53 protein-coding genes, 1 tRNA gene, 1 pseudogene and 1 riboswitch (2 of these 56 only partly in view) are annotated in these 57671 nt (G+C 37.4%); of the genes and pseudogenes, 48 read left to right on the plus strand and 7 right to left on the minus strand.

All coding sequences use genetic code 11. From position 1 onward, the window contains the following. The 21 genes and pseudogenes from BMW30_RS01030 to hfq form a co-directional block, all read left to right on the plus strand. Window positions 1–339 carry the 3' portion of a helix-turn-helix domain-containing protein gene (locus BMW30_RS01030; protein ID WP_091473016.1) on the plus strand. Its footprint begins 114 nt before the window's first position, so only the last 339 of its 453 coding nucleotides appear in the window; its start codon lies beyond the left edge, outside the window; the stop codon is at window positions 337–339. Further along, window positions 336–935, plus strand: coding sequence for a CDP-diacylglycerol--glycerol-3-phosphate 3-phosphatidyltransferase (pgsA, locus tag BMW30_RS01035; protein ID WP_091473019.1), 600 nt, complete (start codon window positions 336–338; stop codon window positions 933–935). The genes BMW30_RS01030 and pgsA overlap by 4 nt, the downstream gene beginning before the upstream one ends. Before the next feature lie 161 nt (window positions 936–1096). Next, a complete protein-coding gene (gene recA, locus BMW30_RS01040; protein WP_091473023.1) occupies window positions 1097–2161 on the plus strand; it encodes a recombinase RecA in 1065 nt (354 codons plus the stop codon). A 125-nt stretch (window positions 2162–2286) separates the two neighbouring features. Continuing rightward, the gene (gene rny / locus BMW30_RS01045; RefSeq protein WP_091473025.1) at window positions 2287–3846 is read left to right on the plus strand and encodes a ribonuclease Y; all 1560 of its coding nucleotides are present in this window, start codon (window positions 2287–2289) and stop codon (window positions 3844–3846) included. Between the two features lie 254 nt (window positions 3847–4100). Then, window positions 4101–4859 (plus strand): TIGR00282 family metallophosphoesterase, encoded by a 759-nt coding sequence (locus BMW30_RS01050; RefSeq protein WP_091473027.1) that lies wholly within the window; start codon window positions 4101–4103, stop codon window positions 4857–4859. A gap of 72 nt (window positions 4860–4931) precedes the next feature. Next, window positions 4932–6659, plus strand: coding sequence for a 2-oxoacid:acceptor oxidoreductase subunit alpha (locus BMW30_RS01055; protein ID WP_091473030.1), 1728 nt, complete (start codon window positions 4932–4934; stop codon window positions 6657–6659). 15 nt (window positions 6660–6674) lie between these two features. Next, the gene (locus BMW30_RS01060; RefSeq protein WP_091473032.1) at window positions 6675–7541 is read left to right on the plus strand and encodes a 2-oxoacid:ferredoxin oxidoreductase subunit beta; all 867 of its coding nucleotides are present in this window, start codon (window positions 6675–6677) and stop codon (window positions 7539–7541) included. 233 nt (window positions 7542–7774) lie between these two features. Next, window positions 7775–9451, plus strand: a complete 1677-nt coding sequence (locus BMW30_RS01065; RefSeq protein ID WP_245705604.1) for an ABC transporter ATP-binding protein — start codon at window positions 7775–7777, stop codon at window positions 9449–9451. Further along, a complete protein-coding gene (locus BMW30_RS01070; protein ID WP_091473036.1) occupies window positions 9444–11288 on the plus strand; it encodes an ABC transporter ATP-binding protein in 1845 nt (614 codons plus the stop codon). Before BMW30_RS01065 ends, BMW30_RS01070 begins: the two co-directional genes overlap by 8 nt. Window positions 11289–11350: 62 nt before the next feature. Then, a riboswitch (TPP riboswitch) is annotated at window positions 11351–11441 on the plus strand. A 77-nt stretch (window positions 11442–11518) separates the two neighbouring features. Continuing rightward, complete coding sequence (locus BMW30_RS01075) at window positions 11519–12097, plus strand: ECF transporter S component (protein WP_091473038.1); 579 nt, start codon at window positions 11519–11521, stop codon at window positions 12095–12097. Continuing rightward, a complete protein-coding gene (locus tag BMW30_RS01080) occupies window positions 12097–13500 on the plus strand; it encodes an ABC transporter ATP-binding protein (RefSeq protein WP_091473039.1) in 1404 nt (467 codons plus the stop codon). The genes BMW30_RS01075 and BMW30_RS01080 overlap by 1 nt, the downstream gene beginning before the upstream one ends. Then, window positions 13493–14287 (plus strand): energy-coupling factor transporter transmembrane component T family protein, encoded by a 795-nt coding sequence (locus BMW30_RS01085; protein ID WP_091473042.1) that lies wholly within the window; start codon window positions 13493–13495, stop codon window positions 14285–14287. The genes BMW30_RS01080 and BMW30_RS01085 overlap by 8 nt, the downstream gene beginning before the upstream one ends. A gap of 75 nt (window positions 14288–14362) precedes the next feature. Next, on the plus strand, window positions 14363–15895 hold the full coding sequence (miaB, locus tag BMW30_RS01090) for a tRNA (N6-isopentenyl adenosine(37)-C2)-methylthiotransferase MiaB (RefSeq protein WP_091473045.1): 1533 nt from the start codon (window positions 14363–14365) through the stop codon (window positions 15893–15895). Further along, on the plus strand, window positions 15895–16323 hold the full coding sequence (locus tag BMW30_RS01095; RefSeq protein WP_091473047.1) for a YlbF/YmcA family competence regulator: 429 nt from the start codon (window positions 15895–15897) through the stop codon (window positions 16321–16323). Before miaB ends, BMW30_RS01095 begins: the two co-directional genes overlap by 1 nt. An 879-nt stretch (window positions 16324–17202) precedes the next feature. Beyond that, window positions 17203–18220: pseudogene (locus BMW30_RS01100) on the plus strand (DUF2332 domain-containing protein). A gap of 222 nt (window positions 18221–18442) precedes the next feature. Next, entirely contained in the window at window positions 18443–18676 is a 234-nt protein-coding gene (locus BMW30_RS01105; protein WP_091473050.1) for a hypothetical protein, read from the plus strand. A gap of 101 nt (window positions 18677–18777) precedes the next feature. Further along, window positions 18778–21297: a DNA mismatch repair protein MutS gene (gene mutS / locus BMW30_RS01110; RefSeq protein WP_091473052.1), complete on the plus strand. Its 2520-nt coding sequence runs from the start codon at window positions 18778–18780 to the stop codon at window positions 21295–21297. A 2-nt stretch (window positions 21298–21299) separates the two neighbouring features. Next, a complete protein-coding gene (mutL, locus tag BMW30_RS01115; RefSeq protein WP_091473054.1) occupies window positions 21300–23126 on the plus strand; it encodes a DNA mismatch repair endonuclease MutL in 1827 nt (608 codons plus the stop codon). Between the two features lie 7 nt (window positions 23127–23133). Further along, window positions 23134–24009 carry an alpha/beta fold hydrolase gene (locus tag BMW30_RS01120; protein WP_091473056.1) on the plus strand — a complete coding sequence of 292 codons (876 nt, stop codon included), beginning with the start codon at window positions 23134–23136 and terminating at the stop codon, window positions 24007–24009. Next, on the plus strand, window positions 24002–24913 hold the full coding sequence (gene miaA, locus BMW30_RS01125) for a tRNA (adenosine(37)-N6)-dimethylallyltransferase MiaA (protein ID WP_091473058.1): 912 nt from the start codon (window positions 24002–24004) through the stop codon (window positions 24911–24913). The genes BMW30_RS01120 and miaA overlap by 8 nt, the downstream gene beginning before the upstream one ends. Window positions 24914–24924: 11 nt before the next feature. Continuing rightward, entirely contained in the window at window positions 24925–25119 is a 195-nt protein-coding gene (gene hfq / locus BMW30_RS01130; RefSeq protein WP_091473060.1) for an RNA chaperone Hfq, read from the plus strand. Window positions 25120–25179: 60 nt separating this feature from the next. Here the strand turns inward: hfq and BMW30_RS01135 are convergent, their stop codons facing one another. Next, a complete protein-coding gene (locus BMW30_RS01135; RefSeq protein WP_091473062.1) occupies window positions 25180–25914 on the minus strand; it encodes a LolA family protein in 735 nt (244 codons plus the stop codon). A gap of 351 nt (window positions 25915–26265) precedes the next feature. Here BMW30_RS01135 and pheS point away from each other — a divergent pair, with 351 nt between their 5' ends. Together pheS and pheT are read left to right on the plus strand one after the other, a co-directional pair. Further along, the gene (gene pheS, locus BMW30_RS01140; protein ID WP_091473064.1) at window positions 26266–27333 is read left to right on the plus strand and encodes a phenylalanine--tRNA ligase subunit alpha; all 1068 of its coding nucleotides are present in this window, start codon (window positions 26266–26268) and stop codon (window positions 27331–27333) included. Then, window positions 27320–29728 carry a phenylalanine--tRNA ligase subunit beta gene (gene pheT / locus BMW30_RS01145; RefSeq protein ID WP_091473066.1) on the plus strand — a complete coding sequence of 803 codons (2409 nt, stop codon included), beginning with the start codon at window positions 27320–27322 and terminating at the stop codon, window positions 29726–29728. The genes pheS and pheT overlap by 14 nt, the downstream gene beginning before the upstream one ends. Window positions 29729–29811: 83 nt before the next feature. On the opposite strand, the gene BMW30_RS01150 is transcribed toward pheT, so the two are convergent. Further along, window positions 29812–30162 (minus strand): DUF2200 family protein, encoded by a 351-nt coding sequence (locus BMW30_RS01150; protein ID WP_091473068.1) that lies wholly within the window; start codon window positions 30160–30162, stop codon window positions 29812–29814. Between the two features lie 105 nt (window positions 30163–30267). Here BMW30_RS01150 and BMW30_RS01155 point away from each other — a divergent pair, with 105 nt between their 5' ends. The 20 genes from BMW30_RS01155 to BMW30_RS01250 all read left to right on the plus strand — a co-directional run bounded on the left by BMW30_RS01155 (window position 30268) and on the right by BMW30_RS01250 (window position 47749). Continuing rightward, window positions 30268–30543: a cell division protein ZapA gene (locus BMW30_RS01155; RefSeq protein WP_091473070.1), complete on the plus strand. Its 276-nt coding sequence runs from the start codon at window positions 30268–30270 to the stop codon at window positions 30541–30543. Between the two features lie 4 nt (window positions 30544–30547). After that, window positions 30548–31069 carry a CvpA family protein gene (locus tag BMW30_RS01160; protein WP_245705605.1) on the plus strand — a complete coding sequence of 174 codons (522 nt, stop codon included), beginning with the start codon at window positions 30548–30550 and terminating at the stop codon, window positions 31067–31069. Window positions 31070–31116: 47 nt separating this feature from the next. Then, window positions 31117–33447, plus strand: coding sequence for an endonuclease MutS2 (locus BMW30_RS01165; protein WP_091473072.1), 2331 nt, complete (start codon window positions 31117–31119; stop codon window positions 33445–33447). Between the two features lie 192 nt (window positions 33448–33639). Then, window positions 33640–33954 (plus strand): thioredoxin, encoded by a 315-nt coding sequence (gene trxA, locus BMW30_RS01170; protein WP_091473074.1) that lies wholly within the window; start codon window positions 33640–33642, stop codon window positions 33952–33954. A 56-nt stretch (window positions 33955–34010) separates the two neighbouring features. Continuing rightward, window positions 34011–35783: an excinuclease ABC subunit UvrC gene (gene uvrC / locus BMW30_RS01175; RefSeq protein WP_091473076.1), complete on the plus strand. Its 1773-nt coding sequence runs from the start codon at window positions 34011–34013 to the stop codon at window positions 35781–35783. 86 nt (window positions 35784–35869) lie between these two features. Next, window positions 35870–36481, plus strand: a complete 612-nt coding sequence (locus BMW30_RS01180) for a succinate dehydrogenase cytochrome b558 subunit (RefSeq protein WP_091473078.1) — start codon at window positions 35870–35872, stop codon at window positions 36479–36481. A gap of 17 nt (window positions 36482–36498) precedes the next feature. Next, window positions 36499–38262 (plus strand): succinate dehydrogenase flavoprotein subunit, encoded by a 1764-nt coding sequence (gene sdhA / locus BMW30_RS01185; RefSeq protein ID WP_091473080.1) that lies wholly within the window; start codon window positions 36499–36501, stop codon window positions 38260–38262. Window positions 38263–38265: 3 nt separating this feature from the next. Then, window positions 38266–39033, plus strand: a complete 768-nt coding sequence (gene sdhB, locus BMW30_RS01190) for a succinate dehydrogenase iron-sulfur subunit (protein ID WP_091473082.1) — start codon at window positions 38266–38268, stop codon at window positions 39031–39033. Window positions 39034–39152: 119 nt separating this feature from the next. Further along, window positions 39153–40046 (plus strand): sensor histidine kinase, encoded by an 894-nt coding sequence (locus BMW30_RS01195; RefSeq protein ID WP_091473083.1) that lies wholly within the window; start codon window positions 39153–39155, stop codon window positions 40044–40046. Between the two features lie 11 nt (window positions 40047–40057). Then, window positions 40058–40735: a response regulator transcription factor gene (locus tag BMW30_RS01200; RefSeq protein ID WP_091473085.1), complete on the plus strand. Its 678-nt coding sequence runs from the start codon at window positions 40058–40060 to the stop codon at window positions 40733–40735. 83 nt (window positions 40736–40818) lie between these two features. Beyond that, window positions 40819–41751, plus strand: coding sequence for an ABC transporter ATP-binding protein (locus BMW30_RS01205; RefSeq protein ID WP_091473087.1), 933 nt, complete (start codon window positions 40819–40821; stop codon window positions 41749–41751). 10 nt (window positions 41752–41761) lie between these two features. Further along, entirely contained in the window at window positions 41762–42508 is a 747-nt protein-coding gene (locus tag BMW30_RS01210; RefSeq protein WP_180366167.1) for an ABC transporter permease, read from the plus strand. Window positions 42509–42720: 212 nt separating this feature from the next. Further along, a complete protein-coding gene (locus BMW30_RS01215; protein WP_091473091.1) occupies window positions 42721–43167 on the plus strand; it encodes a MarR family winged helix-turn-helix transcriptional regulator in 447 nt (148 codons plus the stop codon). A gap of 19 nt (window positions 43168–43186) precedes the next feature. Further along, window positions 43187–43990: a glutamate racemase gene (gene murI, locus BMW30_RS01220; RefSeq protein ID WP_180366168.1), complete on the plus strand. Its 804-nt coding sequence runs from the start codon at window positions 43187–43189 to the stop codon at window positions 43988–43990. A gap of 9 nt (window positions 43991–43999) precedes the next feature. Further along, complete coding sequence (locus tag BMW30_RS01225) at window positions 44000–44596, plus strand: XTP/dITP diphosphatase (RefSeq protein ID WP_091473094.1); 597 nt, start codon at window positions 44000–44002, stop codon at window positions 44594–44596. A gap of 3 nt (window positions 44597–44599) precedes the next feature. Next, a complete protein-coding gene (locus tag BMW30_RS01230) occupies window positions 44600–45094 on the plus strand; it encodes a YfcE family phosphodiesterase (RefSeq protein ID WP_091473097.1) in 495 nt (164 codons plus the stop codon). A gap of 85 nt (window positions 45095–45179) precedes the next feature. Next, entirely contained in the window at window positions 45180–45560 is a 381-nt protein-coding gene (locus tag BMW30_RS01235; RefSeq protein WP_091473098.1) for a VOC family protein, read from the plus strand. Window positions 45561–45648: 88 nt separating this feature from the next. Then, window positions 45649–46026, plus strand: a complete 378-nt coding sequence (locus tag BMW30_RS01240; protein WP_425425790.1) for a VOC family protein — start codon at window positions 45649–45651, stop codon at window positions 46024–46026. A gap of 259 nt (window positions 46027–46285) precedes the next feature. Next, the gene (locus BMW30_RS01245; RefSeq protein WP_180366169.1) at window positions 46286–47233 is read left to right on the plus strand and encodes a helix-turn-helix domain-containing protein; all 948 of its coding nucleotides are present in this window, start codon (window positions 46286–46288) and stop codon (window positions 47231–47233) included. A 57-nt stretch (window positions 47234–47290) separates the two neighbouring features. Beyond that, on the plus strand, window positions 47291–47749 hold the full coding sequence (locus BMW30_RS01250; RefSeq protein WP_091473102.1) for a small multi-drug export protein: 459 nt from the start codon (window positions 47291–47293) through the stop codon (window positions 47747–47749). A gap of 89 nt (window positions 47750–47838) precedes the next feature. Here the strand turns inward: BMW30_RS01250 and BMW30_RS01255 are convergent, their stop codons facing one another. Further along, window positions 47839–49365 (minus strand): PQQ-dependent sugar dehydrogenase, encoded by a 1527-nt coding sequence (locus BMW30_RS01255; protein WP_245705606.1) that lies wholly within the window; start codon window positions 49363–49365, stop codon window positions 47839–47841. 515 nt (window positions 49366–49880) lie between these two features. Next, window positions 49881–49954, minus strand: a tRNA-Arg gene (locus BMW30_RS01260). Window positions 49955–50081: 127 nt separating this feature from the next. Between BMW30_RS01260 and BMW30_RS01265 the strand changes: the two genes are divergently transcribed. Beyond that, window positions 50082–50321 (plus strand): hypothetical protein, encoded by a 240-nt coding sequence (locus BMW30_RS01265; RefSeq protein ID WP_091473106.1) that lies wholly within the window; start codon window positions 50082–50084, stop codon window positions 50319–50321. Here BMW30_RS01265 and BMW30_RS01270 read toward each other — a convergent pair. Continuing rightward, the gene (locus BMW30_RS01270; protein WP_180366170.1) at window positions 50298–52355 is read right to left on the minus strand and encodes a HelD family protein; all 2058 of its coding nucleotides are present in this window, start codon (window positions 52353–52355) and stop codon (window positions 50298–50300) included. The genes BMW30_RS01265 and BMW30_RS01270 overlap by 24 nt on opposite strands. 227 nt (window positions 52356–52582) lie before the next feature. Between BMW30_RS01270 and BMW30_RS01275 the strand changes: the two genes are divergently transcribed. After that, entirely contained in the window at window positions 52583–53593 is a 1011-nt protein-coding gene (locus tag BMW30_RS01275) for a hypothetical protein (protein ID WP_091473109.1), read from the plus strand. A 57-nt stretch (window positions 53594–53650) separates the two neighbouring features. Here BMW30_RS01275 and BMW30_RS01280 read toward each other — a convergent pair whose 3' ends face one another. After that, the gene (locus BMW30_RS01280) at window positions 53651–54883 is read right to left on the minus strand and encodes an amidohydrolase family protein (RefSeq protein WP_091473111.1); all 1233 of its coding nucleotides are present in this window, start codon (window positions 54881–54883) and stop codon (window positions 53651–53653) included. After that, window positions 54867–55118 (minus strand): hypothetical protein, encoded by a 252-nt coding sequence (locus BMW30_RS01285; protein ID WP_091473113.1) that lies wholly within the window; start codon window positions 55116–55118, stop codon window positions 54867–54869. Before BMW30_RS01285 ends, BMW30_RS01280 begins: the two co-directional genes overlap by 17 nt. A 584-nt stretch (window positions 55119–55702) precedes the next feature. On the opposite strand from BMW30_RS01285, the gene BMW30_RS01290 reads away from it, so the two are divergent. From BMW30_RS01290 to tig, 3 genes are all read left to right on the plus strand, one after another. Beyond that, window positions 55703–56320: an NUDIX domain-containing protein gene (locus BMW30_RS01290; protein WP_091473116.1), complete on the plus strand. Its 618-nt coding sequence runs from the start codon at window positions 55703–55705 to the stop codon at window positions 56318–56320. After that, on the plus strand, window positions 56301–57257 hold the full coding sequence (locus BMW30_RS01295) for a hypothetical protein (RefSeq protein ID WP_143248965.1): 957 nt from the start codon (window positions 56301–56303) through the stop codon (window positions 57255–57257). The genes BMW30_RS01290 and BMW30_RS01295 overlap by 20 nt, the downstream gene beginning before the upstream one ends. An 80-nt stretch (window positions 57258–57337) precedes the next feature. Further along, on the plus strand, window positions 57338–57671 hold the 5' end (the start) of the coding sequence (gene tig / locus BMW30_RS01300; protein ID WP_091473121.1) for a trigger factor. It continues 947 nt past the right edge of the window; 334 of the gene's 1281 nt are visible here — the first part of the coding sequence; its start codon is at window positions 57338–57340; its stop codon lies beyond the right edge, outside the window.

Here is a 57671-nt window from a genome sequence, read left to right on the forward strand (position 1 = left end):
GAAGCAAATGATTTCGAAAACTTACCGAGTCCTGAACATGCAAAATTTCTCGTGACACTTTACGCCGATGCTTTGGATTTAAGTAGTGAGCGATTGATTAAAGAGCACGAAGATGAATTTCCGGATGTGGATCACCCAACTTTCATTACTGAAGCAGAAAACGCAGACCAAAAGTATTTTAAACGCGTCGTGATTACATTTATAGCGATGATTGTCGTCGTTTTTGTCATCTGGATTATTCTATTACAGATCGGCTCACAAGCGGACATATTTGAGCCACGTGCAATATATGATACTACGCAGTTAAACATCATGACACAAGGAGTAAAGATTCTATGAATATAGCTAATCAAATCACAGTCTTTCGTGTCATTCTCATCCCGATATTTTTGATTTTTGCGCTTGTCGATTTCGGTTTTGGTAACACCGAGTTTTTATGGGGTGAAGAAATTCGTATCGAACAGCTTGTCGCTGCATTCATTTTCGTCTTTGCATCACTGACAGATTTTATCGATGGGTATTTGGCTCGTAAACTAAATTTAATTACGAACATGGGTAAATTTTTAGATCCACTTGCCGACAAAGTGCTCGTTATGGCAGGGTTAATCGTCCTTGTTGAATGGCACACGATTTCTTCATGGATTGCCGTCGTCATCTTGGCACGTGAGTTTACGGTCACTGGACTGCGTATCCTACAAATTGAGCAAGGGTTTGTGAGTGCTGCTTCTCAGCTTGGTAAAGTGAAAACAACGACGCAAATGCTCGCACTGATCTTCTTATTATTCGGAGATATATTCACAGAACTATTGCCGTTTTCGCTCGGCATGCTGATGATGTATATCGCTGTATTCTTTACGATCTTATCTGGTGCTGAGTATTTCTATAAGGGTAGAAAAGTATTCACCCAAGATAAAAAGCCAAAAAAATTATTGTAGGTCGTGACATACGATTTGTACAAAATTGATGAGTTTTTCATACTAAAATGCAATTATTGCGAACAATTTTTCAATTTCTGTCGTGGGAATCGAATATATGTTCGCATTTTTATATTTTTCATGATACAATTATTTTGACTAAAGGATATGGAGGTTCATTCATGGACGAAAGACATAAAGCGATAGATACAGTTATTAAAAATATGGAAAAATCATTTGGTAAAGGTGCCGTAATGAAGCTCGGTGATGACACATCACGCAACGTATCAACGATGAGTAGTGGATCGATTACATTGGACCGTGCACTTGGTGTTGGTGGATATCCGAAAGGACGTATCATTGAAGTATATGGGCCAGAATCATCAGGTAAAACGACAGTTGCGTTACATGCAATTGCTGCTGTTCAAAAAGAAGGTGGTATCGCGGCATTTATCGACGCTGAACACGCGCTTGATCCTGTCTACGCTAAAAACTTAGGTGTAGATATTGAAAATTTATATCTCTCACAACCCGATCACGGTGAGCAAGGGTTAGAGATCGCTGAAGCATTTGTGCGCAGTGGCGCCGTAGATATCGTCGTGATTGACTCGGTTGCTGCATTGACACCGAAAGCTGAAATTGAAGGTGAGATGGGTGACACGCACGTCGGTTTACAAGCGCGCTTGATGTCACAAGCATTGCGTAAACTATCTGGTGCGATTTCTAAAAGTAATACGACGGCGATTTTTATCAACCAAATTCGTGAAAAAGTTGGCGTTATGTTTGGTAACCCTGAAGTGACTCCGGGTGGACGCGCGCTGAAGTTCTATAGTTCAGTGCGATTAGAAGTTCGACGCAGTGAAAACTTGAAACTTGGACAAGACATCGTCGGTAACCGTACAAAAATTAAAGTTGTTAAGAACAAAGTTGCACCGCCATTCAGAGTTGCAGAAGTTGATATCATGTACGGTGAAGGTATTTCTAGAACAGGTGAAGTTATCGACCTTGGTGCAGAGATGGACATCGTTCAGAAAAGCGGTGCGTGGTACTCATATAATGGAGAGCGATTAGGACAAGGTAAAGAGAAAGTTAAAGAATATCTTGCAAATAATCCAGAATTATTCGAAGAGATTAATGGCAAGTTAAGAGAAGCACTTGGTTTTACAAAAAAAGAAGAGAAAGAGACTGAACCAAACGAAGAAGGATTGGCTATGAAAGACTCTTTGTTTGAAGACGAGGACTTATAATTCATAAGCATCGGAGAATTCAACTCCGATGCTTTACTTTTTATCATTTAATCATTAATATTGATATATATAATTTTTTAATTATATTGTTTAACAATAGCTAGAAGTAGGAGGTGTTTATTGTCGTGGAAATAATAGACATTTTCTTAATACTACTTGGTGTAATTCTAGGTGTTGTAATCGGATATTTTATTGTTAAATCTAATTTGACGAAGAAGCAGCAGCAAGCGAGATCTTCTGCCGAACACATTATTAAAGAAGCAGAAAAAGAGGCAGATAATTTAAAGAAAGAAAAGCTGCTTGAAGCAAAAGAGGAAATCCAGCGTCTGAGAGATGACATGCAAGCTGATTTAGATAACAAGCGAGATGACTTGCGTATTCAAGAGTCAAGAGTCATCCAACGTGAAGAAAGTTTAGATCGTAAAAGTGAATCTCTCGATAAGAAAGATGAGGCACTGGATAACAAAGAAATTAAAATTGAAGAAAAACAGCAGTTGGTTGATGCCGAGGAAATTAAGATTAAGGAAATCATTAATTCACAACAAGAAGAACTCTCTCGCATCTCCGGACTTACGCGTGATGAAGCGCGTACTGAATTGTTTAATACGCTTGAAAAAGAACTGTCACATGATATGGCTGTACTTGTAAAAGAAAAAGAAACACAAATGAAACTGGAAGTTGACAAGAAAGCGAAAGAAATGCTCGCGATTGCTGCACAACGCTATGCAGCAGACTATACGAGCGAATCGACCGTATCGGTCGTTAACTTACCAAATGATGAAATGAAAGGGCGTATCATCGGACGTGAAGGACGTAATATCCGCACGTTAGAAACTTTAACAGGTGTCGATTTAATTATCGATGATACACCAGAAGCAGTGATACTCTCTGGATTTGACCCAATTCGACGTGCCGTTGCTAAAACAGCATTGGAAGCACTCGTCCAAGATGGTAGAATCCATCCAGGACGAATTGAAGAGATGGTGGATAAGGCGAAGCGCAATATGGAAACAGAAATTCGAGATGCAGGTGAAGCTGCTGCATTTGAATTAGACATCCATAACTTACACCCTGAGTTGATCAAACACTTAGGTCGTATGAAATACCGTTTAAGCTATGGACAAAATGTGCTTTCACATTCCGTAGAAGTCGGGTTCCTTGCCGGTTTACTTGCAGCAGAACTCGGTGAAGATGTTCAGCTCGCACGCCGTGCGGGACTACTTCATGACATCGGTAAGTCGATTGACCATGAAGTTGAAGGCTCACATGTTGAGACAGGTATTGAACTTGCTAAACGTTATAGAGAACACGACACCGTGATCAATGCGATTCATTCGCATCATGGTGATGTGGAGCCAACAAGTGTCATCTCTATCCTCGTCGCAGCAGCAGATGCACTAAGTGCTGCACGACCAGGTGCACGACGTGAAACACTTGAAAATTACGTGAAGCGCTTGAGACGATTGGAAGAAATTTCTCAAAGCTATCCAGGTGTAGAGAAAACATTCGCAATCCAAGCCGGACGTGAAGTTCGAGTCGTTGTCAAACCTGATGACATCGATGACCTTGCATCACATCGCTTAGCACGAGATATTAAAGATCAAATCGAAAAAGAACTCCAGTATCCAGGACACATAAAAGTGACAGTTGTCCGAGAAATGAGAGCAGTAGAATATGCAAAATAACCAGTAGCCCACGCTGCTGGTTTTTTTATGGTTTTTTGTGATTGGTTCTGTCTTTTTATCGTTCCAATGAGACTCGCTCATAGACACGCAGATTGATTTTCGTTCCAATGAGACTCGCTCATAGACAAACAAATGGTTCTCCACTCCAACCAAACCCCAAACTTTACTCAAATTGTAATATTATAATTTTTATCCGCACAATGTTTATAATATAATATATAATTGTGAGATTAAGTTGAAGGGACGTTCATAGCATGCGGATATTATTTGTAGGGGATGTTGTTGGAAAAATCGGCAGACGTATGGTCAACACACATCTAACTCAATTGAAAAAGGAACATCATGCTCAAGTTGCGATAGTGAATGGTGAGAACGCTGCGCACGGTAAGGGGATTACGAAAAGTACCTATAAGGAGATTCTTTCAAGTGGTGCAGACATTGTAACGCTTGGTAATCATGCGTTTGCAAAGCGTGAAGTGAACGAATGGATTGATGATGACGTGAAACTAATCCGCCCGCTCAATTATCCACCGGGCACACCGGGTAAGGGCTACAAAATCATCAACGTAAACGGCACGAAACTGATGATCATCAATTTACAAGGTCGTGCATTCATGCCAACAATCGATTGTCCATTTAGAAAAATAGATGAACTACTAGATAAAGAGCAAGCGGACATGTACATCGTTGACTTCCATTCAGAAACAACAAGTGAAGCGCTTGCGATGGGATACTACCTGGACGGGCGTGTCAACGCAGTAATCGGAACGCACACGCATGTGCAAACGAATGATGCGATGCGGTTAGATAAAGGGACGCTCTACATTACTGACGTCGGGATGACTGGATTTAACAAAGGGATTCTCGGCATTCAAAAAGACGAGGTCATCAGACGCTTCATTACAGGTTTGCCTGAGCGCCATGTTGTACCGGATGATGGTCCAGGTGTTTTATCGGCTGTCATTATTGACACTGATAAACACACGATTAAGACGATTCAAATCAATGAATAAATAGGTCTCAAGACCAATGCTTTAGAGACTTGTAAATTGCTATAGTTGTTATTGAACAGGAGGATTTTGTAAATGAAGGATCAGATTACATGGAAAGTCGGCGGACAGCAGGGTGAGGGGATAGAATCTACTGGTGAAGTATTTTCTACGACTTTAAACCGCATGGGTTATTACCTGTATAGTTATCGACATTTTTCAAGTCGTATTAAGGGTGGGCATACGAATAATAACATTCGTATTTCGACGCGTGAAGTTCGCGCTGTCGCTGATAATACAAATATATTGGTCGCATTTGACCAACAGACAATAGATGTTAATGCACATGAGCTTGTCACTGGTGGTGTCATCATTGCAGATGAGAAGTTTTCACCGACTGTGGACGATGCGCTAGATGTGGAGTTAATCGTAATACCATTTACTGAAACTGCTAAAGAGATTGGTAGTCAGTTGATGAAAAACATGGTGGCGATTGGTGCCAGTGCGAAGCTGATGGATATTAACTTAGAACATTTCTATGAAATGGTACATACGTTATTTGCACGCAAAGGTGAAGACATCGTCGAAAGTAACCGTAAAGCATTGAATGCGGGTTATGATTTGATGGCAGAAAAAGTTGGTCACCTTAATTTGGATGACTTTAAACTAAACGCACCCGATGATAAGGAAAAGTTATTCCTCATTGGTAATGACGCAATCAGCTTCGGTGCAATTAACGCAGGTGTGCGTTTTATGGCGGCTTATCCGATTACGCCAGCGAGTGAGATTATGGAGTATATGATTAAACATCTACCAAGATTCGGTGGGACAGTCATTCAAACAGAAGATGAAATCAGTGCCGTGATGATGGCAATTGGTTCGAACTATGCCGGTGGACGCAGCTTTACATCATCTGCTGGACCGGGATTATCACTCATGATGGAATCGATCGGATTATCTGGTATGACCGAAACGCCACTCGTCGTTGTTGATACGATGCGTGGAGGACCGTCGACTGGATTACCAACAAAGCAAGAGCAATCGGATATCATGCAGATGGTTTATGGTACGCATGGGGATATTCCTAAAATCGTCCTTGCACCAAGCGATGTTGAGGATGCTTTTTATACGACGATTGAAGCATTCAACCTTGCTGAAATATATCAGCTACCGGTTATCTTATTATCTGATTTGCAGATGTCACTCGGTAAACAGACATCAGATCCATTTGATCAATCAAAAGTTGAAATTAATCGTGGTAAAACTGTGTTTACAGATATGGAAGCCCACGAAACGGACTACTTCCATCGCTATGAAGATACGGAAGATGGCGTATCTAGACGACCGATTCCAGGACTTAAAAACGGGATTCACCACGTGACTGGTGTTGAACATAACCCAGACGGTACACCGAATGAAGGTGCAGAGAATCGAAAAACACAGATGGATAAAAGAATGCGTAAGCTTTCTAATCAACTGATGAAAGAACCATTTAAAGTACATGGTGATGAAGAAAGTGACGTACTTATGCTCAGCATTTTAAGTGTGAACGGTGTCGTTGATGAAGCCGTTTCAAGACTGGATGAGAAGGTAACTGTCATTCACCTGAAGCAGATCTATCCGATGCCGATTGAAAAATTACGACCTTACTTAGACGGTGCGAAGAAAATCATCGTCATTGAACATAATTACAATGGTCAGTTAACGAGTATCTTAAAGATGAATTATGCAGGCCATGAACGAATCGCTTCGATTTTAAAATATGATGGAACACCGTTTAAGCCAAATGAAGTAGTGGCAGAAATTAAAGGTATTATAAATTAAGGAAGGTAGATATAGATGGCAACATTTAAAGACTTCAGAAACCATATTAAACCGAACTGGTGCCCAGGATGTGGTGACTTTAGTATCCAAGCTGCGATTCAAAAAGCATGTGCAGCCAATGGACTAGAGCCAGAGGAACTTGCGTTAGTCACTGGAATCGGGTGTAGCGGGCGTTTGAGTGGTTATATTAAATCTTATGGATTCCACTCGACACACGGGCGTAGCTTACCTGTTGCGCAAGGGATTAAAATGGCGAACCAAGAGCTGACAGTTATCGCTTCAGGTGGTGACGGAGACGGATTTGCGATCGGTATGGGTCATACGATTCATGCATTAAAACGCAACATCGACATTACGTACATCGTCATGGATAACCAAATTTATGGACTGACAAAAGGTCAAACATCACCGACATCTGATGCTGGATTTGTTACGAAAACGACACCAGATGGCGCAAAAGAAAACCCAATTGCGCCACTTAAAGCAGCGATGGCAAGCGGTGCGACTTTTATCGCGCAAAGTTTATCGAGTGATATCAAAGGTTTAACAGCAATTATTCAAGAAGCATTAAATCATAAAGGATTTAGTTTTGTGAATGTATTTAGTCCTTGTGTAACATATAACAAGATCAATACGTATGATTGGTACAAAGAAAATATTGTAGATATTGCAGATTTAGAAGATTATGACAATGCAGACCGTGCGATTGTGTCTAAATACTTAGAGGAACATAATGGGATGTTAAAAGGTATTGTTTACCAAGATAAAGAAGCAAAATCATATGCTGAACATATCGAAAGTTACAATGACACAAACAATGTTCACGAGACACCAGAAGTGTCTGAGAATGACTTTAAAGAATTGATGGCGAGTTTTAAATAATCTTTAAATGTATTAGGACTATTACTGTAAAAGTAGTAGTCCTATTTTCTTATAAAAATTCATACTTTAGGTGCATTTTAAAATAAATTCTTCTGATTTCAATCATTAGCATATGCAATTTGTCAGAATTATGTCATAATATATTTATTACTTCGGAAATCGAAAGAAACAGGAAAGAGTTGGTCAGTTTGCTACGCATATTTAGTTACGCTTGGAAATACAAGTTTTACATAATGATTGCGTTAATTCTTATGTTTATCGAACTTGTCGTCGATTTAGTTCAACCGTTTTTTATTTCGAAAGTTATCGATGATGGTATCGTTGCACAGGATATTAACACGGTTTGGTTTTATTTAGGAGTCATGCTCTTAGTCAGTCTCATTGCATTTACTGGGGGTATATTTAACTCATACTTCTCCAGTTTTGCAGCAAATATGTTCAGTTATGACTTGAGACGTGCACTATTTAATCGAATTCAGTATTTTAGTTTAGGCACACTTTCAAAGTTCCAAACTTCGAGTTTAATCACACGACTGACGCAAGACGTCTTACAAGTCGAAATGTTACTCTACATGTCACTGCGAATCGTCTTACGTGCACCATTACTCGTATTTGGTTCACTTGCGATGGCGTTCGTCGTCAACCCAACACTCGGATTTTACTTATCAATGCTCACGCCAGTTTTACTTATTTTCTTATTTATTGTTGCGCGTTTTGGTGCAAAGATATTCATGCGCGTTCAGAAACGTATAGACCAAATCAACAGATTCATCCAACAAAATTTAGAAGCTGTTCGATTAATTAAAGCGAATGACCGCGGTGAGTTTGAATCAAATAGATTCCAAAAAGTTGCAGCGCGACTGCGTGATGACACGATGTATGCACTGCGATTAATGGAAACGATTATGCCCGTGCTACTTATCATCATGAACGGTAGTATTCTTATCGTCATCTGGTTCGCCTCAGACATGTTACAAAACAACGCGGTACAAGTCGGTGAAGTTGTCGCCGTAATTAACTATGGTCTACGTATGCAGAACGGGTTTGGTATGTTTGCATTCATCATAATGGCATTCTCACGTGCGAAAGCATCGTCAGATCGTATGAATGAAGTGTTAGATGCGCCGATTAACACGGACGATAAAACACCAACGTTAATCGAAGATACTGCAGGAACAGTTGAATTTAACAATGTATCATTTAGATATCCAGGCACGAAGAAGGAAGTCCTTAAAAATATTACGTTTAGGATTAATCCAAATGAGAAATTCGTTATCATGGGTGGTACTGGTGCCGGTAAATCGACCTTGCTGAGCTTAATACCACGCATGTATAAGACGACGGAAGGTTCGGTCATCGTCAATGACAAAAATGTTGAAGACTGGAATGAAGATGATCTTCGCCAGACGATAGGTTATGTACCACAATCTTCAACATTATTCTCAGGTAGTATTTATGAGAACTTGTTATGGGGAGATTTAGAAGCGCTTGAAGAAGATGTGATGGTCGCAACGCAACGCGCGCAAATACATGATAATATTAAAAACTTTGATAACCAATATCGCACAATTGTCGGTCAGCGTGGCGTCACACTTTCTGGTGGTCAGAAACAACGTCTGTCAATCGCACGTGCGCTCGTTAGAAAACCATCGATTTTAATATTAGATGATAGTACATCTGCACTCGATATAAAAACTGAAAACGCATTGTGGGAAGCATTAAAAGATTTAAACGCAACGCGAGTTATCGTGACTCAAAAAGTGATTACAGCGAAAACAGCAGATCGTATTCTCCTTCTAGATAAAGGTGAAATCAGCGCCATCGGTTCTCATGATGAGTTGATGAACACATCTAAGCTCTATCAAGAAATTGTTGAATCACAGAGCAAAGGAGGTAGTTTCGATGATTAAGTTTTTCAATGAACCATTCGGATTCAAAAAGATTTTGACGAAAGAAGAAATTAAGGGAAATGTGACGAGAATGGATCGTCACGGTAGACCAATCGATCAAAAAGCAAATGATATATGGGGCACGTTAAAACGTCTTTGGAAGTTTATCTCGCATGAACGCATATTGTTACTCTTCATCGTAATATTTGTCATCGGGGTTGCATTACTCAGTATTGCTGGACCATTTTTAGTCGGTCACATCGTTGATAACTATTTTATTGCAGGTGAAATGGATGGATTAATGACGATTCTCCTCATCTTACTGGCAATTTATATCGGTCATGCAATCTCCCAATATGTGGCGAGTTTTACGATGGTCGGACTCGCACAAAGAACTGTATATCGCATGCGGGAACGCTTGTTCTCACACATGCAAGTACTCTCTGTTCGATTTTTTGATAAGCGACAGCATGGGGAATTAATGAGCCGTATGACGAATGATATTGAGACGATATCACAAACGTTAAACTCTTCATTTATACAGTTTACATTAAGTATCGTGACTCTAATCGGTACAGTTTCAGTAATGATTTATTTAAGTCCGCTCTTGACAGTCGTTACACTGACAATTATTCCGTTATTGTTCATCGGTATTCGATTTGTTACAAGTCGTACAGGTCCACTTTATAAGAAACGACAACAACGTACAGGTGAGTTAAACGGCTATATTGAAGAGATTGTTTCTGGGCAAGAAATTGTTAAAGTATTCTCACAAGAAGAAACAGCTATTAAAGATTTTGATGAAAAGGCAGCCAACTTACGAGATACAACATTCTGGGCATTCTTATATGCAGGGATGATTCCTAAGATTATGAACATGTTAAACAACTTAGGATTTACTCTTGTTGCTGGTGTCGGTGGTTTACTTGTGTTTTACACGGATGGAATTGTCACAGTCGGTACGATTGTAATTTTCGCTGAGTATGCACGTCAATTTACACGTCCACTCGCAGATTTAGCCAACCAGTTTAACCAAGTTCTATCTGCGATTGCAGGTGCTGAACGCGTATTCGGTATTATCGACACAGAACCTGAGGATGATTCGGGTGAAATCGAAGAGAAAATTATCCACGGTAACATTGATTTTAAAAATGTTGTATTCAGCTATGATAAGGATCAGTCAAAACCAACGATTAACGACTTGACCTTTAATATTAAGGCTGGGGAATCCGTCGCACTAATTGGTGCAACAGGGGCAGGTAAGACGACGGTCATGCAACTGCTCGCCCGTTTCTATGAAGTAGATGGCGGTGAAATCCTTGTTGATGAGATCAATTTAAATAAATATAAGCGTTCAACTATACGTTCACAAACAGCGTTTGTACTACAAGATCCGTATCTGTTTGAAGCAAGTATTAAAGATAATATTCGCTACGGTAAACTTGATGCCACGGATGAGGAAATCATACGCGCAGCAAAATTAGCAAATGCTCATGAGTTTATTATGGAATTAGAAAACGGTTATGATACTGTTTTAGAACTTGATGAAGGTTTCGTTTCTCAAGGACAGAAACAACTGTTATCAATCGCTCGCGCATTCATTACAGACCCTGCGATATTATTACTGGATGAAGCGACAAGTAGTATCGATACGGTGACAGAGTTGAAAATTCAAGATGCGCTTGAGTCATTAATGAAAGGTCGAACGAGTATCATTATCGCGCACCGCCTAAACACGATTAAAGCAGTGGACCGTATTTTTGTTCTTGAAAATGGTGAAATGTTAGAAAGTGGAACGGAAGAGGAACTGATGGCACATGGCGGAAGATACTATGAAATGATTTCGAATAATGACTAAGTTTCATTTAAAAGTTGAAATTTTAAGTCACGATTGGTAGACTATTATATGAGATATAAATCGCATACCACTAGGGGTGCCCACACGGGCTGAGACTCACCCTTATTACCTGATCTAGATCATACTAGCGTAGGGAAGTGGCATATATTTAAGGTACCATTATATATATGCACATCACACGTTAGTGGTGTGCATTTTTGTGTCTTAATATAAAAGTGGAGGAAGTAAATTTGGCAGTTAGAAGAGGGTTAACGTTAACAGATGTTTTAATAACAATCGTCATCGCGTTGGTATTTGCAGTTGTATATTCAGTGTGGGGGCCAGTGTATTCTGCACTTTCCGTCACAGGACTTCATGTTAATGAATTGATGTATGGAATGTGGTTCATTGCAGCTGTAGTAGCATATCTAATAATCAGAAAGCCGGGTGTTGCAATACTTGCAGAGTTTGGTGCAGCATCAGCAGAAACAATCATTTTGTTAGAATTTAATACGACTTTGATGGTTTATGGATTAATACAAGGAATCGCATGTGAAATCGTGTTTGCTATTTTTAAATATAAATCTACAAGTGTGATGGTTGCGATGCTTGCAGGTTCTGCGGCTGCGCTATCTACTGCACCGCTCGATTGGTATTATGGTTACCTAGGACATATAGAAACTTGGAACTTGATTCTTTACTTCGGATTTAGATTGATTAGTGGTGCACTTATTGCTGGATGGTTTGCATGGGTCATTTACAAAGCCGTACAGAAGACCGGTGTGCTGAAGTTCTTGGGTGACCGACAGCAACATCACGAGGAATTATAATGTCAATAATCATTGAAAATTTGCGTTTAAAATATCCAGATGCAAAAGAAAAAATATTCGATGATTTATCGATCAAAATAGAGCAGAATGAAAAAATTTTACTCGTGGGGCCCAGTGGTTCAGGGAAGAGTACATTGCTCAATGTGATGGGTAAACTCATTCCAAAAGTCATCGATATTCCGATGAAACACGAAGTGCTAGAAACGGCAGAGAACGGTGCATTTGTATTTCAAGACCCAGATTCACAATTTACGATGCCCACGATCGCAGAAGAACTCGCGTTTATTTTAGAGAATAGAAATGTGCCCAGAGATGATATGGATGAACAGTTTGAAGCCGTGCTTCAAACTGTCGGTCTCAATGTGGATCTCAATATGCGTATTCACCAGTTAAGCGGTGGGATGAAACAAAAATTAGCCATTGCGAGCACTTTACTGCAGCAAGCGGACACATTATTTTTAGACGAACCGACGAGCATGTTAGATGCTCAGTCGGCACGTCATCTGTGGGATACGATTGTCAATGTATGGCAAGATAAGACAGTCATCATAGTAGAACATCGCGTCGAGTTTATTTGGGATATCGTCGATAGAATCGTTATGATGAATCACAACGGAGAAATTATATATATAGGTACTCCAGAAGAAACGTTAAATAAGCATATCAACCTGCTTGATGAATTTGGTATATGGCATCCTAGATCGTGGGAGAAAGCGCCGGTATTTAATAAAATTAAAGAGCAAGATGAAACTGTATTAACACTTGAAGATATGGCAGTGACACGAGGCAAAAAACAGATCGTTCATATCGATAAACTAAACATAAACAAAGGTGAATGGATCACTTTAGAAGGTGAGAATGGCAGTGGAAAGACATCGATACTACTCTCACTCATGAAGCTGATTAAGCATGAAGGTGCTGTCTATTACAAAGATAAATTCATAAAGAAAACGAAGGATTATAAAGGAAAAGTATTTCCAGTGTTTCAAAATCCTGAACTACAGTTTATGACAAATAATGTATTAAATGAAGTATCCATAAATTTTGAGCGTACACACGAAGAATTAGAAGCTAAGCAAATCGGCTTGGAATTGCTTGAACGCTTCGGGTTAGAACATTTAAAAGATTTGCATCCACTGGAAATTTCAGTCGGACAAAAACGTCGATTAAGCGTAACGACTGCCATCACACAGACGCCAGAAGTTATTCTATTTGATGAACCGACGTTTGGACTAGATCGAAACAATACATTCAAACTATTAGAACTATTTGATGAACTCGTACGTTCTGGCATCACAATCATCATGATCACGCACGATGAAGAAATTAAAAAACGCTATCCGTCAAGAAGACTTTTAATTGATAATAAGTCACTCATCGAAGTGGGTGATGTTCATGTTTGATCGCTTCAAATGGTATAGAACATTCGTTGATTCAGTCAATCCGGTCACAATGATCCTCGTCGCGACCCTAATGTTCCCGCTCGTCGTCTTTATACATAATCCAAATATCATGTTTTACCTGGCAGTACTCATGACTGTAATTCTCTTTATCTTCTCGGGGATAAAATACCATTATCTACTCGGTATGATCATCATCCTTTTACTACTCAGCACCATATCGGTGATGTACATGGTCTTTTACGGTGAAGGAGAAACAACGCTATTTCAATGGGGATTAATCCATATCACTGAGGAGAGTTTGATGCGTGGTGGCCATATATTCATGCGTGGGTTTGTCATGTCATCATTTGGCTCTTTAATTATTTTTACGACTAAAATTACTGATGTATTTTACAGCTTGATGCAACAGGTGAAATTACCACCAAAGTTTGCCTATGCATTTATGGCTGGTATTCGCATGGTACCGATTATCTTCGATGAATATTTAACACTTAGACGTACTCGACTTGTACGCGGTGCTTTAGTACCAAGAAAATATACGAGAGGTTTAACAGGGTTTATCACGTTGATTGTGACTCTGCTTTCCCAAAGTATACGCCGTGCATTTCGCTTGGGAATCGCGATGGAATCTAAAGGATTCACGAACGGACCAAGAACGTATTACTATAAGACATCACTATCAATCTATGATATGTTGTTTGTCGTGTTAATTGCCATCGTCGTCTACTTAGGATTCGTTCTCGGTGGCGCACTTCCAATATTTGAAATAGATAATGTAATTGCTTAAAACTCTTTTGAAAATATCATACAAAACCTATATACTTAATAGAAGAATTCTAGGACGTAGAAAGTAGGTTTTAAAATGAATGAAGAACAGAGAAGAGCACATTCTAAAGTAAATACGTCAAAAAAAGAAGAGAAAGACTACAGTAAATACTTTGATAATGTGTATCAGCCACCAAATTTGAAGGATGCCAAAGTGCGTGGAAAATCTGATGTTGTGCATTCGGATTTCAATATAGATGAAAAGTTTAAAGGCATGGGTAAAGGACGTAAGTTTTACATCAAAACTTACGGATGTCAAATGAACATTCACGATACAGAAATTATGGCCGGTATTTTTACAGCACTCGACTACGCGCATACGACAGATGTAAATGATGCGGATGTTATCTTGCTTAATACTTGTGCAATTCGTGAAAACGCTGAAAATAAAGTGTTTGGTGAAATTGGTAACTTAAAACACTTAAAGCTTGAGCGACCAGATGTGTTGATCGGTGTCTGCGGTTGTATGGCGCAAGAAGAATCAGTTGTGAATAAAATACTAGAATCATACCAAAACGTTGACATGATCTTTGGTACACATAATATTCACCGTCTGCCAAACATTTTAGACGAAGCATATATGTCTAATGCGAAGGTTATTGAAGTATGGTCTAAAGAAGGTGACGTCATTGAAAACTTACCAAAAGTACGAGATGGCGCAACAAAAGCATGGGTAAATATCATTTACGGTTGTGACAAGTTCTGTACATATTGCATCGTGCCGTTTACACGTGGTAAAGAACGCAGTCGTATGCCGGAAGAAATTTTATCAGAAGTAAAAGAACTTGCAGCAAATGGTTACCAAGAAATTTGTTTACTTGGACAAAACGTCAACGCGTACGGTAAAGATTTAGATATCGATTATGATCTTGGTGATCTTATGCGAGACATTTCGAAAATCGATATCCCACGCGTACGCTTTACGACATCACACCCTTGGGATTTCTCCGACAGTCTAATCGATGCACTTGCTGAAGGTGAAAATATGATGCCGCATATCCATTTACCAGTTCAGTCAGGAAATGACCAAGTCCTTAAAATCATGGGTAGGAAATATACGCGAGAAAGCTATTTAGAACTCGTGAAGAAAATCCGTGAGAGAATGCCAGATGTCGCATTAACAACAGATATCATCGTCGGATATCCAAACGAAACAGAAGAGCAGTTTTTAGATACGATTTCACTATATGAGGAAGTTGGATTTGAACATGCTTATACGTACATCTACTCACCGCGAGAAGGTACGCCAGCTGCAAAAATGAAAGATAATGTATCAGACGAAGTAAAACGAGATCGTTTACAGCGTTTGAATCGCGTGGTGACACATAATACGGCGCATGCGTTGTCTAAATTCGTAGGTGAGACAGTAGAAGTACTGTGTGAAGGTACATCTAAAAAGCGTGATGATATTTACGCGGGGTATACGGATAAGCAAAAACTTGTGAATTTTACTGCGCCAGATGATAGTGTTATAGGTAAAATAGTAAAAGTAAAAATAAATCATGCTCGAAACTATTCACTAGATGGTGAGTTTATCGAAGTGGTGAACAAAAATAAGGTGGAAATTTAATGTACTCAAAGGATGAAATCGTAAAAGAAGCAAAAGAATTAGGCCGTATGATTGCGAATACAGAGCAGGTTGAGTTTTTTAAAAAAGCAGAAGCTAAAATTCATGAAAATGAAGACGTTAGAAAAAGAATGGCGAGCTTGAAAAGCTTGCAAAAGCAAGCGGTGAACTTCCAGCAGTATGGTAAAGAAAAAGCGTTGAAGATGACAGAAGAAAAAATAGAAAAAATTCAGGATGAACTAGATGAGATGCCAATTGTGGATCAGTTTAAAGAATCCCAAACACAAGTGAATCAGATTTTACAGATGGTGTCGCACGCAATTAGTTCAACAGTGACTGAAGAAGTCATCAAATCAACAGGTGGCGACTTATTGAAGGGCCAGACTGGTGCTGAGGTGCGTAACCAGCCGAATCAGACAGAGATAAAGTAATTTAATATTGGTTTTTTGGTGCGGTTTTGGTTAAGGTTTGGTGAGGCTGCTACTTCGAGCATGAATTTGCGTACGAAGTAGCAGCTTTTTTGATTTACTGCTACTTCGGGGTTGAAAAATGGTGTGAAGTAGCAGGTTTTTTATTAATCGCTAACTCAGCCCGAAAAATTCCTTTGAGTTAGCGACTATTTAGGTTTATCGCTAACTCACGCTCGAAAAATGTGGTGAGTTGACAGGGGATTTGAATTAGTGCTAACTCAAGCACAAAAAATGGATTGAGTGATCACGGTTTCTGATTTCGTGCCAACTCAATCTCGAAAAATGTGTTGAATTGGCATGGTTTCTGATTTCGTGCTTACTCAAGCTTGAAAAATGTTGTGAGTAAGCACGGCTTTTAATTTCGTGGTAACCCGAGCCCAAAAAATGGAGTGAGTTACCACGGATTGTGATTTTGTGGTAACTCGAGCCCGAAAAATGGAGTGAGTTACCACAGATTGTGATTTCGTGGTAACTCGAGCCCGAAAAGTGGAGTGAGTTACCACAGTTTCTGATTTAGTGCTTACTTGATCCCGAAAAAAGTTGTGAGTGAGCACAGTTTAGAAAAGTGGAGTATAGTAGCATGTGTATAATTCCATCATCAGCTTCAATATGAGACAAAACGATTTTTAAATATTAAAGGGAAAAATGGGACTATATTTTAAAGTAAACAGGTAATCCGAGGGTTTTTGAAGATCTATTGGCAGTCTAGTTAAAGATTAGTATTACTCATTCTTTTAGCTTAAAAGAGTAAGTTCAAAGGTTGACTGAACGAAGATTCTATATGGAACATTAAAACCAGACAAAAGGGTGAATTATGTGGATCAGAAAGCTTTGTCTAATATGTTTAAAAGATTTTCCGAGGAAGAATGCAAAGGTACGAGTGAATTGTATGAATTTCTATCTTTACAAATAGCTTCGGATGAGCAATTACTTGAGTTATCTACTTATGTAAGTGAAGGACAGCCCAAGCCAAACATGTTATTTGGCGCTGTTCATTACTTGTTATTACAAGGTTCAAATCATCAGTTGAAAGATTATTATGAAAGTATAACTAATCCTCCAAAAAATAAGGAAGGGTCTTTTCCTTTATTTAAGGATTTTTGCCTTAAAAATAAACAAAAAATAATAAACATTGTGAAGAGTAAATTAGTGCAGACAAATGAAGTAAGACGATGTGCTTATCTTTATCCAACATTTTGTTATGCATTTAATCAAGTAAATAAACCCTTGGCTATGATTGAAATAGGGACAAGTGCAGGGCTGCAATTAATGTGGGATAAGTTTAGTTATTCATACGGAAATGATAATAAATTCGGAGATGTTAATTCAACAGTTCATATAACGGCAGAAGTTAAAGGTGAACGACCTGAAATTCCCATTTCAAGTCCACCTGTTAAAAGTAGGATTGGTGTAGATTTAAATATCATTGACTTTAATAATGATGAAGATTATAACTGGTTAAAATCACTCATTTGGCCTGAACATAAAGAGAGATTAAAGCTTTTTGATGATGCTGCTGAACTGTTAAAAAAAACACCCTCCAAATCTTATAAATGGTGACGGTGTACTATTGCTTGATAGTATCGTAAAGGAAATACCTATAGATCAAGCAATATGTGTTTTCCATACACATGTGGCTAACCAAATGCCAAAGGATATGAAAATAAATTTATTAAATAAAATTGAGAAAATAGGTTTAGAAAGAGATGTTGTTCATGTATACAATAATATTTGGGATAAATCATTACACCTTGATTATTGGATAAATGGCAAAGAAACGAAATTAATAGTCGGAGATACAGATGGCCACGGACGTTGGTTTCAATGGAAGCTAAATGATTCCTCTATCTCTAACTAAATAATTGTAAACCTAGATTTGATTTTGGTTTAAACGAGTGCGAATGTTTAACAGATATTCCTATCTATCATAACAAAACCCATATTTTCTGTGGTTTCATTTAGATTTTAATGATTAGATTGTGCACAAATTAAAATTAAAACTAGCAAGCCTTTTTTTCACTTGTTATTTTCGCCTCACAAAGTATATGATTTGGTATGACTATTATAACGAGGTGATGGGATGTTCGATTTACCAGATATCGATTGGTCCAAACTGGATTTTGAATGGCTGATTGAAGATATAGATTTGATTATTTACATGATGCAGATCATGATGATTGGTATTCCGATATTATTCATTATCATTTTAGTTTTATTTAGCTTTCTACTCATTCAGAACAACAACAAAGTATCCCGCATTGAAAAACACATGGAAGAATTGAAGGATTTATTAAAGGAAAACAACAAACGTTGATATATTTGCTACTCTCCTCAAACGGAAAGTAGCTTTTTTAATTTCACCATGAATAAATGATATAATAACAGAAAGAAATTTGTGATCGTGAGTTGAGTATAATGACGAATGTAACGCCAATGATGAAACAATATTTATCGATAAAAGACCAATATCCTGATGCACTTCTACTATTTAGACTCGGGGATTTTTACGAGTTATTTTACGAAGATGCGATTACGGCAAGCAAGGTGTTGGAAATCACGTTAACGACGCGTGATAAGAAGAAGGATCCGATCCCGATGTGTGGTGTGCCATACCATTCTGTAAAGGGTTATATTGAAAAACTAATTGACAATGGCTTTAAAGTCGCCATCTGTGAGCAAATGGAAGATCCGGCGACGACGAAAGGGATGGTTAAGCGCGAAGTTGTTCGCATTATTACGCCTGGGACGCTGATTGATGATTTCGGGATGGATGATGCGAGCAGTAACTATATTCTTTCTTTGTTTCGTTCTGATTATGGTGTAAGCATCGCTTATTCTGACATTTCGACAGGTGAGATATCGAGTTTTTTCACAACGGATTTAGATTTAGTTAAGAGTGAAATTGGACGCATTCGTCCGCGTGAGATTGTTGTGAATGATGCAAGTGAAGTGCTGTTAAAGGAGCTATTTAAGGACCCACCTTTCTATACTGTGTTCAATGAAATTGAACGATTTGAACTTGACACGTATTCAGAGATTCATGATGACGAATTATCGAATCTCTCGTTATTAATGACTTATATATACAAGCATAACATGAAGGAACTGAAACACTTTAAACCGGTTCAACAGCATAATGTGAAAGCATTTATGCAACTCAACTATGTCGCATTATCTAACTTGGAATTGATCGAGAGCTTGCAGACAAAGAAAACGAAAGGTTCTCTCTACTGGTACTTGAATCGTACGACGACACCGATGGGGAAGCGTAAGCTTAAAAAGTGGATTGAAAAACCACTGATTGATTTAAACGCAATAAAAGATCGTCATCACGTTGTGAATACATTGCTCGAGCATTTTATCGAGCGTGAGGACCTTAAAGCGTATTTGGATCATGTATATGATATCGAGCGCTTGGTCGGGCGTTTATCGTTTGGAAATGTTGATGCGAAGGACCTCGTACAATTGATGCATTCATTGGAGAAGTTGCCTGATGTAAAGACATTGCTCGATCAATTAAAGTTAACTGAGCACCATCTGTTTAATGACTTTGATCCCTTGAAAGAAGTTCATGAAGTGCTTTCTAGCAGATTGAATGAAGATGCACCGAAGACTGTGCGTGAAGGTAATATATTTAAATCTGGTTTTAATGAGGAACTGGATAGATTACGTGATATTTCTAAAAATGGTCGAGCGTATTTAGATGAGTATATTGAGGCTGAAAGAACACGTACAGGTATTCGTCAATTAAAGGTTGGATACAACAAAGTGTTCGGTTATTATATTGAGATTTCAAAAGCGAATGCACTGAATTTTGATGCGGAAGCATTTAGTTATCATCGTAAACAGACGTTGACAAATGCAGAGCGTTTCATCACGCCTGAATTAAAGGAAATGGAAGATGAAATCATCAATGCACAGGATGAGAGTGTGCGCTTAGAGTATCAGTTATTTTTAGAGCTTCGAGAGTTGATGGAGTCATATATTCAACCATTACAGATGACGGCTGAACACATTAGTACACTGGATTGCTTGATTTCATTTGCGCATGTGACGAGTGAATATCAGCTCGTAAAGCCTCGATTTGATCAGAATGTATTATCTATTGAAGATGGTCGTCACCCTGTGGTAGAGCGTGTGATTGGCCAAAATACGTATGTGCCGAATAGCATAGATATGGATAATTCGATATTTATGTATTTGATTACCGGACCGAACATGAGTGGTAAATCAACGTATATAAGACAGACTGCAATTATTAGTGTCATGGCTCAGATGGGCATGTATGTCCCTGCGAAATCTGCGACATTGCCGATATTCGATCAAATCTTTACTCGTATTGGTGCGAGTGATGATTTAGCATCGGGTAAATCGACATTTATGATTGAGATGTTAGAGGCGAATGATGCACTTCAAAACGCGACGAAGGATAGTTTGATTGTTTTTGATGAGCTCGGTCGTGGTACGAGTACGTATGACGGGATGGCACTTGCTCAAGCGATGCTCGAGTATATTCACAATAATATCGGAGCGAAAACATTGTTCTCGACACATTATCATGAGTTGACTCAACTTGATCAAACAATGTTTGGATTGAAAAATGTTCATGTAAAGGCAAGTGAACATCAAGGTAAACTTGTGTTCTTACACAAGGTGAAATCAGGAGCTGTGGAACGTAGCTATGGTGTGCATGTTGCGCGTCTTGCGGAGTTACCGGAACATGTGACAAAACGTGCAGATGAACTGTTGTTTTCTTTTGAAAAACAAGCGAAATCTAACGAGAATCAATTGTCCTTATCATTTGAAGATACGGAAACGCCAGTAGAACAATCTGAAATTGAATTGATACTAGAATCATTAGACATTAACCAACTGACACCAATCGATGCGTTAAATGAACTACAGCGATTAAAAGACAAGTTAGGTGATAATTGATAATGAGCAAAATTAAAGTACTGGATAAGATTTTACAAGATAAAATTGCTGCGGGTGAAGTGGTAGAACGTCCAAGTTCTGTCGTGAAAGAGCTTGTTGAAAATGCGATTGATGCAGATGCATCGGATGTGACGGTGTACATTGAAGAGAGCGGTATGAAGTCCATTCGAATTATTGATGATGGCCACGGTATAAGAAAAGAAGATGCCCCGCTTGTGTTTGAGCGTCATGCAACGTCAAAAATTGAAAATGATTATGATTTGTTTCAAGTACGTCAGTTAGGTTTTCGTGGCGAAGCATTGGCATCAATTGGTTCTGTTTCACATGCAACGATTGAAAGTTTCAATCGTGAGAGTTCACCATTTAAATTGACATATCATGGTGGGGAACAAATTGAACTGACCGATGGTAAAGAGCGTGTTGGCACAGATATTTTAATTGAAAACCTGTTTTATAATACACCCGCTCGTCTGAAATACGTTCGTCATTTAAAAACAGAAGCTGGAAAAATTATCGATGTCATCTCACGCGTGGCAATTGCTCATCCGAATGTCGCATTTAAACTTGAACTCGATGGTAGCACGCGTGTACAGACAAAGGGCAACGGTAATTTAAAAGAAGTTATTGCAGACATTTATGGACTCAACATCGCTAAGGCTGCCATTCCGTTTGAGCATGAAACACAGGATTTTAATATTACTGGATTTATCGTGAAGCCCGAAATTTCAAGAAGCAATAAAAATTACATTCATGTGTCGATCAACCAACGTCATATTAAAAACTTTGGCATCTCACAGGCAATCATTAACGGTTATCATTCGTTGTTACCTAAAGATAAATACCCAATCGCTTTTTTAAACATCGATATGGACCCAAAACTTGTCGATGTAAACGTCCATCCGACCAAGTTAGAAGTAAGAATTTCAAAAGACCGTGCATTGTTTGTTTTAATCGAAGAAGCTGTCAAAGCGACATTGCGTGGTACACCATTAATACCTGAAATTACACATGATGAGCCGGAGCAACCATTTTTAACGGAACAACAAGTGCTTAACTTAGCAAAGACGCCTGATTATTCTTATCAGAACTTTAGTAAGAAGAGTAAACCGTTTGTAGAAGAACAGGTGCAGTCAAGACGTGATGTTTATCCGGATTATTATGAAACGGAAACAAAGACGGATTATGGCGCTTCGGATAATGTTGAAGTCGAAGAAGAACAAGAAACACAGCCTGAAGTCAAAACCGATAAGTTGCCATATTTTGAAATCATCGGTCAATTGCACGGGACTTATGTGTTACTACAAAATGATCAAGGTCTATATTTAATGGACCAGCATGCCGCGCAAGAGCGCATTAAGTACGAGTATTACTATCAACATGTCGATGAAAATTCTGAATCGACGCCACTGCTTATCCCTTATACGTTTGAGTTTCCTCAAATGGATGTTATTGCAATCGATGAAAAACTGGATGACTTAAAAACGATGGGATTTGAAATTGAACGAGTTAGTCATTCTACGTATCATGTGATGAGCTATCCGAACTGGATTAACAGTAAAAATCCAGAAGTTGATATTCAAGATTTACTAGACTTTATCTTAGAGAAGGATTCGTTTTCAATTCAAGCATATAAGGAAGAAGTATCGATTATGTTAAGTTGTAAACGCTCAATTAAAGCCAATCGCTATTTGACGAATTCTGAAATTGAACAGTTACTCAATGATTTAAATGCATGTGAGTCTCCATACACTTGTCCGCACGGCAGACCTGTAATCATTCACTACAGCACGAACGATATTGAACGTCAATTTAATCGAATAATGAAGTAGGGTGCTTATGAAAAAAGAAATGATACAAGTATATAACCAGTCCCGCAAAATTAATGTCAACGTATATCAGCCGGATTCTCCGAAGTTTGCAGCAATTATGTTGCATGGTATGTCTGAACATTCGGGTCGTTATGATTATTTTGCCTCTCGTCTCATGGATGCAGGTGGTTATGTATTGACATATGATCATCGCGGACATGGAATAGATGCTGAGAATCACGGTGATATAGACTCGATGGACGCTCTCGTTAGTGATGCACTTGCCGTTGCTGGCCATTTACCTAAAGATGTACCCCATGTAATTGTTGGACACTCGATGGGGTCAATCGTTGCACGTCAGTTGCTGGCAATGAATCAGTTTACGCGATTCATTATTATTGGTTCATTAACTAAGAATAGTTTCCTTGATATCCTCAGTGCAGGTGCGCTCTTGCCATTGTCTGTGATTTCACCGAAATCACAACTTGAAGTGGTTAACTTTCTCGCGCTTAACGTCAATGATAAGTTGTTTAATGGGACTGAGAAAAATCGTTGGTTGAGCAGCAATGAAGAAAATGTGAAATCGTATAATGACGATCCATTATGTGGTTTTAAAATGACAACAAAAGCAATTTACGAGACACTCTTTTATTCGCAAAAATCACTAAAGAAATCGATGCTTGCTCGTATTAAGAACAATCCTAACGTTTTGTTTGTTTCAGGAATGGATGATGCCATCAACAATATGGGCAAAGATATTTTTACACTTGCTAAAAATTATAATCGCGCCGTGAATGACGTAAAGGTTCACTTATACCCGGATGCACGACATGAAGTGCTGAATGAGAAAAATCGTGATGAAGTGATAGATAATATAATCGATTGGATTAATGACAATGGCTAAAAAGAAATTATTAATTTTAATAGGTCCGACAGCGGTCGGGAAAACTGCATTGAGTATTCAAATTGCTAAGCGCTTTGATTTTGAGATTATTAGCGGTGACTCAATGCAAATATATAAGCATATGGATATCGGGACAGGTAAGATTACAGAGGAAGAAAAGGAAGGCGTTCTTCATCATATGTTAGATATAGTAGAGCCTGATGAAGATTATTCTGTAAAAGCGTATCAAGATCAAGTGACGTCTTTAATTAACTCAGCACACGATCATGAAAAACTCCCATTCATTGTTGGTGGTACAGGCTTATATATAAAGTCATTAATTTATGAAAGCTATAAATTTAATGATGAGAATGAAGCAGAAAAGGAACGATTGAATAAACATTATGAATCTTTTACCAATGAAATATTGTACGAGCAACTCATCGATAAAAATAATGAGTATGCAGAAACAATACATCCCAATAATCGTCGACGCATGATAAGAACACTTATTAGACATGATTTAGGTGATTTTTTTAACAAATCTACCTATAATAATTTACCAAAATATGATATATTTATAATAGGATTACATCGAGAACGTGAGCGTCTATATGAGCGGATTAATATGCGAGTTAGAGGTATGTTTGATGAGGGCTTGTTAGAGGAAGTTCATCACTTAACAACGAACTTCAGTTTGTCAAAAACAGCACATGCTGCGATTGGGTATAAGGAATTTGATGGCTACTTTAATGGTGAATTGACACTCGAGGATGTTATAGAACAAATTCAACAAAACTCTAGAAGATATGCCAAACGGCAGCTCACATTTTTTAGAAATCAGCTACCTGTTACTTGGTATGACGTTGATAAGGATAGCATTGAGACAATCATGGAAGATATTCAACAATTTATAAATAGATAGGGGAGATTTCCATGTCAAACAAAGATTTGCAAGACTCTTTTTTAAACGAAGTCAAAAATTCTGAAGAGGTTGTCACGGTATTTTTAGTCAATGGCTTCCAGATGAAAGGCGTCGTTACTAATTTTGACAAATATGTCATTGAGTTAGTGATTGATGAGAAATCGCATATTATTTATAAACATGCGATCAGTACTTTCCAAAAATAACAATCTCTCATCTCACATGAAACACCCATTCGTACATTGTGCGCCAATGGGTGTGTTTTTTTATGATACTTCTCCAGTTTCTTGTGTGATCGTTTCTACATCTTCAGGTATATCTAATTCAAACATACCGTCATCTATCTCTTCGTTAGTTTCAATGTCAGTGACCTCAAGTAAAAATTCGTGACGTTCACCAACCTCATGTTGTTTTAAAATAATAAAAAATTCTGTGTCCACCCACATTTCAAATGTGTTTGTTAAGTCCGCATCAGCTTTTGGTTCAAAAATTAAATGATAGGATTCCCGGTCCAATATTTCTTCTGTTCCATCAATCGTTACATCATATTGCTCGAGCGCAGCCTCAATGACGGATACGGCCTGTGTATCATCATAGCCATTTACAATTGACTCAGATGCTTCATCTTCTTCCTCATTTGTAGAACGGATGTACTCATATGCGACCGCTTCATTTTCATTATAGCTGAGCGCATAGTCATCACTACCCACGATAATATCTACATCATCCTCATCATGAATAATCTCATAGCGGAGTAATGTATTTGAATCTTCTTGTTTCATCCATTCTTTAACGATGAGTTCAGTTGTCATTTCATCCGTCGTTAAAGTCGTTTTAGATTCCTTATAGAAACTGTTTAACTCATCAATCTGTTCTTTAGCATCTTCAATTAATGTCTCGATCGACATGTCGGAATCTGCTTCTGCAGATACGACTGTATTTATATTAAGTCCAATGAGCAATAGCACGGTTGTTGTCAAACTCAATTTATTTAATTTCATACTTATATCTCTCCTCAAATAAGCATGTATATAATACTTCTATATTTCCCTTCAGTTTACACCATAAAACTCTATTTAGTTTATTGTAATCTACTTGCAATATTATTTATATTACATATAATTTAAATAAGGAATACTTTCAGACATAAATGATTTTTTTATCTTTTGTTAAGGGAGTCGTGTGCGAGACTGAAACACATGATACAAAAGTAGAATCAGGTTCAGCTGAATGCATAAAACGATAAATTAAGAGCGCCCACATCGTTGGGAATATAGGTGGTACCGCGGAGACTTCCGTCCTAGTCATATAGGATAGAAGTCTTTTTTATCGTAAAAATAAGGAGAGATTATATGGATACATCAAAAGTAACTGAAATTAAAACTTCTTTTACGGAACAAATCACTGATGTTGCAGATGAAAAACAACTGAATGATGTGCGTGTGACATTCCTAGGTAAAAAGGGTCATGTTAATGGGTTAATGAAAGAGATGAAAAACCTTTCACCTGAAGATAAACCGGTATGGGGAAATGAAGTGAACGCGCTTCGCAATTACATCTTGGAAACGATTGAATCTATTGGAACGAAACTAAACGAGGAGAAATTAAATCGTCAACTTGCAGAAGAGACACTTGATGTAACACTGCCAGGTCGTACGGTATCTGTTGGGTCCCCACATCCATTATCACGCATCGTTGAAGAGATTGAAGATTTCTTCATCGGTCTCGGGTATGAAGTGGCTGAAGGATATGAAGTTGAAACCGACTACTATAATTTTGAACTACTAAACCTACCTAAATCACACCCTGCACGAGATATGCAAGACAGTTTCTATATTAATGATGAGTTGTTACTTCGTACACATACTTCACCCGTGCAGGCACGTGTGATGAAGTCTAAAGATGGTAAAGGTCCAGTTAAAATCATATGTCCTGGAAAGGTGTATCGTCGTGATTCAGATGATGCGACGCATTCACATCAGTTCACACAGATCGAAGGACTTGTCGTCGATAAAAATGTCCGCATGAGTGATTTAAAAGGAACGCTAGAATCATTTGCTAAAGAAGTGTTTGGTGATGCACATGATATCAGATTGCGTCCGAGCTACTTCCCATTTACAGAACCGAGTGTTGAAGTAGATATCTCTTGTTTTAAATGTAATGGAGATGGCTGCAACATTTGTAAAGGTTCGGGTTGGATAGAAATTTTAGGTGCGGGTATGGTGCACCCGAACGTGCTTGAAATGTGTGGATTCGATAGTAATGAGTATTCAGGATTTGCATTCGGTATGGGGCCAGACCGCATTGCAATGTTGAAATACGGAATTGAAGATATCCGTCATTTCTACACGAATGATCTAAGGTTCATTTCACAATTCAAACAGACTGAAGATGGAGGTCATGTCGATGCTAGTCTCTAAAGAGTGGTTAAAAACATTTATAGATGTAGATGCAGATACAAAAACACTGGCAGAAAAAATTACACGTGGTGGTATTGAAGTCGATGATATTATTGATTACACAGATAGTATTAAGTCACTTGTTGTCGGCTATGTAGAGTCTGTTCAAAAACATCCTGAAGCAGATAAGCTGTCGGTATGCCAAGTTAATGTAGGGGAACATACACAACAAATCATTTGTGGTGCGCCGAATGTGCGTCAGGATAGTTATGTTGTCGTTGTTTTACCTGGCGGTCGTTTACCTGGCGGTGTAAAAATTAAAAAAGCAAAATTACGTGGTGAAGAATCTCACGGGATGATTTGTTCACTAGATGAATTAGGTATTCATAGTGACTATGTCCCACAAGAATTTTCAGACGGAATTTTTATCTTCCAAAATGAACAAATACCAGGTGATGATGCGCTTGAAGCATTGTTACTCGATGACCAAGTACTTGAGTTTGATTTAACACCGAATCGTAAAGATGCATTATCAATGATTGGTGCGGCTTACGAAGTGCGCGCATTGTTTGGCGGCGAAGTAAATGAACCTGAAGTAAAAATTGATAGGAAAGCAGATGGATCAATTACACCGGTTACTGTGTCCAATGAAGATTTAGAAGCGAGTCCATTTTATGCAGCGCAATCAGTAGAGAATGTAACGATTGGACCGTCACCATATTGGATGCAAATTCGTTTAATTAAATCAGGAATTCGTCCGATTAACAATGTCGTTGATATTTCTAACTACGTATTACTTGAATATGGTCAACCACTTCATATGTTTGACCGTGACAAAATTGGCAGCGACACAATTACGACGCGATATGCACGTGATGGTGAGGTTATGACGACACTAGACGAAAAAGAACGTAAACTTCAACCGACAGATATCGTTGTGACAAATGGTACTGAGCCAATCGCACTTGCTGGAGTCATGGGTGGAAATTTCTCAGAGGTCAGTGATGCGACGACAAATGTCATCATTGAATCTGCTGTTTTCAATAAGGTATCGGTGAGAAAGACATCAAACCGTCTAAATGTGCGCAGTGAAGCGTCTAGTCGATTCGAGAAAGGTGTTTCACATGTATTCGTGCTAAAAGCATTGAACAGAGCGGCATATCTGCTGCAAGAATACGCAGGTGGAACAGTCGTCGGGGATGTCATTTCTGACGGTGCACTCGACTTAGAAGATAGTGAAATTGTTATTTCTACTGAATTCATCAACAACCGACTCGGCATGGATCTTTCTGATGAAGATGTTAAAGAATCATTGAACAGACTTGGTCTCGGTGTCACAGATGAAGGAGAAACACTTAAAATTGCGATTCCATCACGCCGTGATGATTTAACAATTAAAGAAGATATTATCGAAGAAGTCGCAAGAATATATGGCTATGATAATTTGAAATCAACATTACCTGAGTACTCTAAGATTACTCCAGGCCGTCTGACGGATTCGCAAAAGAAAACGCGCGTCATTCGCAGACAATTAAATGCAATCGGATTTAATGAGACGATTAACTATGCACTGACAAGTGATAAAGAATCACGTCAGTTCACGCATAGAACACAAGCGCTTGGATTATTAATGCCGATGAGTGAAGAGCGTAAAGTATTAAGAAATAGTTTAGTCCCACACCTGTTAAAAAATGTGACGTACAATTTAAACCGTCAACAGAAAAATGTTGTGCTGTATGAAATCGGACGTGTGTTTGAATTTATAGATGCACAATCACAACCGAATGAAATAGACATGCTCGCAGGTGTCATGACAGGTGTTGTTGGTCAAACAGAATGGTTGGGTAACGGCACACCTGCTGATTTCTACTACGCGAAAGGTGTTGTAGAATCAGTATTTGATAAGCTTGGACTTACTGAGCATGTCACATATAAGCAAGAAGAATTATATGATGAGCTACATCCAGGACGTACAGCAGCGATTTACTTGGATGAGAATTTTATCGGTTATATCGGTGAAGTGCATCCGAAATATGCACAAGACCATGATTTGAATCGTACAGTAGTGTTTGAGATTACACTGCGCGATGTACTTAATATTCAGACACGGACAATTGCTTATGAAATTTTACCGAAGTATCCTTCAATCACGCGTGACATTGCACTCGTTGTAGATGTTGAAGTGACTGCGCATACACTTGATGAGATTATTAGAAAATCTGCAAAGAAATATTTAGTCGATGTGTTCGTGTTTGATGTGTATGAAGGTGAGCATGTTGAAGCAGGTAAAAAATCTGTTGCGATTCGCTTGAAATACTTGAATCGTGAGGAAACATTGACGGATGAACAAGTGGAAGCGGTGCATACACCGATTTTAGCAGCACTTGAGGAAAATGGTGCCTTGCTAAGAAGTTAGTTTGATTATTAATCTATTACTCAAACATAACAAAACGGATTTGGAATAAGATAAAATTCCAAATCCGTTTCTTATTTCAATTACTATCTCTTAATCTTTTCAATCGCTTTGCCACGTGCAAGTTCATCGACGATTTTATCCATAATACGGATGTCTTTCATTAATGGATCTTCGAGCTCTGCGATCTTCACGCCACATATTGTACCTGTAACTTCTAATCGAGAAGGATTGAGATGGTCATTATTTTCGAAAAACTCTCGCATCGTCATCTCTTCGTTATTTAATACGTTTTGGAAATCTTCTTCTGTATAGCTACCCATCCAGCGGAGTATCTCATCCAACTCTTCTGTTGAGCAATCTTTTCTCGTGACTTTGTTTACATAAGCGTTATAAATTGATTTGAACGTCATGTCATATATTCTATGTGTGCTCATACTTAACACGAACTCCATTCTTTGATATATTATCTTGTGTATAAGTGGTCTTATCAGTATAATGAATCTATAAAAGTCTTGCAATTAGAGAGTAGGGTTCTGTCTATGGCCAATGAAAAAACGCGTGTTAATGTTACAATTAATAATCAAAATTATACAGTGTTAACTGAAGAATCATCTGAATATATTCAATATATCGCTCATGCTGTTGATCATAAATTTCAAGAAATAAACAGAGCGAATTCTGGTTTAGATACGACAAGAAAAGCGATGTTAACTGCATTAAATATAATGGATGAATATGAGAAATTAAATCAGCGTTATAAAATTTTAAATGAAAAGTATCGTCAAGTTCAAAGTCAAATAGAAAGTCAAGGTTAGTTATATGAGTATTATTATAATTATTTTACTAGTATTAGGTGGCATCATCGGATATCGAAGAGGGTTGTCACTCCAAGTCTTACATATGCTCGGCACATTAAGTGCAGTAATCATTGCAGCGCTCAACTTTGAGCTTTTAGCATCTCGTTTTGATATGATTTTACCTTATCCTGCACCTGGTGATGAATCTGCATTAACAGCATTGCCGAATTTAGAAGATCCTGAAGCATCGTTTTATAAGATGGGTGCATTTATTGTCATATTCATTATTGCTAAAGTGGTACTCCAATTGATTATCAGTGCATTTGACTACTTGCAACAAGTTCCGATTTTAGGACTCATCGGTAGTGTTGTAGGTGCTGCAATTGGTGTGGCTGAAGTCATTGTTGTTGTCGTTGTTATTCTTTTTATGATTGCTCTAATACCGCTTGAGTTTATACAAGATGTCGTAGACGGAGGGCTATTTAGGCAGTTACTTGATAATACGTTCTTATTAAGTGGTCAACTAAAAAATTGGATTGATTAATTGAGTCATATTTATATATGACTCATTTTTTATAGAGGTTGTTAAAGATGAATCAAAAATCAATAGATACATTAGAATTTAATAAAATACTAAATGATGTTAAGCATTATGGCATCAGTGATAAGACAAAGAGTCGAATTTCACCGGATATATTTTCAACAGCGCTTGTTGAGATAGAAGAGATGATTGAGGAAGTCGATGAAGCGATGACGATGCTCCGTGTACGTTCTGTAGAGCTCAGTGGTATTTCTGATACGATGGGCATTATTAAACGTGCGGAGATTGGTAGTCCTTTATCGGTTGGTGAACTCAATCAAATTAGACAGATGCTTTATCGTAAAAAGGCACTGGGTGATACATTTAAAACTTTTCTAGATGAAGCGTATGAGTTTTCTCATTTGCCACCGATGATTGATGGTCTTGAAGACATTCATTTCTTATATCGAAGAATACGTGAGACGGTCGATGAAGAAAAAGTGCTTGACCATGCATCTGAGCAGCTGCTGTCTATTCGAAGAAAAATTATTAGTGAAGAAAATCGAATGAAAGAACGTTTAAATACAATTACGCGTTCTTCTAACATGTTATCCGATGCGATCATCACAACGCGTAATAATAGATATGTTGTCCCAGTCAAAGTAGAGTACCGCTCGGAATTTAAAGGGATCGTTCACGATATGTCAGCGAGTGGTCAGACGGTATACATGGAGCCGCTACAAATCGTACAAATGTCTAATAATATAAGTCAATATCGCGATGAAGAAGCTGTTGAAGTCGAACGTATTTTATTTGAGATTTCAAGTGAGGTTGCGGCTGTTGGTGATTCACTAAAGTCTCATGATATTGTACTGCATCACATGGATATGGTATTTGCCAAGGCTAAGTATGGTGTCAGTATTAAAGGAACTAAACCGGAAGTTGTGGCGTCGGGTGGCATTTATTTACCGGGTGCATTTCACCCGTTGATACCGAGTGATGAAGTCGTAAAAAATGATATTTTCATCGATGACGATATCCGAGCAGTCATTATTACTGGACCGAATACAGGTGGTAAAACAGTCACATTAAAAACTGTTGGACTATCCGTGTTAATGGCGCAAAGTGGAATTCCTGTGCCGAGTCGAGATGGTGCTCAGTTAAAATTGTTTAATTCTGTATATAGTGATATCGGTGATGAACAATCCATCGAACAGTCATTATCAACGTTTTCTTCACACATGACGAATATCACTAAAATTATTGAAGAAGCAGACGAAGACTCGTTGGTATTACTCGATGAACTTGGTGCCGGTACAGATCCAGAGGAAGGTGCTTCTCTTGCAATTAGCATCATCGAGTTTTTGCTCGGTAAATCTTCTCGCATCATTGCAACAACGCATTATCCTCATTTGAAGACGTTTAGTTATTCTCGAGATGATGTCATCAATGCTTCCGTTGAATTTGATGTGGAGACTTTGTCACCAACATATCGTTTGATGATGGGTGTGCCTGGTAAGTCAAATGCATTTGAAATCTCTAATAAACTTGGATTAAATCCGATTGTCATTGAACGTGCAAGCAGTTTGATCGGACATGATTCAAGCGATATTGATAAGATGATTGAAGCACTTGAGCGTCATACGAAACAAGCGAGAGAAAATGATTTGGAAAGCGAGTCATTACTGAAAGATAATCTGAACTTAAATCATGAATTAAATGAACTCGTTCATGGTTTTAACACACATAAAGAGACGCTTCAAAAACAAGCGAGAGAAGAAGCGAATCGAATGGTGCGTGAAAAAGAAGCGCAAGCGACTGCTATTATTGAAGAGTTGGAGACGATGCGCACACTCGGCGTAGAGAATATTAAATCTCATGACTTGATTGATAGGAAGAAACAAATCAGTGATCAATATGAAGGTGCAGCAATAAAGAAAGAGAAAAAACGTAAGACGGATGAAACGATCCGTGAAGGGGATATGGTTGATGTGCTCAGCTATTCTCAAAAAGGTGAAGTTTTATCTGTAAATGAACGTGACAAAGAAGCTGTCGTCCAAATGGGCATTATTAAGATGAAGCTGCCACTGGATGAGTTGAAGAAACGTAAAAAAGAAGTTCAAAAATCTGTCGTTAAGAAGACCTTACAAAGTGCACCAGCGAATCGTGCACTGGATCTACGTGGTAAACGTTACGAAGAGGCATTGATCGAACTGGATCGTTATCTGGACCAGGCAACGTTACAAAATTACCAGACAGTTGAAATTATTCACGGTAAAGGCACAGGTGCCTTGCAAGCTGGTGTTCAGAAGTTTTTACGAACACATAAGAAAGTACAATCATTTAGAGGTGGTATGCCTTCAGAAGGTGGTTTTGGCGTAACCATTGTCGAAATGAAGTAGGTGGGTATTTATGAAGTTAGATAATTTTGATATGTATAAGCTCGCACGGATTCTAATCGTATGTGGCGTTATTGCGTTTGTCGGTGGCATTCTATTTTTAGTATTTGCATAGTTTGAGCAATGTTATTGTAAATGCTGTATATTGTTGTGTATAATTTGATTACAGTAAAAATGATTAAGGAGAGATTCGATATGGCATTAAAAGATGTTAACGATCAAGGTTTCAAATCGGAAATTTCAGAAGGCGTAAAACTTGTAGACTTTTGGGCACCTTGGTGTGGACCTTGTAAGATGATTGCACCAGTTCTTGAAGAGCTTGCGACAGAAGTAGATGGTAAAGCGGATATTCTAAAATTAAATGTTGATGATAACCAGCAGACTGCAACAGAATACGAAGTAATGAGTATTCCAACATTAATTATTTTCAAAGATGGCGAACCAGTAGATAAAGTGGTTGGTTTCCAACCGAAAGAACAACTATTAAGTTTAGTTGAGAAACATGCATAATTGTCATTAATTGAAGCCACCTAATTAGGTGGCTTTTTTGTATTGGAGGTGTAGAGATGGATGCATTGCAATTAAAATTATCTGTATTACCGAGTGAACCGGGCTGTTATTTAATGAAAGACAAAAACGGTGAAGTGATATACGTCGGGAAATCAAAGCTGTTAAAAAATAGAGTGCGTTCGTATTTTACGGGGGCACACGACGAGAAAACGATGCGCTTGGTTAGAGAAATTATCGACTTTGATTACATCGTGACGAGTTCTGAAGCAGAATCATTGCTTCTCGAGTTAAACTTGATTAAGAAACACCAACCGAGATTTAACGTGTTATTAAAAGACGATAAAAGTTATCCTTTTATTAAGATAACGAAAGAACGACATCCCAAACTCATCGTGACACGTGTCGTTAAAGAAAAGACAGGTACATACTTCGGACCGTATCCGAACGCCTATAGTGCACATGAGACGAAGAAGTTGTTGGACCGGTTATATCCACTTCGTAAATGTAACACATTGCCAGACAAGACATGTCTTTACTATCATATTGGACAATGTTTAGGACCGTGTGTCAATGAAGTACCACAATCGACATATGACGAAATGATCGGTGAAATCACACAGTTTTTGAATGGAGTTACGAAACATATCGTCGGCGATTTAGAACAGAAGATGAAAGATGCAGCTGAGAACTTAGAGTTTGAACAAGCGAAGGAGTACCGCGACTTAATCGGTCATATTGAGGAAACGCTTGTCAAGCAAAATATGATGACATCAGATATGACTTCGCGTGATGTGTTTGGCTATGCAGTGGATAAGGGATGGATGAGTGTGAGTGTATTGCTCATAAGAAATGGTAACCTCATCGAAAAGAAGGCGGAACTGTTTCCACTAAACGATAGTGTCGAAGAAGAATTCTTTAGATATATCGCACAGTATTATGATCTAAATTCTTCACTTCTACCGAAGGAAGTACATATACCGAAAGACTTCACAATTGAAACACTCGAAGAGTACTTGCCGACGAAAGTATTGCAGCCAAAGCGTGGACAAAAACACGAGATGGTTCAACTGGCGATTAAAAATGCGACGCTGTCAATTGATAATAAATTTGAAATTATAAAACGTGATGAGAGTCGAACAATTCGTGCGATTGAAAATTTAGGAGAAGCATTAAACATTGAAACACCAATCCGCATCGATGCATTTGATAACTCTAACATTCAAGGCGTAGATCCTGTCAGCGTGATGGTCACTTTCGTTGATGGGAAACCATCGAAAAAAGACTATCGAAAGTACAAGATAAAAACCGTCGATACTGTGGATGACTATAAAACGATGGCGGAAGCAGTCAGACGTAGGTATACACGCGTGAGACAAGAACGCTTACCATTGCCAGACCTCATCATCGTGGATGGTGGTCTCGGACATATGTCTACAGTCAAAGGCGTGCTCTATGATGAGCTAGGGCTAGAGATTCCAGTCGCTGGACTTGCTAAAAATGATAAGCACCAAACGCATGAATTATTGTTTGGTGACAAAGGAGAAATTGTTCCACTCAAACGCAATTCACAGGAATTTTATTTGTTGCAAAGAATTCAAGATGAGGTCCACCGATTTGCTATTGCATTCCACCGTCAAACACGCAGGAAGTCAACAATTCAATCTCAACTAGACGGTATTTCTGGACTAGGTCCGAAAAGAAAACAAAAATTGCTTAATACGTTTGGATCGATTAAACGAATGAAAGAGAAATCAGTTGACGATTTTGTGGCTATTGGTATCCCAAAAAATATCGCAGAAAATGTTGTTTCAGCGTTAAATAAACCTTAAATCGCCTTGATTATGCCATGTTGTAAGAGTAGAATGGAATATATGTATTAAATGTATATTTATTCTGACAATGAGGGGGAACAACAGTGGCAAAACAAGATTTAAGTTTTGTTAACAGACGGGTGCACTCACTGCTAGGTGTACTTCCGCTAGGGGTATTCTTGATTCAACATTTAATTGTTAACCATCAGGCGACAGTTAGTGTTGAACGCTTTAATTGGGCAGCAGGAATTATGGGGCAATTGCCATTCGTAATTTTCCTAGAGATTTTCATTATCTACCTACCTATTTTGTTCCATGGTATTTACGGTGTTTACATCGCATTTACATCGAAGAGCAATGTAGGAAATTACAGTTCATTTAGAAACTGGATGTTCGTGTTACAGCGTTTTAGTGGGGTTATTGCATTTATTTTTATTGCCGTTCACGTATTCCAGACGCGCGTCCAAGTATTCTTTGGCGCTGAAGTTAACTTTGATATGGTAGCTGATATCGTGACGAACCCATTCTGGTTTGCATTTTGGTTTGTTGGTATTATTGCAACAGTATTCCACTTTGCGAACGGACTTTGGTCATTCGCAGTGACATGGGGTATTACACAATCTGCAAAATCTCAACAGATTATGGCATATGTTTCACTTGCTGTATTCGTTGTTGTTAGTGTGATTGGAATTCAAGCATTATTTGCATTTATTTAAATAAGGAGTGAATGATTTTGGCAAACAATAAAGTAATTATTGTTGGTGGTGGACTTGCTGGCTTAATGGCTGCAATTAAAGCGGCTGAAGCAGGTTCTCAAGTAGATATATTTTCAGTTGTTCCTGTAAAACGATCTCACTCCGTATGTGCTCAGGGTGGAATTAACGGGGCAGTGAATACGAAAGGTGAAGGTGACTCTCCATTACTTCACTTTGATGATACAGTTTACGGTGGTGACTTCTTAGCGAACCAACCACCAGTAAAAGCGATGTGTGAGGCAGCACCTGACATTATCCACCTATTGGATAGAATGGGTGTTATGTTCTCAAGAACACCTGAAGGGTTGCTTGATTTCCGTCGTTTCGGTGGTACATTATTCCACAGAACAGCATTTGCTGGTGCAACAACTGGTCAACAGTTACTATATGCACTCGATGAACAAGTGCGTAAATATGAAGTGGATGGTCTCGTAACGAAATATGAGGGCTGGGAGTTCTTAAGTGCAGTTATCGATGATGATGGGGCAGCACGAGGTGTTGTCGCTCAAAACATGACGACTGGTGAACTTGAAGCATTCAAATCAGATGCTGTAATTATGGCGTCTGGTGGTCCTGGTATTATCTTTGGTAAGTCGACAAACTCAATGATCAACACAGGATCAGCAGCAGCGGCAGTTTATCAGCAAGGTGTTGTGTATGCAAACGGTGAGTTCATTCAAATTCACCCAACTGCGATTCCTGGTGACGACAAGTTGCGTCTGATGAGTGAATCTGCTCGAGGTGAAGGTGGACGTGTTTGGACATATAAAGACGGTAAGCCATGGTACTTCCTAGAAGAGAAATACCCAGATTATGGTAACTTAGTACCGCGAGATATTGCGACGCGTGAAATTTTTGACGTGTGTGTGAATCAAAAACTCGGTATTAACGGTGAGAACATGGTGTACTTAGACCTGTCTCATAAGGATCCAAAAGAACTAGACATTAAGCTCGGTGGTATTATCGAAATCTATGAGAAGTTCACGGGTGATGACCCACGTAAAGTACCGATGAAAATCTTCCCAGCTGTACACTATTCAATGGGTGGACTTTATGTTGACTACAATCAGATGACGAATGTACCGGGTCTATTTGCTGCTGGTGAGTGTGATTATTCACAGCATGGTGGTAACCGTTTAGGTGCCAACTCATTACTATCTGCAATTTACGGTGGTATGGTTGCAGGACCAAATGCAATCGAATATGTGAAATCACTAGATAAACACATCGATGATGTCGATGAATCGATTTACGAACGTCAGTTAAAAATCGAACAAGATAAGTTCGATAAGATTCTTGCAATGAACGGTGAAGAAAACGCTTATCTGATCCACCGCGAACTTGGAGAATTAATGACAGACAACGTAACGGTCGTAAGATTTAATGACAAGCTTGAAGAGACAGACCGTAAGATTGTCGAATTGATGAAACGTTATGAAAACATTAATATCGGTGATACAAAACGATGGAGTAACCAAGCAGCATTCTTTACACGTCAGCTATGGAATATGCTCGTATTAGCACGAGTGATTACAATCGGTGCGTTGAACCGTAATGAATCACGCGGTGCGCATTACAAGCCAGATTTCCCTGAACGTAATGATGAAGAATGGTTAAAAACAACGAAAGCATATTACCAGGGACCACTTGAAGCACCGCGCTTTGAGTATGAAGACGTCGATGTAAGTCTTATCCCACCGCGTAAACGTGACTATTCGACAGCATCAAAAGGAGGTAAGTAAATCATGGAAGAGAACAAAACAATTACTCTGATGATCAAACGCCAAGAAAGTACTGAAACGGATTCATATTGGGAAGAATTTGAAGTACCATATCGTCCGAATATGAACGTAATCAGTGCATTGATGGAAATTCAACGAAATCCGGTAAACTCTAAAGGTGACAAAGTAGCCCCTGTAACTTGGGATCAAAGTTGTCTTGAAGAAGTTTGTGGCGCATGTTCAATGGTGATTAATGGTAAGGCGCGTCAATCGTGTACTGCACTAGTCGACCAAATTAAACAACCAATTAAATTGGAACCAATGAGCACATTCCCAGTGATTCGTGACTTACAAGTGGATCGTTCACAAATGTTCGATAGCTTAAAACGCGTACGTGCTTGGGTACCAATCGATGGTACTTATGATCTTGGACCTGGTCCGAGAATGCCAGAAAAACAACGTCAAGTGGCATATGAATTATCTAAATGTATGACTTGTGGTGTATGTTTAGAGGTGTGTCCGAACGTCAACGATAAATCAAACTTTATGGGTGCTGCACCTATTTCACAAGTTCGTTTATTCAACTTGCATCCTACTGGATCAATGAACAAAGATGAACGCCTTGATGCATTGATGGGTGTTGGTGGTGTTGCAGAATGTGGTATGTCACAAAACTGTGTCGCTGCATGTCCAAAAGGTATTCCATTAACGACTTCTATTGCTGCAATGCAAAGAGAAGCAAACTTCCATATGTTTAAATCATTCTTCGGAAGTGACCATGTCGTTAACTAATATTTGTTGCTGTAATCCTGAAACACGAAAGTGTTTCGGGATTTTTTGTTTTTATCGTCTAATTCTTGCGTTTAGTATAATGGTTATATACTAAAAAGTACGACAGAAGGAGGGCCATCATGATCTACATCATCATCGTTTTATTCGCATTACTCGTTGCTAGTTCCATATATATGATTTACTATAAGCGTCAGATTAAAAACATTAGTGAACAACTCAATTTTGTTTTAGAACATCAATCTTTTAAATTCATTCAAACTGATATTAGACCGAAGGAAATTATGAATCTTGTCGCAAACTGTAACACGTTGCTAGAATCAAGTCGTGAACTTGATAGGAACTATTTAGAAAGAAATGAAGTCATCAACCAGACCATTGTCAGCCTCTCACATGACATTCGAACACCGCTCACATCGCTTGATGGTTATTTACAACTTGCAAGTCGACAGAGCAGTGATAATGAATATATCACGATGGCGTCATCACGTGTAAAGCAGCTTAACAAGGTGGTGGATGAACTCTTCTTATATACGAAACTGCAAAATCCGGACTATGAACTCGACTTGGAAACAATCGATATCAGTCCTTTTATTACCCGTGAGTTGTTCGAATTTCATAATGACTTCCAAAAGATCAGTACAGAACCAATCATTAATTTACCAGACAAAAAAATTATGGTATCTATAAATACACATGCATTAGAACGGGTGATTAACAATGTCATTAAAAACTATTTTGATCATGGTCAGGATGAATTAGAAATCCAACATCACACGGAAGATAGAGAAGTAACAATCACATTTAAAAATGCCATCGTACCCGGTGCTGAAATAAATTCAAAAGATTTATTCACAAAGTTTTATAAAACAGATCGATCTCGTTCAGATCAAACATCCGGACTCGGTTTATCGATCATCGAATCATTAATGACTAAAATGAATGGTAAAGTGAATGCGACTGTTGAGAATGGAATGTTCAGCATCCATTTAACATTTAAGAGATTAGATACATAGGAGGTTTAAAGATGCATAAAATACTAATAATAGAAGATGATTCAGACATAAATAAAGTCATCACCGATACGCTCACTACGAGTGGCTATGAAACTACATCTGCTTACTCAGGTACTGAAGGACTCATGCATCTCAGCCAAAATACATTTGACTTGGTCATTCTCGATTTAATGTTGCCTGGCCTTAAAGGGGAAGAACTGATTGTAAAGTTTAGAAAAGAGTTAGAATCAGATACACCTGTGATTATTCTTTCAGCAAAAGACAAACTTGACCATAAACTTGATCTGTTTGAACGTGGGGCGGATGATTATATGACGAAACCATTTGAAATTGAAGAGTTGCTCGCACGTGTGTCTGTTCAATTAAAACGCAGTTCAAACAAAATGAAAGAAACGATGCATCAGCATAAGCAGTTAAAAGTAAATTCAGATACGTTAGAAATACATATTGACGACACACCAATCGTTTTCACACGTAAGGAGTTTAAAATTATAGAACTGTTGATTAAAAATCCGACACGCATTTTCTCAAAAGAAGATTTATATGAAATGGCTTGGGATGAGTTGTATATTGGTGAAGATAAAACAGTGACGGTACACGTGAGTAATATTAGACATAAATTAAAAGAAGTGACTGATGAGCCATATATAGACACCGTGTGGGGCATTGGCTTTAAACTAAGCAAATAAAGGCTTTGAACTTTCTTTATATTTCCTTAGCGTTCATTTAACCTGGTTCCTTTAATATATGTCAGTAAGAGGAGGTTGTTATTATGTCAGATATACTGATACAAGTGAATCAGTTAACGAAAACGTACAACAACAAAAATTCCGTCAGCGATGCAAATTTCAGCATTCGCAAAGGTGACATATTCGGGTTGATCGGTAAAAATGGCGCGGGGAAGTCCACATTATTAAAGATGATTGCTGGATTTATTCATCCAACAGCTGGTGACATCAGGTTATTTAATCATGATGTCGATAGTAATCATACGTACTTTGAACGCATTGGTGTCCTCATTGAACAACCGGGTCTTTATCCGTATTATAGTGGTTATCGAAACTTAGAACTCATCGCTATCAGCTATGGTTTAAAAGATAAAGAAACACATATAAACAAAGTTCTATCACAAGTTGGTCTAGAGAAAGACAAAGATGTGAAAGTAAAAAATTACTCAATGGGGATGAAACAGCGCCTCGGTATCGCTTTAGCTTTGTTAGGTAATCCTGATATTTTGATTTTAGACGAATCTATAAATGGACTCGATCCTGAGGGAATCGTCGATATTCGACATTTAATTATGGAGCTAAACAAGTCAGGGATGACGATAATTATTGCTAGTCATATACTCGAAGAGTTATCTAAAATCGCAACGCGATATGCAGTGATTAATCAAGGAGAAATACTTGAGATTTTATCACGTGATGAACTGCTCGAGACATGTGAAGAAAGAATAGAATTAGAAGTCGATGATATAAAACAAGTACTGCCAGTTTTAGAACAATATCTTGATGTGCAAACTTACAAAGTTATGGATTCGAAATCCGTCCATATATTTGATACACATGTTGAAGTGCAACAGGTGATCAAATTATTATCGAAGAACGAATTAAGCATCCATTCAATTACGAAACATAAACAGAGCCTGGAGCAATATTTCTTAGAGCGTACAGGCGTAGAAAGTGTAGGTGTTTCTAATGATTAGTATGATTCGAATGGAGTTTAGTAGATTCTTTACGAACAAGATGATGTATATACTACTTGTTGTATTTATGGCATTTCAAATGTTTGGAGCGTTTATGAATGCACAGTTTGAAACAATATCACCAATCAGTGGTCAGAATGTTGTAGACATCACACAAAGTGAGTATATGCAAATGATCTTGGCACAATCACCATCGTGGGTCATGTTATATATCGGTATCTTTACAGTATCGTTCTATATGAGTGAGTATAACAATGGTTTCCATAAGAATTTTATCTCAATGGAAAATGCACGTGTACAAATAGTTATTGCAAAGCTACTCGTGCTAGGAATGTTTACATTGCTCATGTTCGTCATTATGATTTTTACAGATTTTGTCGGTCGTGCGATTTTCTTTGAAAATACTAATATTGGGGATCCACTAAACTTTATAAAAATAATAGTTGGACAATTCCTTTTACACTGGGCATTCGTCGCTGTCGTACTATGCATTACGATGATTGTGAGACGAATGGTGGCCAACATTGTAATTACTGTACTTCTTGCATTAAATGTAATTGGTATGCTGCTATCAGCACTAGAATCATTGATTCATGATGGTTCGATCACATCATATTTACTCATTAACACAATTACATCACCGATGGATTATAATAATACAGGTGATTTTCTACATGTGATTATCGTTGCGCTTGTTTACTTCGCCGTTGCAACAGCTATTTCAGTACGATTTAAACAGAAAGAAGATTTACATTGATAAATACGATTACTTATTGGTGTCGTGCTTACTCACGACGATTTTCTGAGTTGGCACAAGCAATGGGATGTTCTCTGATTCATTCAGAGAATATCCCATTTTTGCATAAATTTCACAAAAAAATTAAGTAAAAAGTTATCAAATATAGAAATTTTTCTAATAATTATTTCGAATTGCGTTATAATATAGAAAAACATCAATCTTTGGAGGCGATGACAATAGATAAAGAATCGATTGAATCTATCGAAAGATCCATGCGTATCATTTCAAACCGTGTTCGTTTATATGGTCGTGAGGTACTAAAGGAGTATAACTTATCTACACTACAATTTATTGCACTGCAAATCGCAAATGATAAGGAAGGTATAACAATCGGTGATTTATCTAAGCGATTAGGTCTTGCGCATTCAACAACGACGGATATCGTTGATAAGTTAGAACGCAGTGGATTTGTGCGTCGTGAAAAGTATGAAAAAGATAAACGTATCGTACTCGTTCTTGTTTTAGAGCGTGCTGATGATGTAATCGGACAAGTCATTGAGAAACGTATCGAGTACATGAAGGAAGTTACTGAACATTTAACTAATGATGAATCGAAGCAGTTAAAAGAAATATTAAATTCAGTAAAAGTGAAGATGGACGAACTTTCAGAATATTGAAGAGTAAAGGAAGATTAATTTGAACAATCAACCCATAGGTATATTGGACTCAGGTGTCGGTGGATTAACAGTTACACAAACGTTGCTTAGGGAATTATCAAATGAATCTTTTATATATGTGGCTGATATGAAGGGATACCCATACGGCGATAAAACACTTGAAGAAGCTCAAACATTCATCCTAAAAGCAACTGATTTCTTATACGACCAGGGTGTGAAGATGATCGTGTTTGCTTGTAATACAGCAACGGCTGCAGCAATTGAAGTCGCTAAACGACGATATCCTATACCTGTGATTGGTGTAATAGAACCAACTGCTCGTCTTGCATCACGTACAACGACGAATAATCAAATTTTGTTACTTGCAACAGAAAGTACAGTGAAAAGTAATTATTATGCACAAGAAATCAACAGAATTAATCCAGATATTCGCGTGATTAGTAAAGGGTGTTCAACGTTTGCGCCATTTATTGAATCTGGTGGTTATCATGACAGAGTAGAGAGTTTGTTGACGATTGATAATGAAATTAATGGTTATAAGGATACACCGGCAGATACAATAATTTTAGGTTGTACACATTATCCAATGTTAAGAGAAACATTAGAGGAATATTTTAATCATTCTAAAACATTCGTTGATTCGTCGAATGAAACTTTAAAAGACATTCAATTTATCTTAAGTCATGAAGATTTGTACAATGATAGCATGAATGTCACTGCACGTTTACAGGTATATTTAACAGCGGAAAGCAAAACGTTTGAAAGCATTCTAAATGAATGGTTGCCAAATGAAAAATATTCGCTTAATGTCATAGAATTATAAGGGGATCTTATGAATGAAATTGTCGTTGCTTCAGGCAACAAAGGAAAGATTCGTGAATTTAAAGAGATATTTTCAAATTTGAATATAAGCGTTGTCGGTATTAAAGATAAAGTGCCAGATTTCGATGTGGATGAAACGGGTACAACTTTCGAAGAAAATGCCATTTTAAAAGCAGAAGCTGCTTCTACGCTGTTAAACTTACCAGTCATTAGCGATGATTCTGGATTGGAAGTTGACGTATTGAATGGAGAACCAGGCGTTTATTCGGCTAGATATGCTGGAGATTTAGGCGATGATGCAAATAACAAAAAACTTTTGGAAAATATGAAAGACCAATCGAATAGACGTGCACGATTTGTTTCGGTCATTGCTGTAGCAATACCAAATAAACAAACGATTACGTTTACTGGAACAATTGAAGGGAATATATTAACTAGTTTAATCGGTCATAATGGTTTTGGGTATGATCCGTTGTTTGAAACACTTGACGGTTTGAAGTTTGGTGAGATTAGTCTTGAAGATAAGAACAAGATTAGTCATCGTGCCAATGCTTTAAAGAAACTGCAAAACGATCAAACACTGCTAAATCTTTTGAAAGGAGAATAATTCATGCGAGTACTTATAGTTAGTGATAACCATGGTGAGGAAAGAATTTGTCGCAGTGCACATGAAGAACAAAAATGTGATATCAATATTCATTTAGGTGATAGTGAATTTCCATATAGCTATGAAGAAATGCAAATGTTTCACTGTGTAAGAGGGAACTGTGACAAAGATGAGAATTATCCCATGAGTGGCTTTTTGGATGATGTTAAGATTTTCTACACTCATGGCCATAAGCATAAAATTAAAGGTGATTCTAGAGAAATACTCGCTAAAAAAGCAGAAGAAAAACAGGCGAAGTATGCATTATATGGTCACTCACATGTTGCTAAAGTCGAAAGAATTGGGTCGGTGTTTTGCATTAATCCAGGCAGTATTTCACGATCAAGAAGTAATATCGAAGAGACATATGCTGTGCTTGATACTGTAAAAGATCATCTTACTTTCTTTAATCGTAGACATAATGTTGTCGAAGAATATGATTTGAATCAAATATACTAATTCAACTAAACTCCTATAGCAAATGTGTTATCGGAGTTATTTTTGTTTTTATTTAGATATATTAAATTTAACTGGGGAGATTAAAATGTTTAAAAATCTTGGACAAGTCATGGTGTATGTAAAAAACTTAGACGCAGCAAAAGCATTTTGGACAGAAAAATCTGGCTTTAGCCTAATTGATGACCAAATAGAGGGTGACATACGTTGGATTGAAATAGCTCCAACAAAAGAATCTGAAACAAGTATCGTATTGCATGACAAAGCAGTGATAGCTAAGATGTCACCAGAATTAAATTTGGGTACACCGTCATTGATGTTTATTACAGATGACGTCGAAGGTTTATATCAAGAATTTAAGAACAAACAGATTACTGTCGGTGACCTTGTCGAAATGCCTACTGGTAAAGTATTTAATTTTGCAGATGATGAAGACAATTACTTTGCGGTTATGCAACCAAATGAATGATATGAATCTTTAAAAAGGAGTATTTTGATTATGATCGGTGTAGAGATTGATATGGTTGTTACAGATAGCTTAAAAGCACTGTAATTATATGAAAAAATTTTTGAGATCGAACGCATTGAGGTTGACAGATTTTCCAAAAGGTGAAAATGAAGTAGTCTTCTCTTTGTATGACGTACGCTTTCACATGCTAGATGAAAATCCAGACTTTGATTTAAAGGCACCGAAGGCAGATGATCCAAAACCAATTTGGTTTAACATTATGGTACCTGATATCAACGAAACATTTAATAAGGCGATACGTAATGGATGTAAAGAAATTCAGCCGGTCACAGCTTTAGAAGATTATGGTGTATCTAATGCAATATTTAGTGATGATTTTGGCTATATATGGATGTTACACCAAGTGCATAAAGAAGTTAGTTTTGAAGAGCGAACGAGACTGTGGGAAGAAAAGAGAGAAAATTAAGCGATCATGAAATTGCAAGGATCTATCATTTAAAACTCCGATAGAAAGTTGTTATCGGAGTTTTTTTGTTTCAAAAAGTAAGACAATTTAGTAGCAACTAACAATTATATAAAATTTTAACTATTATTAAATAACTCAAATATTAAAGAGAAATTTCCATGACTTTTATAACTAAATTTATTATTTGTAAATTGATTCCTATAGTAGTATAATTATTTATATTACATAATGATATCCATAAATTGAAAAGGTGATGACCATGGCTGATAAGAACAACAAGATTTTAGGTGCACGCATCAAGAAAGCTCGTCTTGCTAAAGGTTTCACGCAAGCCAAGCTTGCTGAGGGTATTTGCACGCAAGCTCAAATTAGTAATATTGAAAAGGGGACGAATAACGACAATCCTTCTTCTCATACATTATTTCTATTAAGCGAAAAGTTAGATACGAGCATGAGTTATTTGTACGGACAAGACAATGCGTTTCATGGCAATGTCCAAGATATTGAATTTGATGAATTAAGAGAAATTATCAATAGAATCAAATCAAGACGAGATTATGAAACATTGAATTATATTATTAAACATGAGTTAGAAAATTTTAATAATACAGATGAGTTCTTTAATCAATATTTACAATGGCACAAAGCACTGGTTGTGTATTACGTCGAAGATAATTTTGAAAAAGCAGAATCACTCATTCTTAATGCACTTAACATTACTATCGGTGAAGAAAGTTTAAGAACGACGACACAAAAAATTCGTGTAAAGATGAGTTATTCTAATTTCTTAATGAATCAAGAGCGTCATGATGAGGCGAAGGTCTTATTGGATGAATGTATGTCGGATTACGATGAACTGATCCAGAATAATAGCATGTCATTTGAATTATTGGAATTACACAATTATTTAATTTTAAACTTATCTAATATATACTTTAATCAACAAAAGTATGAAGAGATACTTGAACTGATTTCTAAAGCGATAGAACAATCTCATAAATATAATTCAATGGTGTCACTTGGTGACTTCTATTATCAAATTGCCTTGGCAAATAAACGATTAAATCATCTCGAGTTATACTTTATGAACGTCGAAAAGGCACTAACTATTTTCGATTTGCAAAGAAACGATCAGATGTATATGTTCGTTTCAAAGAAGCTAGAACTTACAAATAAAGAGCTAGAACTACTTACAGTTTCAAAATAGGTGTTTTAAAAGTCATCTTTTTAGATGACTTTTTATTTTTAATGAGAGGAGCTTTAGATGGATCAACTCGTTTTTTACTTCGCCCTCATGTTGCTCGCAAGTATACCTTGGATTGAGGCATCGTTTGCAGTTCCTATAGCAATACTGACTGGTGCAAATCCTGTCATATCATTTATCGTGGGCATGTTTGGAAATATTGTAACGCTGTTGCTCGCAGTTGTGTTTGCTTCACAGATTAAGGAATGGTTGAACAAACGAAAAAGAACAAAGTCTACGAAACGTGTTACGAATACATTTGAGAAATATGGATTAGTTGGTGCAGCATTGCTAGGTCCAATACTGTTGGGATCACATATCGTTGCAATCATTGCAATTTCAATGAATATACCAAAACGGCAGACGTTTATATACGTTTCTTTAGGTACAGCATTGTGGGCGATTGTCTTGTCAGTACTTGTACAATTCGGTATCGATTTATTCGGTCTTGAAAACATGAGACTTTTAGATGGAGCTTAATAAAATCTGACACAAAAAAAGCTGAGACCAAAAATAATTTAAGGTCTCAGCTTTATTATTGTTTAAGATCTAAAAGTGGGGGAGTTAAATTACTCTGCATCCTCTTCTTCTACATCTTCTTCAGCGTCCGCATCTTCTTCAGCATCAGCGTCTTCTTCAGCATCTGCATCTTCTTCTGTATCTTCATCAGTATCAGCGTCTTCTTCAGTATCTGCATCTTCTTCAGTATCTGCATCTTCTCCAGTATCTGCATCTTCTTCAGTATCTGCATCTTCTTCAGTGTCTACGTCTTCCTCATTATCTACATCATCTTCAGTATCAACGTCCTCTTCAGTATCTACATCTTCAGAATCGTCATCATCTTCGACAGCTTCGCCACCATCTGCAGCAGTAATTACATAAATCTTACCACTATCAGTACCGGCAATAAGTTTACCGTCAGAAGTAACTAATACATCACGGAAGCGTTCGCCTTCTTCTGTTAATAGACGCTCTTCACCAACAATTGTATCGCCTTCAATGACCATACGTAAAACATAGTTTGGTGCTAAACCACCGATGAATAGGTTGTTCTCCCATTCAGGAATTGCATCGTTATCGTAGAACATCATACCACTTGGTGCTGATGTTGGATCCCAGTAGTATCTCGGTTCAACAAATCCTTGTGCTTCATGTTCTGAAATACCATCGTTGATTAATTCACCAGAATACTCGATACCATAAGAAACGACTGGCCAACCGTAGTTGTTACCTGGCTCGATAATGTTAAGTTCGTCACCAGCTTGTGGTCCAAACTCAACAATCCATAAATCATTCGTTTCTGGATGGAAGTCGATACCTTGGATGTTACGGTGACCATAAGTATAAATACCATCTAAAGCTTCTTCATCATCGATGAATGGGTTAGTATCTACAGGTTCACCTTCTGGTGTAATATGAATGACCTTACCAAGATAAGCATCTAAATCTTGTGCACGTTCACGAATTGGGTCATCTGAACGTTCACCAGTTGTAACAAAAATGTTTCCTTCTTCGTTAAAGACGATACGTCCACCATAGTGTAATGTACCATCATATCCTGGTTCAGCTTGGAAGATCACTTCAAGATCTTCTAATTGAGACTCATCTTCTGATAATACACCTCTAGCAACAGCTGTTAATGTACCATCATCGACATCTTGAGCAAATGTCATGTAAACCATTCTTGACTCTTCAAAGTCAGGAGCTAGTGCTAAATCGAGCAAACCACCTTGACCTTCATTGTTAATTTCAGGTGTACCTTCGATTGGATCTGAAACAGTACCATCTACAATATTTACAAGTAGTAATTCGCCAGTGTCTCTTTGAGTGACTAAGATACGATCTTCATCAAATTCAACCATACCCCATACTACGTCAAGTCCTTCTGCAACGACTTCAACGTTTAACTCAGTTTCTGTTTCTACTGCAGGTGCTCTCGTTTGTTCTTCAAAAGCTCTTTCGAATTCAGTTACCTTTGGCTCTGATTCTGCTGATCCATCATCTTCTTGAGCGAGTGCAGGTGCAGCTAAAGTTAAACCAGCTGCAATAGTTGCAAGTGCTAGTGATGACTTAAATAATGAATATTTGCTTTTCAAAATTATCAACCTTTCAAAGTGTATTTAAAAGCTTCGCATTGATCCAAGTGTAACGTGACAATCGTTTCTACGTTAGAGCTGATCAAAGCAATTCGAACTCTATTGATAATCATAATTATACATCTATTTAGATTTAAATCAATGATTACAACTCGAAACTGTGTCATTATACGACCTTAGTATGATTAAAATCACACGTGTATAATTCTACAACTTTTTGGTAATATGTAATCGTTCACAATGTTGATTCTATCGTGTTTATATCTTTAAAGTTTATCTGGTGATTAATATAATGGTTTCTAGATTTTAATGAAATATAAAAATAATTAAGTTATTTAATATCTATTCCTCATGAAACTTTAATGTATAATATGTATATGATATTCATTAATTGTATTAAATTTACAACGCTTAAATTATTATAATCTGATAATTAAATATTGAATTTAGAATAATAAAAAACCGTTAAATCCAAAGTAGAGAGGATTTAACGGTTTAATATTTAAGAAAATTTACGTCCTGGGAGGGATTCGAACCCCCGACCGATAGCTTAGAAGGCTATTGCTCTATCCAGCTGAGCTACCAGGACATCATTTAATCGACAAGATTTATTATAACTCAACTATTTGATCGATGTCAAACACCATTTTAACAATATTTACTGTGCTATAATTTACCATAATTATTATAAAGAATTAAGGAAAGGAGCGACAACAATGAACAGGGTCAACATATACTTATCAACAGCATTTGTTATTATTGCGCTCCTATATTTTTCAATCATGTATTTAAACTTTTCTATTAATCATGAAATGATCATTATTCTTTCAGCAATACTATTTGTTATTACAAGCTATCTATTGTACAAAAGTAAATTCAAGTTTAATCCAATCAACGTTGGCATCTTATTGTTTACACCACTTATGATTATCTCACTGCTTGTTCAACAAGTATAAATGACGTGTGGCGCGCGAAGCTAATACATAGTGTACATTCTGTCTGTCACTATATTCATCGCTATCAACAACAATGACGGTATTGAACTCAAATCCCTTTGCTAAATAGTAGGGAAGTATCAAATGATTTCGATTGTAGATCGTATCTTCATCTTGTAAATGTTTAAAAGTCGGATGTTTATCTTTAATTTGTTCATAGATTTCCGTGCTCAGTTCTCTTGAAGGTGTGATGATTGCAATTTGGTTATCATTGTTTGTAATAATCGATTCAATTGATTGAATTAAATCTGTGTAGTTTATATGTTGAACTTCGTCACCATCTACTGAGACAGATTCAATCGAGTTTGGCTTTATTGTATTTAAATATTCGTTGATTTGATTTGTCGAACGATACGATTGAACTAAATATTTTTGCACTTGATTCTTAAGATTTAAAGGATCGATTGCTGCCAGATGTAAGCGTTGGTTTAAGTCACCAAGGCTCGTAAATGTTGCACGTGAAAAATATGTTTTTAATGCTTTGAACTGAACGTTTGAGTAGTCTTGGACTTCATCGACAAGGACATGTCTGATATGGGTATCACGGACATCTGTGATGTACATGATTATAAGTAACATTGGTCCAAGGTCTTCATACTTATAGTTATTTTGTTTAATAGAATCAATGGTTTCTAATCTTGTGTTCTTGTGTGTCAATGAGTTGATATAGATGTTTTCGATATGAACGAAACGATAGTGCAGAATCATACGATGTACTTTTTTGTACATTTTAACGGCCTTTTTATGAGCTTCTTGTTTTAGCTCATGATCTTCGCCGATGTATTTGTCGCTTTCTTTCATTTCATTATAGAGTGATTGTGTCTTCAATTTAACGCGGTTGTTTACCATTTTAATGAGCTTTTTACGCATATCAAAGATACGAGCACGGATGTTTACACTATTTGCATACTGATAAAAATCATGTTTGAGTTGTTCTCTACTGATAAGAGCACCTTCATCTGACATCAGTGTTCTAAAGTACATATTTTTGTGTGTAAGATTGAAGAGGTATTCTTCAAGATGTTCTAAATAGAACATACTATTTTTATATTTATAGCTCGTGTGATCTTCAATTTCCAACCGTCTCATGTTTTCTGTTAAGCCTTCAAATTTTCTGCTACGCAAGTAAGGTATTTTATTTTTAATGGTAAAGAAAGTTGAGCTCTCTACATTGTCTTCTCCTAGCTCTGGTAATACATCTGAAAGATAGTCATTGAATACTTCATTTGGGTTGAGCAACAGAATTTTATCTGCGGATAATGAGTCTCTATGATGGTAGAGTAAATAGGCAATGCGTTGCATTGCAAGTGACGTTTTACCGCTTCCTGGCGGACCAAAGACGAGTGTATCTTGTGCCAATGGTTGACGAATAATGACGTTTTGCTCTGCTTGAATCGTCGTGACGATATTCTTAAGTTTTGTTTGAGATGTATCTGTTAATAAGCGCTGCAGCACTTCATCTCCGATATACATATCACTATCAAACATATTTAGTAGTTTAGAATTTTCGATTATAAATTGTCTGCGTTCTGAAACATTCGCTTCAATCGTTTCCCCGTTCGGTACTTTATAAGATAGTTGTCCAATAATATTTTCATAGAACAATCCAGCAACTGGTGTTCGCCAATCATATATCAGTATATTGTGATCATCATCTCTAAATGTCATGTTGCCGATGTACACTTCTTCATTATCAATAATTAGTTTTCCGAAGTACGGTTTGTTAATGATTGACTGGAGGAATTCAAGTAACTCTGAAGTACGTGTAAACTGCATTTCTTTGATACGGATATTTGGCAATTCAGACATGAAGTCCATGATGTCTCCGTCTTCATAGTCAACAACGTTGGAATAACTCTCAACCATCTCTGCTCGCGACTCTATTATTTCGGCTGTTTGAGATGCTCTATGCCGTGTTATTTTATTGAAATAATTATTAATAAAATTAACCATATTCTCTAGATGATTAACTTCTTGTTCAAATGATTTTTTCATCGTCATTCCCCCCGTAAGGCATTATACTACGACTTAATAATATATATCAGTCTATAATTTTTTGGAAATATAATGTATAATAGTAGTTGTAAAAAGTATTGAATGCGCATAGCCACATACGCTCAAAACGTCTGTGGTATTTTTATGCTATTTTGATTAATTGTCAAAGAATTAACCCATCATATATAATAACAACAATTGTAATAACATAAAAAGGTGATTAACTTATGAAGAAAACATTATCTATACTTGCTGTGTTGTCTCTAGGTACCGCGACTTTTATTGCTGCTGAAAACGAATTTCTAGAGAATGTCGCTTATGCGCAAGAGGATGAAGAAGTTGAAGAAGATGTTGATGAGGAAGTATCTGAAGAAGAGGAAGAAGACGAAGATACTGTTGTAGATGAAGAAGACGAGGAAGATGAAGAAGACGAGGAAGAAGTAGACCCACAACTCGGACAGAAATTATTTGCTGCATTTACACAACATTCTGCAGTAGAAAATTACTTGTTTGATATTTATGGACTTGAAAATAATACAACGCAGTATTTGGATGATCAATACCAAGTCGAAATGCCGAAGTTTTATCCGAATCAATATTTAGTTAAAACGACGCAATTTGATGAATTTGCTGAAGTTCCAGAAGGCATGGAATTTTACCTTGTGTTACCGAATAAAATAAATGAACAGGTTGTTTACGGCTTCAATGAAGATGTTGCTATCGTGTTTGTAAATCCACCGTTCATTCCTTTATATTCGAGTATGATTTCTAATGGGGTCGAGTTTGATAGTGAAACGTTACTTGCGAATAATCTAGAACTTTCAGAAGATGCGCTTGATCGCATCGTATTTTCACCGACAAACTTTGAAACTGAAAATTTAAACAATGAAAACTTTGCAAAAGTTTGGAAGTTAGTTAAAGGTGATGATGTCGCTGAGGATGAAGTATTCGAAGTGAGACGTGACTTACAGTACGTAAACTCTGACTTGAGAAACAATTCTTATATTTATCCGGATAATACGTTTGAGATTCGTGCAACAACATCTGAAGATAATTTAGTATTCACGATACAACCTGATGGTGGCATTATGGTGTATCCTGATGTGCCTTATATTGTCGTAGAATCTGATGTCGATTCTGTCGAAGCAACGAAAGCAGTGCTCGAAAATCATGAGATGTACCACGTCTCTGAAGTATCTGATATCGATGTGTCTGATATTGTTGATCAGTTTCAGTAAATAATATAATAGACCTTATTATCTCAAAAAAGTAGATAATAAGGTCTTTTTGTTGTTCTATGACTCAAATTTCTTGTAAATGGCTGCTGCATCTATTGTATGTGATTCAATTTCTTCTTTAGCGTAGTATTTACCGTTTAGAACGATGCCATAGATATCCATGAGGTGATCAAAAGAATCTAGTGGATTATTATTAAGTATGACGTAGTTCTCATGTTTACCGATTACCTCCATTGGCATTACAGTAGCACGATGTAAAACTTCACTAGGAGAGAGTCCCAGTTCGTTAAAGATATTCATCTCTTCAATCATGCTGTAACCAGGATAGTTCCAAAATCCTGCAGGTGCATCGGTACCGATATAGACTTTCCCACTCATATCGATATAGCGCTTTGTGATGATTTTCATCACTGCATATTCCCATTCGGCGTAGCGTTTATAATTTGACGTTCGTGATGGTTCTAGTTTCTCGAACATTTCATCTAATGTGACGTTTTGATCTTGTCGAATTTTATCGACAAGGTTAGTGTTAGGGACAGTGATTTTTCCAAATGCATTTTTACGGTACAGTGATAATGTAGGCACGAGTACAATATCCCGTGATTTTAGTTCGTCGAGTGTATCGTCTAGTACGTCAGAATCTATGTCAACATCTTGTAAAAAGAACATTTCTTCGAAGTCACCCGGCTCATATTCACTATATAAACATTGAATAATACCTGACGCGTGTTCTAAATACTTCACACCAACTTTTGCAGCATGTAGTGCATCGGTTTGTTCATGTGCATGAATAAGGTCAGCCGCGACTTGTAATCCGAGTTGTTTTGCTTGCATGACAACTGCAACTAGAACATCTGTTTTAATATTCCCATATACTTTTATAAACTTTGCACCTTGTGCGTGAAGTTCTTTTACAGTGTTCATTGCTTCCACAATATCATTTGTAGCAATGTGACCATCACCACTCGGTCCCCATAGACCTGGGTTGCCGTCGATCATCTTATAAGTGGGGTAAATATTTGGACTAACTTCATCAATCGTGTTGATGAGTTCATACATACCTGCAGTATTTCTTACGTTAGTTATTGATGAAAGCAAATAGTATTTCGCATAAAAAGGACTGATGTGCGTATGCATGTCTGTAAGTCCCGGAATAATGTATTTATTTTGCGCATCGATTGTTTCTGATTCATTTGAGTTGATTGTTAATGTTTGTTGTTTGAAAGACTTAATATCAGGATTAAATACGTAACCATTTGTTATTTCAATCACTTTAATCTTTCCTTTCATCCTCATCGTATTGCGATTCAACGCGTGCGCGTACTTTATCGATTATTTCATCACGACTATTTTTCTTACCGCCTTTTCTCGTTTGGCGAAACAAATAAAAGGCATATAAAATCAATGCAGCACCGACGAATGCTGAGAATAATGCGGTCTGGTTATCCACTTGTAAGAAACTGATACCAGATGCAAAAAAAATAACACCGAAAAGCAAGATGATAGGTGCAAATACTTTTTTCATAGAACGTTCCTCTCTATGTTTATTATTAATTCATTTTAACATGAATTTGCGTGCCAATGAGAGTAGCTCATAGTCCGTTAAATTGATTTGCACGCCAATGAGAGTAGCTCATAGTCCGTTAAATTGATTTGCACGCCAATGAGAGTAGCTCATAGTCCGTTAAATTGATTTGCGTGCCAATGAGAGTAGCTCATAGTCCGTTAAATTGATTTGCACGCCAATGAGAGTAGCTCATAGTCCGTTAAATTGATTTGCACGCCAATGAGAGTAGCTCATAGTCCGTTAAATTGATTTGCGTGTCAATGAGAGTAGCTCATAGTCCGTTAAATTGATTTGCACGTCAATGAGAGTAGCTCATAGCCTCGTAAACGGATTTGCACGCCAATGAGAGTAGCTCATAGTAACCCAAACGGATTTGCACGCCAATGAGAGTAGCTCATAGTAACCCAAACGGATTTGCACGCCAATGAGAGTAGCTCATAGTCAACCAAACGGTATTTCACGAATAAAATAATTTATAATACATCCTCTGACAGTTGAATATGTATAATAGATGTAATGAATGCTTTAAAGGAGTTTTTTATATGAATAAGTTTGATGAAATGATACTCGTTGTTAAACGAGATGTGTTATTTAACGATGAAAGCAATGCATTCCATGGTTTTTTAAGTGACCAAGAGCCTAAATTCAAAGCGATTGAAAAGACGTTGGATACGTACGAAACAAAGCGTCGTGGTGATATGGAAGAGGATCCGACTTTTAAACAACTCGTCAGTTATTGTCTGCTCGTGAATGAGCGTAATGAAGTGCTCGTATATGAGCGTCTTTCTGGTGGTGGTGAAACACGCTTACATGGCAACATGTCAATCGGTGTCGGTGGTCATATGAATGACTTCAGCAATGCTGGTAAATTTGAAGATCAAATGTTAGAGAACACATATCGAGAATTGGAAGAAGAAGTTGGTTTACATCAGGATGATGTTGTCGGCATGCAAACTCTGGGGCTAATCAATGATGATACGAATGAGGTAGGGCAAGTACATATCGGTGTCGTGTTTAAGGTCGATGTTAAAAGTGAACATATATCAGCTGTAGAATCTGACACACTTCGCATAGATTGGGTAGACCCTAAAGCATTCGGGGATTTGGATAATTACGAGACTTGGAGTGCACTGATTATCGATGCACTCTACAAATCATAGTATGCAGTCTCATCCAAAATTTAAAGCGAAGTTTGAAAGAGATTTAAAAGCGCTATATGCTGATAAAAAATACGAGGAATTTATTAAGGGATTTCGGCAGTATAAGAAGTTGAATACACCAGATGACACACTTGTCATTTACTATTACGAGTCGCTGATGCACGAACGTTTGTATTTTATCGTCGTTAACTATGCATTGGAACGCATGCATGAAGGTGAAGGTAACTATGAAGACAACACCGAATACATGTTAAAAGCGATGTTAGAGGATAAACGCTACGAGGAAATTATTGATTTCTCCAATCACCTAATGCGTGAAGACATTCCGCATCGATTTCGAATGATGATTCAAGAAATACGACAGGATGCAACGCACGCAATTGAAGACACGCAGCGTGAAAGATTAACTAAGCTTAAGAAAAAAGAAGTGATTGATGATTTAATTGATAACGAAACATTCATTAAGTATTCTGATGAGCACAAACTAAATTTTCTTAAAAAGATTATAGAACAAGAGACAGATAGTTATCGAGAATTAGTACGTGATTTGATACCAAGTACATCAAGCAATATGGTGATCACGATGATGTTAATATATTTGAAGACGATTGATGACAATGAATCACTAGAAGTATCAAAAGATGATCACGCGTTGACAGTTACACCTAGAGAATTGCCAGTACTTGAAGAAACACGTCTCGGCGGTGGTGTACGCCAAGCAGTAAACGATAAAATAGAATCACAAGCTCCTGATTTAGTCGATGTTATGGATGCATTTGTCATCGGTGTATTAATGCAAGTATATCCGTTTGATCCACCGTTTGATGATGCTGAATTGGTCAATGGATTTGTTAATTTAGGATTAGAAATGGTCAATATCCCACATGATTATGAAACTGACGAAAGTGTTCTCGAATGGATTAAAAAACACATGTAATCCTCATGGTTGTATTAGCAATACCATATGTTATAATGTTTAAGTTGAATAAAAGTATTAGTATTGATGGAGGAATTTTGATGACTCAAAAATGGGAAAAACATGAAGGTAATGAAGGTACGTTAACATTTACAGTACCAAGTGAAGACTTTGAGAAAGGATTAGACGAAGCATTTAAGAAAGTATCTAAAGATGTATCCTTACCAGGATTCAGAAAAGGTAAGATTCCACGCAAAATGTTCGAAAGTCGTTTTGGTGTAGAATCACTTTATCAGGATGCTTTGGACTTCGTATTGCCAGATGCTTATAGAAAAGCTATCGATGCAGAAGATATCAATCCAATTGATCAACCTGAAATTGATATCGAAGAAATCGAACGCGGTAAAGATGTCGTTCTTACTGCGAAAATCCAAA

It is taken from the genome of Aliicoccus persicus, assembly GCF_900110815.1.
GTDB lineage: Bacteria > Bacillota > Bacilli > Staphylococcales > Salinicoccaceae > Aliicoccus > Aliicoccus persicus.

Excerpts from the sequence above, each read along its gene's own strand:
- pgsA (WP_091473019.1), top strand. The coding sequence starts at position 336 with ATGAATATAGCTAATCAAATCACAGTCTTTCGTGTCATTCTCATCCCG.
- recA (WP_091473023.1), top strand. The coding sequence starts at position 1,097 with ATGGACGAAAGACATAAAGCGATAGATACAGTTATTAAAAATATGGAA.
- BMW30_RS01050 (WP_091473027.1), top strand. The coding sequence starts at position 4,101 with ATGCGGATATTATTTGTAGGGGATGTTGTTGGAAAAATCGGCAGACGT.
- BMW30_RS01055 (WP_091473030.1), top strand. The coding sequence starts at position 4,932 with ATGAAGGATCAGATTACATGGAAAGTCGGCGGACAGCAGGGTGAGGGG.
- BMW30_RS01060 (WP_091473032.1), top strand. The coding sequence starts at position 6,675 with ATGGCAACATTTAAAGACTTCAGAAACCATATTAAACCGAACTGGTGC.
- BMW30_RS01065 (WP_245705604.1), top strand. The coding sequence starts at position 7,775 with ATGATTGCGTTAATTCTTATGTTTATCGAACTTGTCGTCGATTTAGTT.
- BMW30_RS01070 (WP_091473036.1), top strand. The coding sequence starts at position 9,444 with ATGATTAAGTTTTTCAATGAACCATTCGGATTCAAAAAGATTTTGACG.
- BMW30_RS01080 (WP_091473039.1), top strand. The coding sequence starts at position 12,097 with ATGTCAATAATCATTGAAAATTTGCGTTTAAAATATCCAGATGCAAAA.
- BMW30_RS01085 (WP_091473042.1), top strand. The coding sequence starts at position 13,493 with ATGTTTGATCGCTTCAAATGGTATAGAACATTCGTTGATTCAGTCAAT.
- miaB (WP_091473045.1), top strand. The coding sequence starts at position 14,363 with ATGAATGAAGAACAGAGAAGAGCACATTCTAAAGTAAATACGTCAAAA.
- BMW30_RS01095 (WP_091473047.1), top strand. The coding sequence starts at position 15,895 with ATGTACTCAAAGGATGAAATCGTAAAAGAAGCAAAAGAATTAGGCCGT.
- BMW30_RS01105 (WP_091473050.1), top strand. The coding sequence starts at position 18,443 with ATGTTCGATTTACCAGATATCGATTGGTCCAAACTGGATTTTGAATGG.
- mutS (WP_091473052.1), top strand. The coding sequence starts at position 18,778 with ATGACGAATGTAACGCCAATGATGAAACAATATTTATCGATAAAAGAC.
- mutL (WP_091473054.1), top strand. The coding sequence starts at position 21,300 with ATGAGCAAAATTAAAGTACTGGATAAGATTTTACAAGATAAAATTGCT.
- BMW30_RS01120 (WP_091473056.1), top strand. The coding sequence starts at position 23,134 with ATGAAAAAAGAAATGATACAAGTATATAACCAGTCCCGCAAAATTAAT.
- miaA (WP_091473058.1), top strand. The coding sequence starts at position 24,002 with ATGGCTAAAAAGAAATTATTAATTTTAATAGGTCCGACAGCGGTCGGG.
- hfq (WP_091473060.1), top strand. The coding sequence starts at position 24,925 with ATGTCAAACAAAGATTTGCAAGACTCTTTTTTAAACGAAGTCAAAAAT.
- BMW30_RS01135 (WP_091473062.1), bottom strand. The coding sequence starts at position 25,914 with ATGAAATTAAATAAATTGAGTTTGACAACAACCGTGCTATTGCTCATT.
- pheS (WP_091473064.1), top strand. The coding sequence starts at position 26,266 with ATGGATACATCAAAAGTAACTGAAATTAAAACTTCTTTTACGGAACAA.
- pheT (WP_091473066.1), top strand. The coding sequence starts at position 27,320 with ATGCTAGTCTCTAAAGAGTGGTTAAAAACATTTATAGATGTAGATGCA.
- BMW30_RS01150 (WP_091473068.1), bottom strand. The coding sequence starts at position 30,162 with ATGAGCACACATAGAATATATGACATGACGTTCAAATCAATTTATAAC.
- BMW30_RS01155 (WP_091473070.1), top strand. The coding sequence starts at position 30,268 with ATGGCCAATGAAAAAACGCGTGTTAATGTTACAATTAATAATCAAAAT.
- BMW30_RS01160 (WP_245705605.1), top strand. The coding sequence starts at position 30,548 with ATGAGTATTATTATAATTATTTTACTAGTATTAGGTGGCATCATCGGA.
- BMW30_RS01165 (WP_091473072.1), top strand. The coding sequence starts at position 31,117 with ATGAATCAAAAATCAATAGATACATTAGAATTTAATAAAATACTAAAT.
- trxA (WP_091473074.1), top strand. The coding sequence starts at position 33,640 with ATGGCATTAAAAGATGTTAACGATCAAGGTTTCAAATCGGAAATTTCA.
- uvrC (WP_091473076.1), top strand. The coding sequence starts at position 34,011 with ATGGATGCATTGCAATTAAAATTATCTGTATTACCGAGTGAACCGGGC.
- sdhB (WP_091473082.1), top strand. The coding sequence starts at position 38,266 with ATGGAAGAGAACAAAACAATTACTCTGATGATCAAACGCCAAGAAAGT.
- BMW30_RS01195 (WP_091473083.1), top strand. The coding sequence starts at position 39,153 with ATGATCTACATCATCATCGTTTTATTCGCATTACTCGTTGCTAGTTCC.
- BMW30_RS01200 (WP_091473085.1), top strand. The coding sequence starts at position 40,058 with ATGCATAAAATACTAATAATAGAAGATGATTCAGACATAAATAAAGTC.
- BMW30_RS01205 (WP_091473087.1), top strand. The coding sequence starts at position 40,819 with ATGTCAGATATACTGATACAAGTGAATCAGTTAACGAAAACGTACAAC.
- BMW30_RS01210 (WP_180366167.1), top strand. The coding sequence starts at position 41,762 with ATGGAGTTTAGTAGATTCTTTACGAACAAGATGATGTATATACTACTT.
- BMW30_RS01215 (WP_091473091.1), top strand. The coding sequence starts at position 42,721 with ATGACAATAGATAAAGAATCGATTGAATCTATCGAAAGATCCATGCGT.
- BMW30_RS01225 (WP_091473094.1), top strand. The coding sequence starts at position 44,000 with ATGAATGAAATTGTCGTTGCTTCAGGCAACAAAGGAAAGATTCGTGAA.
- BMW30_RS01230 (WP_091473097.1), top strand. The coding sequence starts at position 44,600 with ATGCGAGTACTTATAGTTAGTGATAACCATGGTGAGGAAAGAATTTGT.
- BMW30_RS01235 (WP_091473098.1), top strand. The coding sequence starts at position 45,180 with ATGTTTAAAAATCTTGGACAAGTCATGGTGTATGTAAAAAACTTAGAC.
- BMW30_RS01240 (WP_425425790.1), top strand. The coding sequence starts at position 45,649 with ATGAAAAAATTTTTGAGATCGAACGCATTGAGGTTGACAGATTTTCCA.
- BMW30_RS01245 (WP_180366169.1), top strand. The coding sequence starts at position 46,286 with ATGGCTGATAAGAACAACAAGATTTTAGGTGCACGCATCAAGAAAGCT.
- BMW30_RS01250 (WP_091473102.1), top strand. The coding sequence starts at position 47,291 with ATGGATCAACTCGTTTTTTACTTCGCCCTCATGTTGCTCGCAAGTATA.
- BMW30_RS01265 (WP_091473106.1), top strand. The coding sequence starts at position 50,082 with ATGAACAGGGTCAACATATACTTATCAACAGCATTTGTTATTATTGCG.
- BMW30_RS01270 (WP_180366170.1), bottom strand. The coding sequence starts at position 52,355 with ATGAAAAAATCATTTGAACAAGAAGTTAATCATCTAGAGAATATGGTT.
- BMW30_RS01275 (WP_091473109.1), top strand. The coding sequence starts at position 52,583 with ATGAAGAAAACATTATCTATACTTGCTGTGTTGTCTCTAGGTACCGCG.
- BMW30_RS01280 (WP_091473111.1), bottom strand. The coding sequence starts at position 54,883 with ATGAAAGGAAAGATTAAAGTGATTGAAATAACAAATGGTTACGTATTT.
- BMW30_RS01285 (WP_091473113.1), bottom strand. The coding sequence starts at position 55,118 with ATGAAAAAAGTATTTGCACCTATCATCTTGCTTTTCGGTGTTATTTTT.
- BMW30_RS01290 (WP_091473116.1), top strand. The coding sequence starts at position 55,703 with ATGAATAAGTTTGATGAAATGATACTCGTTGTTAAACGAGATGTGTTA.
- BMW30_RS01295 (WP_143248965.1), top strand. The coding sequence starts at position 56,301 with ATGCACTCTACAAATCATAGTATGCAGTCTCATCCAAAATTTAAAGCG.